This is a genomic window from Pseudomonas sp. P4_C8 (assembly GCF_056401975.1).
Genome location: NZ_JBFUIH010000005.1, coordinates 1 through 57268, shown reverse-complemented (window position 1 = coordinate 57268; position 57268 = coordinate 1). Strand labels below are relative to the sequence as shown.

At 59.0% G+C, this 57268-nt stretch carries 51 protein-coding genes and 1 pseudogene (1 of these 52 cut by a window edge); 33 read left to right on the top strand and 19 right to left on the bottom strand.

All coding sequences use genetic code 11. The features are described from left to right. The 12 genes from AC1DWM_RS04120 to AC1DWM_RS04065 form a co-directional block, all read left to right on the top strand. Positions 1-257 carry the end of a CheR family methyltransferase gene (locus tag AC1DWM_RS04120; protein WP_477794674.1) on the top strand. It extends 1006 nt beyond the left edge of the window, so only the last 257 of its 1263 coding nucleotides appear in the window; its start codon lies off the left edge, out of view; its stop codon occupies positions 255-257. Next, a complete protein-coding gene (locus AC1DWM_RS04115; protein WP_223511981.1) occupies positions 254-937 on the top strand; it encodes a chemotaxis protein CheW in 684 nt (227 codons plus the stop codon). Before AC1DWM_RS04120 ends, AC1DWM_RS04115 begins: the two co-directional genes overlap by 4 nt. Next, positions 934-3216, top strand: coding sequence for a response regulator (locus tag AC1DWM_RS04110; RefSeq protein WP_477794673.1), 2283 nt, complete (start codon positions 934-936; stop codon positions 3214-3216). Before AC1DWM_RS04115 ends, AC1DWM_RS04110 begins: the two co-directional genes overlap by 4 nt. Beyond that, positions 3213-4223 carry a chemotaxis response regulator protein-glutamate methylesterase gene (gene cheB, locus AC1DWM_RS04105; RefSeq protein ID WP_223511979.1) on the top strand — a complete coding sequence of 337 codons (1011 nt, stop codon included), beginning with the start codon at positions 3213-3215 and terminating at the stop codon, positions 4221-4223. The genes AC1DWM_RS04110 and cheB overlap by 4 nt, the downstream gene beginning before the upstream one ends. 49 nt (positions 4224-4272) lie before the next feature. Further along, the gene (locus AC1DWM_RS04100) at positions 4273-5274 is read left to right on the top strand and encodes a diguanylate cyclase domain-containing protein (RefSeq protein WP_223511978.1); all 1002 of its coding nucleotides are present in this window, start codon (positions 4273-4275) and stop codon (positions 5272-5274) included. Positions 5275-5547: 273 nt separating this feature from the next. Beyond that, a protein-coding gene (gene prfB, locus AC1DWM_RS04095; protein WP_192417889.1) for a peptide chain release factor 2 occupies positions 5548-6643 on the top strand; the annotation gives its coding sequence in 2 pieces (ribosomal slippage) (positions 5548-5619 and positions 5621-6643; 1095 coding nt in all). Positions 6644-6753: 110 nt separating this feature from the next. After that, positions 6754-8256 carry a lysine--tRNA ligase gene (gene lysS / locus AC1DWM_RS04090; protein ID WP_477794672.1) on the top strand — a complete coding sequence of 501 codons (1503 nt, stop codon included), beginning with the start codon at positions 6754-6756 and terminating at the stop codon, positions 8254-8256. Positions 8257-8355: 99 nt separating this feature from the next. After that, positions 8356-9072 (top strand): TetR/AcrR family transcriptional regulator, encoded by a 717-nt coding sequence (locus AC1DWM_RS04085; protein ID WP_223511976.1) that lies wholly within the window; start codon positions 8356-8358, stop codon positions 9070-9072. A 187-nt stretch (positions 9073-9259) separates the two neighbouring features. Then, positions 9260-9814 (top strand): hypothetical protein, encoded by a 555-nt coding sequence (locus AC1DWM_RS04080; RefSeq protein ID WP_223511975.1) that lies wholly within the window; start codon positions 9260-9262, stop codon positions 9812-9814. A gap of 36 nt (positions 9815-9850) precedes the next feature. Then, complete coding sequence (locus AC1DWM_RS04075) at positions 9851-11128, top strand: flavohemoglobin expression-modulating QEGLA motif protein (RefSeq protein ID WP_223511974.1); 1278 nt, start codon at positions 9851-9853, stop codon at positions 11126-11128. 146 nt (positions 11129-11274) lie between these two features. Next, positions 11275-12189 (top strand): alpha/beta hydrolase, encoded by a 915-nt coding sequence (locus AC1DWM_RS04070; protein WP_477794671.1) that lies wholly within the window; start codon positions 11275-11277, stop codon positions 12187-12189. Then, complete coding sequence (locus tag AC1DWM_RS04065; RefSeq protein ID WP_223511970.1) at positions 12186-12515, top strand: PA3694 family proteiin; 330 nt, start codon at positions 12186-12188, stop codon at positions 12513-12515. Before AC1DWM_RS04070 ends, AC1DWM_RS04065 begins: the two co-directional genes overlap by 4 nt. A gap of 134 nt (positions 12516-12649) precedes the next feature. Here the strand turns inward: AC1DWM_RS04065 and AC1DWM_RS04060 are convergent, their stop codons facing one another. Continuing rightward, positions 12650-12994, bottom strand: coding sequence for a pilin assembly protein (locus AC1DWM_RS04060; RefSeq protein ID WP_223511968.1), 345 nt, complete (start codon positions 12992-12994; stop codon positions 12650-12652). A 213-nt stretch (positions 12995-13207) separates the two neighbouring features. On the opposite strand from AC1DWM_RS04060, the gene ppc reads away from it, so the two are divergent. From ppc to AC1DWM_RS04030, 6 genes are all read left to right on the top strand, one after another. Next, positions 13208-15838 (top strand): phosphoenolpyruvate carboxylase, encoded by a 2631-nt coding sequence (gene ppc / locus AC1DWM_RS04055; protein WP_477794670.1) that lies wholly within the window; start codon positions 13208-13210, stop codon positions 15836-15838. A 286-nt stretch (positions 15839-16124) separates the two neighbouring features. Then, positions 16125-16772 (top strand): adenylate kinase, encoded by a 648-nt coding sequence (adk, locus tag AC1DWM_RS04050; RefSeq protein WP_223511964.1) that lies wholly within the window; start codon positions 16125-16127, stop codon positions 16770-16772. 87 nt (positions 16773-16859) lie between these two features. Beyond that, a complete protein-coding gene (tsaB, locus tag AC1DWM_RS04045; protein ID WP_223511962.1) occupies positions 16860-17534 on the top strand; it encodes a tRNA (adenosine(37)-N6)-threonylcarbamoyltransferase complex dimerization subunit type 1 TsaB in 675 nt (224 codons plus the stop codon). A 244-nt stretch (positions 17535-17778) separates the two neighbouring features. Continuing rightward, on the top strand, positions 17779-18084 hold the full coding sequence (locus AC1DWM_RS04040) for a hypothetical protein (RefSeq protein WP_223511960.1): 306 nt from the start codon (positions 17779-17781) through the stop codon (positions 18082-18084). Then, on the top strand, positions 18084-18944 hold the full coding sequence (locus AC1DWM_RS04035; protein WP_477794669.1) for a DUF72 domain-containing protein: 861 nt from the start codon (positions 18084-18086) through the stop codon (positions 18942-18944). The genes AC1DWM_RS04040 and AC1DWM_RS04035 overlap by 1 nt, the downstream gene beginning before the upstream one ends. 33 nt (positions 18945-18977) lie before the next feature. After that, positions 18978-19799: an isocitrate lyase/PEP mutase family protein gene (locus tag AC1DWM_RS04030; protein ID WP_477794668.1), complete on the top strand. Its 822-nt coding sequence runs from the start codon at positions 18978-18980 to the stop codon at positions 19797-19799. Positions 19800-19819: 20 nt separating this feature from the next. Here the strand turns inward: AC1DWM_RS04030 and AC1DWM_RS04025 are convergent, their stop codons facing one another. Next, entirely contained in the window at positions 19820-20440 is a 621-nt protein-coding gene (locus AC1DWM_RS04025; RefSeq protein WP_223511954.1) for an energy transducer TonB, read from the bottom strand. Between the two features lie 93 nt (positions 20441-20533). Between AC1DWM_RS04025 and AC1DWM_RS04020 the strand changes: the two genes are divergently transcribed. Continuing rightward, entirely contained in the window at positions 20534-21316 is a 783-nt protein-coding gene (locus tag AC1DWM_RS04020) for a class I SAM-dependent methyltransferase (RefSeq protein ID WP_477794667.1), read from the top strand. Positions 21317-21422: 106 nt separating this feature from the next. Here the strand turns inward: AC1DWM_RS04020 and AC1DWM_RS04015 are convergent, their stop codons facing one another. Next, positions 21423-22067, bottom strand: coding sequence for a TetR/AcrR family transcriptional regulator (locus tag AC1DWM_RS04015; RefSeq protein ID WP_477794666.1), 645 nt, complete (start codon positions 22065-22067; stop codon positions 21423-21425). A 93-nt stretch (positions 22068-22160) separates the two neighbouring features. Here AC1DWM_RS04015 and AC1DWM_RS04010 point away from each other — a divergent pair, with 93 nt between their 5' ends. The 3 genes from AC1DWM_RS04010 to AC1DWM_RS04000 all read left to right on the top strand — a co-directional run bounded on the left by AC1DWM_RS04010 (position 22161) and on the right by AC1DWM_RS04000 (position 27797). Beyond that, positions 22161-23261, top strand: a complete 1101-nt coding sequence (locus tag AC1DWM_RS04010) for an efflux RND transporter periplasmic adaptor subunit (protein WP_223511949.1) — start codon at positions 22161-22163, stop codon at positions 23259-23261. A gap of 6 nt (positions 23262-23267) precedes the next feature. Then, positions 23268-26333, top strand: a complete 3066-nt coding sequence (locus tag AC1DWM_RS04005) for an efflux RND transporter permease subunit (RefSeq protein WP_477794665.1) — start codon at positions 23268-23270, stop codon at positions 26331-26333. 96 nt (positions 26334-26429) lie between these two features. After that, complete coding sequence (locus AC1DWM_RS04000) at positions 26430-27797, top strand: Fic family protein (protein WP_477794664.1); 1368 nt, start codon at positions 26430-26432, stop codon at positions 27795-27797. Between the two features lie 64 nt (positions 27798-27861). On the opposite strand, the gene AC1DWM_RS03995 is transcribed toward AC1DWM_RS04000, so the two are convergent. From AC1DWM_RS03995 to plsB, 3 genes are all read right to left on the bottom strand, one after another. Next, positions 27862-28551 carry a DUF4197 domain-containing protein gene (locus tag AC1DWM_RS03995; RefSeq protein ID WP_223511945.1) on the bottom strand — a complete coding sequence of 230 codons (690 nt, stop codon included), beginning with the start codon at positions 28549-28551 and terminating at the stop codon, positions 27862-27864. Positions 28552-28651: 100 nt separating this feature from the next. Next, a complete protein-coding gene (locus AC1DWM_RS03990; RefSeq protein ID WP_477794663.1) occupies positions 28652-29254 on the bottom strand; it encodes a hypothetical protein in 603 nt (200 codons plus the stop codon). 111 nt (positions 29255-29365) lie between these two features. Then, positions 29366-31849: a glycerol-3-phosphate 1-O-acyltransferase PlsB gene (gene plsB / locus AC1DWM_RS03985; protein WP_477794662.1), complete on the bottom strand. Its 2484-nt coding sequence runs from the start codon at positions 31847-31849 to the stop codon at positions 29366-29368. 165 nt (positions 31850-32014) lie between these two features. On the opposite strand from plsB, the gene AC1DWM_RS03980 reads away from it, so the two are divergent. Then, positions 32015-32224, top strand: coding sequence for a cold-shock protein (locus tag AC1DWM_RS03980; protein WP_010462862.1), 210 nt, complete (start codon positions 32015-32017; stop codon positions 32222-32224). 121 nt (positions 32225-32345) lie between these two features. Here AC1DWM_RS03980 and AC1DWM_RS03975 read toward each other — a convergent pair whose 3' ends face one another. From AC1DWM_RS03975 to AC1DWM_RS03960, 4 genes are all read right to left on the bottom strand, one after another. Then, the gene (locus AC1DWM_RS03975) at positions 32346-32723 is read right to left on the bottom strand and encodes a hypothetical protein (protein ID WP_007947690.1); all 378 of its coding nucleotides are present in this window, start codon (positions 32721-32723) and stop codon (positions 32346-32348) included. A gap of 96 nt (positions 32724-32819) precedes the next feature. Then, positions 32820-33629 carry a putative RNA methyltransferase gene (locus AC1DWM_RS03970; RefSeq protein WP_223511940.1) on the bottom strand — a complete coding sequence of 270 codons (810 nt, stop codon included), beginning with the start codon at positions 33627-33629 and terminating at the stop codon, positions 32820-32822. Beyond that, positions 33629-34780 (bottom strand): succinyl-diaminopimelate desuccinylase, encoded by a 1152-nt coding sequence (gene dapE / locus AC1DWM_RS03965; RefSeq protein ID WP_223511938.1) that lies wholly within the window; start codon positions 34778-34780, stop codon positions 33629-33631. The genes AC1DWM_RS03970 and dapE overlap by 1 nt, the downstream gene beginning before the upstream one ends. Positions 34781-34977: 197 nt before the next feature. Then, positions 34978-37569: a glycosyltransferase gene (locus AC1DWM_RS03960; protein ID WP_223511936.1), complete on the bottom strand. Its 2592-nt coding sequence runs from the start codon at positions 37567-37569 to the stop codon at positions 34978-34980. Positions 37570-37801: 232 nt separating this feature from the next. Here AC1DWM_RS03960 and tcdA point away from each other — a divergent pair, with 232 nt between their 5' ends. Continuing rightward, the gene (gene tcdA, locus AC1DWM_RS03955; RefSeq protein ID WP_477794661.1) at positions 37802-38614 is read left to right on the top strand and encodes a tRNA cyclic N6-threonylcarbamoyladenosine(37) synthase TcdA; all 813 of its coding nucleotides are present in this window, start codon (positions 37802-37804) and stop codon (positions 38612-38614) included. An 86-nt stretch (positions 38615-38700) separates the two neighbouring features. Here the strand turns inward: tcdA and AC1DWM_RS03950 are convergent, their stop codons facing one another. From AC1DWM_RS03950 to map, 9 genes and pseudogenes are all read right to left on the bottom strand, one after another. Further along, positions 38701-39105 carry a SufE family protein gene (locus AC1DWM_RS03950; RefSeq protein WP_477794660.1) on the bottom strand — a complete coding sequence of 135 codons (405 nt, stop codon included), beginning with the start codon at positions 39103-39105 and terminating at the stop codon, positions 38701-38703. Beyond that, the gene (locus AC1DWM_RS03945) at positions 39102-40307 is read right to left on the bottom strand and encodes an aminotransferase class V-fold PLP-dependent enzyme (RefSeq protein WP_223511933.1); all 1206 of its coding nucleotides are present in this window, start codon (positions 40305-40307) and stop codon (positions 39102-39104) included. The genes AC1DWM_RS03950 and AC1DWM_RS03945 overlap by 4 nt, the downstream gene beginning before the upstream one ends. A gap of 139 nt (positions 40308-40446) precedes the next feature. After that, positions 40447-41481 (bottom strand): 2,3,4,5-tetrahydropyridine-2,6-dicarboxylate N-succinyltransferase, encoded by a 1035-nt coding sequence (gene dapD / locus AC1DWM_RS03940; RefSeq protein ID WP_223511932.1) that lies wholly within the window; start codon positions 41479-41481, stop codon positions 40447-40449. Positions 41482-41515: 34 nt separating this feature from the next. Beyond that, complete coding sequence (locus tag AC1DWM_RS03935) at positions 41516-41878, bottom strand: ArsC family reductase (protein ID WP_477794659.1); 363 nt, start codon at positions 41876-41878, stop codon at positions 41516-41518. Between the two features lie 446 nt (positions 41879-42324). Continuing rightward, a complete protein-coding gene (locus tag AC1DWM_RS03930; RefSeq protein ID WP_477794658.1) occupies positions 42325-43071 on the bottom strand; it encodes a zinc metalloprotease in 747 nt (248 codons plus the stop codon). Between the two features lie 2 nt (positions 43072-43073). Continuing rightward, entirely contained in the window at positions 43074-43859 is a 786-nt protein-coding gene (locus AC1DWM_RS03925) for a M12 family metallopeptidase (RefSeq protein ID WP_477794657.1), read from the bottom strand. Positions 43860-44021: 162 nt separating this feature from the next. Next, a complete protein-coding gene (gene dapC, locus AC1DWM_RS03920) occupies positions 44022-45221 on the bottom strand; it encodes a succinyldiaminopimelate transaminase (protein WP_223511925.1) in 1200 nt (399 codons plus the stop codon). Between the two features lie 158 nt (positions 45222-45379). Next, a pseudogene (locus AC1DWM_RS03915) lies at positions 45380-48076 on the bottom strand ([protein-PII] uridylyltransferase); the annotation flags it as partial. Positions 48077-48125: 49 nt separating this feature from the next. Next, positions 48126-48908 carry a type I methionyl aminopeptidase gene (gene map / locus AC1DWM_RS03910; protein WP_223511921.1) on the bottom strand — a complete coding sequence of 261 codons (783 nt, stop codon included), beginning with the start codon at positions 48906-48908 and terminating at the stop codon, positions 48126-48128. Between the two features lie 372 nt (positions 48909-49280). On the opposite strand from map, the gene rpsB reads away from it, so the two are divergent. The 9 genes from rpsB to AC1DWM_RS03865 form a co-directional block, all read left to right on the top strand. Beyond that, a complete protein-coding gene (gene rpsB / locus AC1DWM_RS03905; RefSeq protein ID WP_003219330.1) occupies positions 49281-50018 on the top strand; it encodes a 30S ribosomal protein S2 in 738 nt (245 codons plus the stop codon). Between the two features lie 191 nt (positions 50019-50209). Then, complete coding sequence (gene tsf / locus AC1DWM_RS03900) at positions 50210-51073, top strand: translation elongation factor Ts (RefSeq protein ID WP_007949329.1); 864 nt, start codon at positions 50210-50212, stop codon at positions 51071-51073. Positions 51074-51284: 211 nt separating this feature from the next. Next, entirely contained in the window at positions 51285-52028 is a 744-nt protein-coding gene (gene pyrH, locus AC1DWM_RS03895) for a UMP kinase (protein WP_003172271.1), read from the top strand. Then, positions 52025-52582 (top strand): ribosome recycling factor, encoded by a 558-nt coding sequence (gene frr / locus AC1DWM_RS03890; RefSeq protein ID WP_033056300.1) that lies wholly within the window; start codon positions 52025-52027, stop codon positions 52580-52582. The genes pyrH and frr overlap by 4 nt, the downstream gene beginning before the upstream one ends. A gap of 13 nt (positions 52583-52595) precedes the next feature. Beyond that, positions 52596-53351, top strand: coding sequence for a polyprenyl diphosphate synthase (gene uppS, locus AC1DWM_RS03885; protein WP_223511919.1), 756 nt, complete (start codon positions 52596-52598; stop codon positions 53349-53351). After that, positions 53351-54157, top strand: a complete 807-nt coding sequence (locus AC1DWM_RS03880) for a phosphatidate cytidylyltransferase (protein WP_452625127.1) — start codon at positions 53351-53353, stop codon at positions 54155-54157. The genes uppS and AC1DWM_RS03880 overlap by 1 nt, the downstream gene beginning before the upstream one ends. Then, positions 54154-55344, top strand: a complete 1191-nt coding sequence (gene ispC, locus AC1DWM_RS03875; RefSeq protein ID WP_223511916.1) for a 1-deoxy-D-xylulose-5-phosphate reductoisomerase — start codon at positions 54154-54156, stop codon at positions 55342-55344. The genes AC1DWM_RS03880 and ispC overlap by 4 nt, the downstream gene beginning before the upstream one ends. A 53-nt stretch (positions 55345-55397) precedes the next feature. Then, entirely contained in the window at positions 55398-56750 is a 1353-nt protein-coding gene (gene rseP / locus AC1DWM_RS03870) for a sigma E protease regulator RseP (protein ID WP_223511915.1), read from the top strand. A gap of 75 nt (positions 56751-56825) precedes the next feature. Then, the coding region (locus AC1DWM_RS03865) for a POTRA domain-containing protein (protein ID WP_477794656.1) at positions 56826-57268 on the top strand (443 nt) is incomplete at its 3' end.

The following is a 57268-nucleotide window of genomic DNA, read 5'->3' as shown; positions in this document are numbered from 1 at the left end:
CCTGCGAACAGTATTTGCGCAGCCACGAACCGGTCGCGCAGGTGTTTTACTGGCTGGGATTGCTCAGCGATGTCAGCGCAAACGCCTTTGAAGCCCAAGGTTTTTATCGCAAGGCGTTGTACCTTGAACCGCAACATCCCGACGCGTTGATGCACTTGGCAGCCTTGCTGCAATCCCAGGGTGATACGGCGGGTGCCAGACGATTGCAGGACCGCGCCGCCCGCAGCGAGCGCGCTGACAGTGAGCGTAAACGATGAACGCCTCCGACAGCTTTAGCGTCACCCACGAAGATGCCCAGGCCATCGACGATTGCTGGAACCGCATCGGTGTCCACGGCGACAAGTCCTGCCCGCTACTGGCCGAGCACATTCACTGCCGCAACTGCGCGGTGTACTCGGCTGCCGCCACGCGCTTGCTCGACCGTTATGCCTTGCAGCAGGAGGACCGCGTACAACACTCGGCAACGGTCGAAACGGAGGTAAAAACCCGTTCGCTGCTGATGTTTCGGCTCGGTGAAGAGTGGCTGGGGCTGGCCACTCGCAGCCTCGTGGAAGTGGCGCCGCTGCAAGCCATTCACTCCTTGCCGCATCAGCGCTCCCGAGCCTTGCTCGGCGTGGCGAATGTGCGCGGTGCGCTGGTCGCATGCCTGTCGCTGGTGGAGCTGCTTGGGCTCGACGCGACCAATAACGTGGCATCCAGCGCGCGGGTCATGCCGCGCATGCTGATCATCGCCGCCCACGGTGGGCCGGTGGTGGTGCCGGTGGACGAGGTCGACGGGATTCATGCCATCGACGAGCGGATTCTCGATGCCGCCTCACAATCCGGCACTCAGGCCAGCGGCAAATACACCCGAGGTGTGCTGCCCTTCAAAGGTCGCAGCTTGCGTTGGCTGGATGAAGAACAGCTGTTGTCCGCCGTGACCCGGAGCCTCACATGACCCCCGAGCAAATGCGCGACGCCTCGTTACTGGAGCTGTTCAGCCTCGAAGCCGAGGCCCAGACCCAAGTGTTAAGCGCAGGTCTGTTGGCACTGGAGCGCGACCCGACCCAGGCCGATCAACTCGAATCCTGCATGCGCGCGGCGCACTCGCTCAAGGGCGCGGCGCGGATCGTCGGTGTCGACGCCGGGGTCAGCGTTTCGCACGTGATGGAAGACTGCCTGGTCAGTGCACAGGAAGGGCGTTTGTACCTGCGACCCGAGCACATCGATGCGTTGTTGCAAGGCACCGACCTGTTGATGCGCATCGCCACGCCCAACAACAGCCTGACGCCGGCGGATATCGACAGCTATGTGGCGTTGATGGCGCAGTTGCTCGATCCGCTGGCGCCCGCCGCGCCGATCAGCATGCCCGTCATGCCCGAGCGTCAGCTAGAACAGCCTCGCGTCGAGCTGCCAGTCCCGGTCGTTGAGCTGCCTATCGCTGCGCCGGTCGAGCCTCCACGCCAGGCTAAACGCACCACCGAAAACGGTGAGCGCGTGCTGCGCGTGACGGCCGAGCGTTTGAACAGCCTGCTCGACCTGTCGAGCAAATCCCTGGTGGAAACCCAGCGTCTCAAACCGCACCTGGCGACCATGCAACGCCTCAAGCGCATGCAAAACAACGGTCTGCGGGCGCTGGAAAACCTCAACGTGCATCTCAAGGATCACGCCCTGAGTCTGGAAGCCCAGGAAACGCTTGAAGATGCGCGGCGGTTGCTGGCGGAATCCCAGCAACTGCTGATCGAGAAAAACGCCGAGCTGGATGAGTTCGCCTGGCAGGCCAGTCAACGGGCGCAGGTGTTGTACGACACCGCGCTGGCCTGTCGCATGCGGCCGTTTGCCGATGTATTGACCGGGCAGGTGCGCATGGTCCGCGATCTGGGCCGGGACCTGGGCAAACAGGTTCGGTTGGAAATCGAGGGCGAGAAAACCCAGGTCGACCGCGACGTCCTGGAAAAACTCGAAGCGCCGCTGACTCATTTACTGCGCAACGCCGTGGATCACGGCATCGAATCCCCTGAACAACGGCTGCTGGCCGGCAAACCGGCGCAAGGGCTGATTCGTCTGCGTGCCTCCCACCAGGCTGGTCTGCTGGTGTTGGAGTTGAGCGACGACGGCCAAGGCGTCGATCTGGAAAAGGTCCGCCGCAGCATCGTCGAGCGCCAGCTTTCCCCTGCGCACACCGCCGCTCAACTGAGCGAAGAAGAGCTGCTGACGTTTTTGTTTTTGCCAGGTTTCAGCCTGCGCGACAAGGTCACCGAAGTGTCCGGGCGCGGCGTGGGCCTGGATGCGGTTCAGCACATGGTCCGCGAATTGCGCGGTGCGGTGGTGCTGGAGCAGACGGCGGGCGAGGGCAGTCGTTTCCACCTCGAGGTGCCGCTGACGTTGTCGGTGGTCCGCAGCCTGGTGGTGGAAGTCGGTGACGAGGCTTATGCATTTCCGCTGGCCCACATCGAACGTATGTGCGACCTGGAGCCGGCAGACATTGTGCAAGTCGAAGGGCGTCAGCATTTCTGGCACGACGGTCGGCATGTCGGGCTGGTGGCGGCCAGTCAGCTGTTACAGCGCCCGGTCAGCCAGAGCAGTCAGCAAACCCTTAAAGTTGTGGTTATCCGTGAGCGCGATGCGATCTACGGCGTGGCGATCGAGCGTTTTATCGGCGAGCGCACGTTAGTCGTATTGCCGCTGGACGAACGACTGGGCAAGGTGCAGGACATCTCCGCCGGGGCCTTGCTCGACGACGGCTCGGTGGTGCTGATCGTCGACGTCGAGGACATGCTGCGTTCTGTGGATAAACTGCTCAACACTGGACGCCTGGAGCGCATTGCCCGCCACAGCAATAAGGTGGTTGAAGCGGCACGTAAACGAATTCTGGTGGTTGACGACTCACTGACGGTTCGCGAGTTGCAACGCAAGCTACTGCTTAATCGCGGCTACGATGTGGCGGTGGCAGTCGACGGTATGGATGGCTGGAACGCCTTGCGTTCCGAGGATTTCGATCTGCTGATCACCGACATTGATATGCCGCGCATGGATGGCATCGAACTGGTGTCGTTGTTGCGCCGTGACATTCGCCTGCAATCACTGCCGGTGATGGTGGTGTCGTACAAGGATCGTGAAGAGGATCGTCGTCGTGGACTGGACGCCGGGGCCGACTATTATCTGGCCAAAGCCAGTTTTCATGACGATGCCCTGCTTGATGCAGTGGTTGAGCTCATCGGAGGAGCAAGTGCATGAAAATCGCAATCGTCAACGATATGCCCATGGCGGTAGAGGCTTTGCGCCGGGCCCTGGCGTTTGAGCCAGCGCACCAGGTCATCTGGGTCGCCGGCGATGGCAAGGAAGCGGTGCAAAAGTGTGCCGAACAGACGCCGGACCTGATCCTGATGGATTTGATCATGCCGGTGATGGACGGGGTCGAGGCCACCCGGCGGATCATGGCCGAAACGCCGTGTGCCATTGTCATTGTCACCGTCGATCGCCAACAGAACGTGCACCGGGTGTTCGAGGCCATGGGCCATGGCGCCCTGGATGTGGTCGATACCCCGGCGCTCGGTGCCGGCAATGCCCAGGAAGCGGCAGCGCCGTTGTTGCGCAAGATCCTGAACATTGGCTGGCTGATCGGCGAGCGGGGTAATCAGGAACGATCGGTGCCGAGCCCGCTGCGTCACTCTGCCTCGCGCCAACGCCTGATCGCCATTGGTTCATCCGCTGGCGGGCCGGCAGCGCTGGAAATTCTGCTCAAGGGCTTGCCGCGAGATTTTTCGGCCGCCATCGTGCTGGTGCAGCATGTGGATCAGGTGTTCGCCGCCGGCATGGCCGAATGGCTCGGCAGCGCCAGTGGCTTGAACGTGCGTCTGGCCCAGGAAGGCGAACCGCCTCAGGCCGGTACGGTGTTGCTGGCCGGCACCAACCACCATATTCGATTGTTGAAAAATGGCACGCTGGCCTACACCGCCGAACCGGTCAACGAAATCTACCGGCCTTCGATCGATGTGTTTTTCGAGAGTGTGGCCAATTACTGGAACGGTGACGCCGTAGGGGTCTTGTTGACGGGCATGGGGCGCGATGGCGCGCAGGGGCTTAAACTCATGCGCGAACAAGGCTACCTGACTATCGCTCAGGACCAGAAAAGCAGTGCGGTATACGGAATGCCCAAAGCGGCCGCGGCCATCGACGCAGCCATGGAAATTCGTCCGCTGGACAAGATAGCGCCACGATTGCTGGAGATTTTTGCGAAGTGACCACCATTAGCAGCAACCCTGGCCCAAGTAGTACTTCAGGTGATCGCACATGAATGATTTACAGCTCGACGATTTCAAAACCAACGAAAACGCCGCCATGGTGTTGTTGGTGGACGATCAGGCGATGATCGGCGAAGCGGTGCGTCGCGGGTTGTCGAACGAAGACAATATCGACTTCCACTTCTGCTCCGACCCGCATCAGGCCATCGCCCAGGCGATCCGTATCAAGCCGACGGTGATCCTGCAGGATCTGGTGATGCCCGGCCTGGACGGCCTGAGCCTGGTGCGCGAGTACCGCAATCATCCGGCGACCAAGGACATTCCGATCATTGTCCTGTCGACCAAGGAAGACCCGCTGATCAAGAGCGCGGCGTTTGCAGCCGGCGCCAATGACTATCTGGTGAAGCTGCCGGACAACATCGAGCTGGTGGCGCGGATCCGCTATCACTCGCGCTCCTACACGATGCTGTTGCAGCGCGACGCGGCGTACCGTGCATTGCGGGTCAGCCAGCAGCAATTGCTCGACACCAATCTGGTGCTGCAACGGCTGATGAACTCCGATGGCCTGACCGGGCTGTCGAACCGCCGGCATTTCGATGAGTACCTGGAACTGGAATGGCGACGTTCGCAACGTGACCAGAGCCAACTGTCGTTGCTGATGATCGATGTCGATTACTTCAAGTCCTTCAATGACAGCTTCGGCCATCTGGAGGGCGATGAAGCCTTGCGCAAGGTGGCTGAAGCGATCCGCGACGCCGGCTCTCGCCCGTCCGACCTGCCGGCCCGTTACGGTGGCGAAGAGTTTGCGTTGGTGCTGCCCAATACCACGCTGGGCGGCGCACGTCTGGTGGCGGAGAAACTCCGCCAAACCGTGGCCGCGCTGAAGATTGCGCATATTGCACCGACCGAAGGCTCAAGCCTGACCATCAGCATTGGCCTGTCCACCGTGATCCCGCAACCGGGCAGCAATTGCCGGCAATTGATCTCGGCGGCGGACAAGGGGCTGTACCTGGCGAAGAACAATGGGCGTAATCAGGTGGGGATCGAGTGAGGTAATACGCGTTCTGTAGCAGCTGCCGAGCCCGCGAGGCTGCGTTCGAGGACGAAGTCCTCGCCAAACCTGCGCATGCGGTTTGCCTGAATGAGCGAGTTGTCTGATTTTACGACGGCTGCGCCGCCGGACGCAGCCTCGCAGGCTCGGCAGCTGCTACAAGCGTTCAGCTGAAAACCATTCGTGCCTAAAGCCGCCAGGCGGGCTGCCGTGAAGGCCTGATTACGTTATACTCGCCGGCTTTCAAAAGTTCGCCAACGAGTGCTGCCCGCCATGGAAATCAACCCGATCCTTAACAGTATCAAGGACCTGTCCGAGCGCTCCGAAACTATTCGGGGGTATCTTTGACTACGATCAAAAGCATGAGCGTCTGACCGAAGTCAATCGCGAGCTTGAAGATCCGTCTGTCTGGAACAACCCGTCGTACGCTCAGGAACTGGGCCGCGAGCGCTCCTTGCTGGCGCAGATCGTCGAAACCCTCGACGAAATGCACGCCGGCCTCGCCGACGCCAAAGACCTGCTGCTGATGTCCGCCGAAGAAGAAGACCAGGCTGCCGTCGATGACGTCGCTGCCGAAGTCGAGCGCCTGCGCGAGTCGCTGGAAAAACTCGAATTCCGTCGTATGTTCAGCGGTGAAATGGATGCCAACAACGCCTACCTGGACATCCAGGCCGGCTCCGGTGGCACCGAGGCTCAGGACTGGGCTAACATCCTGCTGCGCATGTACCTGCGCTGGGCTGACAAACGCGGTTTCGACGCGACCATCATGGAGCTGTCGGCCGGTGAAGTCGCCGGGATCAAGGGCGCTACCGTGCACATCAAGGGCGAATACGCCTTTGGCTGGTTGCGTACCGAAATCGGCGTTCACCGTCTGGTACGCAAGAGCCCGTTCGACTCCGGCAACCGTCGTCACACCTCGTTCTCGGCCGTGTTCGTGTCGCCGGAAATCGATGACAACATCGAAATCGACATCAACCCGTCGGACCTGCGCATCGACACCTACCGCTCCTCGGGCGCCGGTGGTCAGCACGTAAACACCACCGACTCGGCCGTACGTATCACCCACGTACCGTCCAACACCGTGGTCAGCTGCCAGAACGAACGCTCCCAGCACGCCAACAAAGACACCGCGATGAAAATGTTGCGGGCGCGCTTGTACGAGCAGGAAGTGCAGAAACGCAACGCCGCTTCCCAGGCCCTGGAAGACACCAAGTCCGACATCGGCTGGGGGCACCAGATCCGCTCGTATGTACTCGATGCGTCGCGAATCAAGGATTTGCGCACTAACATCGAACGCAGCGACTGCGACAAGGTGCTCGACGGCGACATCGACGAATACCTGGTGGCCAGCCTGAAACAAGGCCTGTAAGCCATGCAATACCGGATCGCCTGACACCCCACGATCCCTGTAGGAGCCGGCTTGCCGGCGATCCCCGGCCGCAGGCCGGGGGCAATGAACCTGATGGAATATTTAAAGACATGAGCGACCTAGAACTCGACCCGCAAGCCCTGCAACAGGAAGAAAACTCCCTGATCGCCCTGCGCAAGGAAAAGCTTGCTGCCGAGCGCGCCAAGGGCAATGCCTTCCCGAATGACTTCCGCCGCGACAACTACTGCGATGACTTGCAGAAACAGTACGCGGACAAGACCAAGGAAGAGCTGGCAGAGGCTGCAATCCCGGTCAAGGTTGCCGGTCGCATCATGCTCAACCGTGGCTCGTTCATGGTGATCCAGGACATGACCGGTCGCATCCAGGTTTACGTCAACCGTAAAACCCTGTCCGAAGACACCCTGGCCGCGGTGAAAACCTGGGACATGGGCGACATCATTGCCGCCGAAGGCACCCTGGCCCGTTCCGGCAAGGGCGATCTGTACGTCGAAATGACCAGCGTGCGCCTGCTGACCAAGTCGCTGCGCCCACTGCCGGACAAGCACCACGGCCTGACCGACACCGAGCAGCGCTACCGTCAGCGTTACGTTGACCTGATCGTCAACGAAGACGTGCGCCAGACTTTCCGCGTGCGTTCGCAAGTCATCGCGCACATCCGCAGCTTCCTGATGCAGCGTGACTTCCTTGAAGTCGAAACGCCGATGCTGCAAACCATCCCGGGTGGCGCAGCGGCCAAGCCGTTCGAGACTCACCACAACGCGCTCGACATGGGCATGTTCCTGCGAATCGCGCCTGAGTTGTACCTCAAGCGGCTTGTTGTTGGTGGGTTTGAAAAAGTCTTCGAAATCAACCGCAACTTCCGTAACGAGGGCGTTTCGACTCGTCACAACCCAGAATTCACCATGTTGGAGTTCTACCAGGCGTACGCCGACTACGAAGACAACATGGACCTGACCGAAGAACTGTTCCGTGAACTGGCGCAGCTGGTTCTGGGCAGCACTGACGTGCCTTACGGCGACAAAGTGTTCCACTTCGGTGAGCCCTTTGTACGTCTGTCGGTGTTCGACTCGATCCTCAAGTACAACCCTGAGTTGACCGCTGACGACCTGAACGACATCGACAAGGCTCGCGCCATCGCCAAGAAGGCCGGCGCCAAGGTGCTGGGCTTCGAAGGTCTGGGCAAGCTGCAAGTGATGATTTTCGAAGAACTGGTCGAGCACAAGCTGGAACAGCCGCACTTCATCACCCAGTACCCGTTCGAAGTGTCGCCGCTGGCCCGTCGCAACGATGACAACCCGAACGTCACCGACCGTTTTGAACTGTTCATCGGCGGCCGTGAAATCGCCAACGCCTACTCCGAGTTGAACGACGCGGAAGACCAGGCCGAGCGCTTCATGGCTCAGGTCGCCGACAAGGACGCGGGCGACGACGAAGCCATGCATTACGACGCCGACTTCGTTCGCGCGCTGGAGTACGGCATGCCGCCAACGGCGGGTGAAGGCATCGGCATCGACCGTCTGGTGATGCTGCTGACCAACTCTCCGTCGATCCGCGACGTGATCCTGTTCCCGCACATGCGGCCGCAAGCGTAAGTGTTTCAATTAAAAAGCCGCCTTTTCAGGCGGCTTTTTATTGCCTGTCTGGTACAAACGTATCAATTTGTTGCTTTCATCTGAAAGGAAAGACCTGTCGTGAATCATGCAATGGCTCAAGAAGGTGCAGCGGGTATCGCCACTGCGGTCGCTGAAAGTGTTCAGTACCAGGGCCGCAAGGCCAGCCGACAGGGCAGCGAGCAGCGTCGACAGGTCATTCTCGATGCGGCGATGCGCATTGTCGTGCGCGATGGCGTGCGGGCCGTGCGTCACCGCGCGGTGGCGGCCGAGGCCGGTGTGCCGCTGTCAGCGACCACCTACTATTTCAAGGACATCGATGACTTGCTCACCGATACCTTCGCTCAGTACGTGGAGCGCAGTGCGGCGTTCATGGCCAAGCTGTGGGTGAACAACGAAGGCCTGCTGCGCGAGATGGTGGTCAGTGGCGACGGCAGCCCACAGGCGCGTTCGAAACTGGCGGACGATATTGCACGGTTGATGACGGACTATGTTCACCGCCAACTGATCAGCCGTCGCGAGCACTTAATGGCGGAACAGGCGTTCCGCCAAGAGGCTTTGTTGAACCCGCGTCTGGCGGAGTTGGTGCGCGCGCATCAGCAAATTCTTCTCCAGGGTACGCGCCAGCTTTTCGAGGTATTGGGTTCGCGTGAGCCACAAGAGGATGCCAAAGTGTTGACGGCGATTATCGGACGGATGGAATATCAGGGCCTGCTCAACGACGCCGAGCCTGTGGGTGAAGTGGAAATGCTCGGTATCCTCAATCGTTACATGCACTTGGTACTCGCGTCGGTGTGAGTTGAGCGTAGTCCCTGTAGCAGCTGCCGAAGGCTGCGTCCGGCGACGAAGTCGTCGTAAAACCTGCAACCTGTTCCTTAAGGGTTTATTCGGGATTCAGATTTTACGACTGCTTCGCAGCCGAACGCAGCCGAACGCAGCCTTCGGCAGCTGCTACAGGACTGCGTGTGTTCATAGGGAGTGTTGAATGAAAGCCTGGCGCGTCGTGGTGATCGCCTTGTCGTTTGTGCTGCTCAGTGGCTGCCTGGTGACCTTCAAGGAGCCTCTGCCCGCAAGCGAGCCCGCGCCCAAAGGTTTGCTCGGCAAATGGACCAGCACCAACGCGTGGGGCGAGCCGATGAACCTGGAGCTGAGGCGCATCGGCGACAATCGCTATCAGGCCGTCAGCTACTTCAAGGCCAAACCCGGCGAACGTGAAGCATATCCTTTCACCGTCTCGCGTCATGGCAGCCGCTGGTATCTGTCGGCGAAGGTACCCGCCAGATTCGGCGGCCATTTCACCATTGCCGGTTTCGAGATCACGGATAAGCATGAACTGGTGGTCTACAACCTCGATATCGAGCAGATCAACCAGGCCCGCGGACAAAACGTCTTGAGCGGCGAAGGCTTCCAGACCGACGACGGCGACGGCGTATTGGTCAACAATGCGATGGATCAGGTCTTCAGCTACCTCGACGATCCGGCCAATTCCGATGTCTTCGTCGAAGCCGTGCGTTATCAGCGCTTGGCCAAAAGCAAATAAACCCAGCACATAACGGTTTTTCTACAGGAGTTACGGGTGGACGAATACCAGCAGACGATACGCATTTTGTCCGATCGCATTGTGCTGGCGCAGACGCCGATTCGCGTCCTTGATGCGGTCAAATGGGACGACAGCATCCGCCAAGGGTTCCTCAAGGCCAAGGGCAAGGAAATGCCGGCCATAGACCGCGATTACTACCTCAATCGGCCACTGTCGTTCGACTCCAGCAAAGTGAAACTGGAATTCCAGAACATCGAACGCGACATCACCCGTCAGCTCGGCCAGTTCAACCCGGTTGGCCAGATCATGCGCCGCATGTGCAAGGAATACCGGATGGTGGTGCGCATGCTTGAAGCGCGCGGCACCGAGGATTTCGGCCTGATTTCCCAGGAACTGTACGGCGCCGCCTCCGACGCGTTTCACGCCGGCGATCCGACCCTGGCCGATCTGGGGTTGATGCTTTCCGATTATCTGAACAATATCGACGGCCGCGGCGATCTCAAGGATGAGCCAAAAATCCTCACGGCCAAGGAAGCCGTGCATCTGTTGCAAACCCGATTGAACAAGGTGTTTGGCGAGGCCGAAGAGACCATTCGGGTGTTCGAGTCCGACGGGATCGTCGCCGATGCGGCAGCCGGCGCCGACTACATCAAGATCCGCGCCGATGCGATGTTCAACGATCGCGACGTGCGTGCCCTGGAAGTGCACGAAGGGCTGGTGCATGTCGGCACCACGCTCAACGGTTTGAACCAGCCGATCTGCACCTTCCTGTCCAAGGGGCCGCCGTCATCGACGGTGACGCAGGAAGGCCTGGCGATCCTGATGGAAATCATCACGTTCGCTTCCTACCCGAGTCGTTTGCGCAAACTGACCAACCGCACCCGCGCCATTCACATGGTGGAGGAGGGCGCGGACTTCCTGCAGATCTTCGAATTCTTCCGCGAGCAAGGCTTCGAGATGGCGGAAAGCTACGGCAACGCCAGTCGGGTGTTCCGCGGTTCAGTGCCAAATGGCCTGCCATTTACCAAAGACTTGTCCTACCTCAAGGGATTTATCATGGTTTACAACTACATTCAGTTGGCCGTGCGTAAAGGCAAGCTTGAGCAGATTCCGCTGCTGTTTTGCGGCAAGACCACACTGGAAGACATGCGCACGCTGCGTCAGTTGGTTGATGAGGGGTTGGTGGTGCCGCCAAAGTATCTGCCGGATCAGTTCCGCGACCTGAACGCGCTGTCGGCGTGGATGTGCTTCTCCAACTTCCTCAATCACCTGAGCCTGGACCGGATCGAAGCGGATTACTCCAACATCCTGTGAACAACAAGGGCCCTGTAGGAGCCGAGCTCGCTCGCGATGGCGCAATTACATTCAACATTTGTATCGCCTGACATACCGCTATCGCGAGCAAGCTCGGCTCCTACAGGTACGGTGTTCCAACCCCTGTTTTCGCGAGGTTTCAACGGATGAGATTCCTCGGCATTTTGTGCCTGCTTCTGACCCTCGGCGGTTGCAGCTCCCTGCTGTTCTACCCCGAGCCCGGCCAGCTGTTCACCCCGGAGCAAGCTCATCTCGAATACCGTGACGTCACCCTTGTCACCGCTGACGGCCTCAAACTCAATGCCTGGTGGTTGCCAGCCAAGAAAGGTGTCGAAGTCAAAGGTACGGTACTGCACTTGCACGGCAACGGGGGCAACTTGCCGATGCACCTGGGTGGGAGCTATTGGTTGCCCAAGCACGGCTATCAAGTGCTGCTGATCGACTATCGTGGCTACGGTTTGTCCGAAGGGAAGCCGAGCCTGCCAGCGATCTATCAGGACATTGACGCGGCGTTCAAATGGCTCGATCAGGCACCAGAGGTCAAAGGCAAGCCGCTGATCCTGCTCGGCCAAAGCCTCGGTGGCTCGATGGCCGTGCACTATCTGGCTCAACACCCCGAGCGCCAGAAACAACTCAAGGCGTTGGTCCTTGACAGCGCGCCCGCCAGCTATCGCAGTGTCGGCCAATATGTCTTGGGCACTTCATGGCTGACCTGGCCGTTCCAGGTGCCGTTATCCTGGCTGGTGCCGGACGGTGACAGCGCAATCAACTCGATGGAGCAGATCAAAGATGTGCCGAAACTGATCTACCACAGCATCGACGATCCGATCGTGCCCCTTTCCAACGGCATCCGACTGTATCAAGCTGCGCCGCCGCCACGCGTGCTGCAACTGACCCGAGGCGGTCATGTGCAGACGTTCGTCGACCCGGTCTGGCAGAAAGTCATGCTGCGTTATCTCGACGACCCGCAGCATTTCAACGGTCTGCGCCGCCTGGGTGAAATCCCCAATTACCCGGCACCCCCGAATTCAGAAGATGAACCACCAGAGAGCCCGCAATGAGTGAAGAACGTAACGCCATCCCAATGATCATCACCGGTATCTGCAGCATCCTCGGCACCGTTGGCGCCTTGTGGTACTACGGCTACCTGCATTTCGCCAAGCCTGAAGATGCGTTGCTGCTCAGCGACTTCACCATGCTCAAGACCGTGCCGGGCGAAGACTACAAAGTCTCCCTGGAACCGGCCGCGCAAGTGGCCCAGTGCATCGATGGCGTGCTGGTGCTGTTCGACACCGAGCAAAAAGGCCTGACCGGCGTGTTGGTCAACAACAAGAAAAAAGCCGTGCGCTGCATGGGGCAGGAAACGCCGCAGAAGCTGGAGCAGTAGGCCTTTCCAGAAGTCGCCAATAATCCATTGTGGGAGCGAGCCTGCTCGCGAATGCGATTGTTCAGTCCCATTGGTGTTGACTGACACTCCGCCATCGCGAGCAGGCTCGCTCCCACAGTTTTATATCGGTTGGATCAGTGTTTTTGCTTGTCGCTACCCGCCGATAAATCGTGCAAATGACGACGGGACAAGGCGAGAAAACGCGGCGTGGGACCGACATCTTCGTACAGCGGATCACCTTCTTCGTCAGTGGCCACAACGGTCGAGCCTTTCACGTAGGGAAAGCTTTTTTCGAGCTCTTCCAGGGCGGCGCCGATCAATTCGCCCAGAAGCTCTTCGGGTTGGCGTTTGGGGTACATTTCAGTAATGGCCGCCAGCCGTGCGGCGGCTTCCACGTCCAGATGAATCGTGTAGCCCGTCTCGGTCAGGCGACCCTTGGCGTTTTCTTCCCAATGTTGGGCAAGTTCGCGAATTTTCATAATGACCTCAGTGCGTTCCTGCTCGTGGCAGGCCATGTCAGTGACCGGCAGTGGCCGGCGAAAGCCGTTGTGCAGCTTTCTCTTCAGACTAGCCTCTACGCACGGAGTTTAAAGTCGCTTCGTCGTTTGCTTGTAAGAACGGCTTTACGGCGGCACTCTTGGGGTCAAAGCATGATGTTCATGGCCGCCCGGATTTTTGCTGGAGAACTGCTGATGACCGATATTGATGCACGCTTGCGCGAAGACGTTCACCTGTTGGGTGAGCTGTTGGGCAACACCATTCGTGAACAGTACGGGGACGGCTTTCTCGACAAGATCGAGCAGATCCGCAAGGGCGCCAAGGCCGATCGTCGCGGCTCGATGGACGCCGAACTGAGCGCCAGCCTCAACCAATTGAGCGAAGACGAGTTGCTGCCGGTGGCGCGGGCGTTCAACCAGTTTCTCAACCTGGCCAACATCGCCGAGCAATATCAGCTGATTCACCGCCGCGAAGCCTCGCAACCCGCACCGTTCGAGGCGCGCGTGTTGCCGGAACTGCTCGCTCGCTTGCGCGCTGAAGGCCACAGCGCCGACGCTCTGGCCCGGCAACTGGGGCGACTGGAGATCGAGTTGGTGCTGACCGCGCACCCGACCGAAGTCGCGCGCCGCACGCTGATCCAGAAGTACGACGCGATTGCCGCGCAATTGGCCGCACAAGACCACCGCGACCTGACCCCGGCTGAACGCGAGCAGATCCAGGCGAAATTGCAGCGCCTGATCGCCGAAGCCTGGCACACCGAAGAAATCCGCCGCACCCGTCCGACGCCGGTGGACGAAGCCAAGTGGGGATTCGCGGTGATCGAACATTCGCTGTGGCAGGCCATCCCCAATTACCTGCGCAAGGCCGATAAAGCCCTGCATGACGCCACTGGCCTGCGCTTGCCGCTGGAGGCCGCGCCGATTCGTTTCGCCTCGTGGATGGGCGGCGACCGCGACGGCAATCCCAACGTTACGGCTAGCGTCACCCGCGAAGTGTTGCTGCTGGCGCGCTGGATGGCCGCCGATTTGTATGTGCGAGATGTCGATCAACTGGCCGCAGAGTTGTCGATGCAACAAGCCAGCGAGGCATTAAAAGCCAAGGCCTTGGACAGCGCTGAACCGTATCGTGCCGTGCTTAAACAGCTGCGCGAACGCCTGCGGGCAACGCGTAACTGGGCGCACGCGTCCTTGACGACGACCACTGCGGCACCGGCCGATGTGCTGCAAAACAACCGCGACCTGCTGGATCCGCTGGAGCTGTGCTACCACTCGCTGCATGAATGCGGCATGGGCGTGATCGCCGACGGCCCGTTGCTCGATTGCCTGCGTCGGGCGGTGACCTTCGGCTTGTTTCTGGTGCGCCTGGATGTGCGTCAGGATTCGTCGCGGCACACTGCGGCCATGACCGAAATCACCGATTACCTGGGCCTCGGTCGCTACGAAGACTGGAGCGAGGACGAGCGCATCGCGTTCCTGATGCGCGAACAGAACAACCGTCGGCCGTTGCTGCCAGCGTATTTCAAACCGTCGGCCGATACCGCCGAAGTGCTCGCAACCTGTCGGGAAATTGCCGCCGCGCCCGGCGCATCGCTCGGTTCGTATGTGATCTCCATGGCCGGTGCCGCCTCCGACGTGCTCGCCGTGCAATTGTTGCTCAAAGAGGCTGGTGTGCTGCGGCCGATGCGCGTGGTGCCGCTGTTCGAAACCCTGGCGGACCTCGATAACGCTGGCCCGGTGATCGAAAAACTGTTGTTGCTGCCGGGCTATCGTTCGCGCTTGCAAGGCCCGCAGGAAGTGATGATTGGCTACTCCGACTCGGCCAAGGATGCCGGCACGACAGCGGCGGCCTGGGCGCAGTATCGGGCGCAGGAACGCTTGGTCGATATCTGCCGCGAGCAGCAAGTGGAACTGCTGTTGTTCCACGGTCGTGGCGGCACCGTGGGGCGTGGCGGCGGTCCGGCGCACGCAGCGATTCTGTCGCAGCCACCGGGTTCGGTCGCTGGGCGTTTCCGCACCACCGAGCAAGGGGAAATGATTCGTTTCAAATTCGGCCTGCCGGACATCGCCGAGCAAAACCTCAATCTGTACCTGGCCGCAGTACTGGAAGCGACCCTGCTGCCACCGCCTCCACCGGAACCGGCCTGGCGCCATTTGATGGACGAACTGGCCGCCGATGGCGTCAAGGCGTACCGCGCCGTGGTGCGTAAGAACCCGCAATTTGTCGAGTATTTCCGCCAGTCGACGCCGGAACAGGAACTGGGGCGTTTGCCGCTGGGCAGTCGCCCGGCCAAACGCCGCGCCGGCGGGATCGAAAGCCTGCGCGCGATTCCGTGGATCTTCGGCTGGACCCAGACACGCCTGATGTTGCCGGCCTGGTTGGGCTGGGAAGCCGCGTTGAGCAAGGCGCTGGAACGCGGTGAAGGCGAGCTGTTGGGGCAGATGCGCGAACAATGGCCGTTCTTCCGCACCCGCATCGACATGCTGGAAATGGTTCTGGCCAAAGCGGACGCCGACATCGCCCGATCCTACGATGAGCGCTTGGTCGAGCCGGATTTGCTTCCTTTAGGTGCGCATTTACGCGACCTATTGTCGCAGGCCTGTGCCGTGGTCCTGGGGTTGACCGGCCAGTCGCAGCTAATGGCACATAGCCCAGACACCCTTGAATTCATCCGCTTGCGCAACACCTATCTCGACCCGCTTCATCTATTGCAGGCGGAGTTGCTGGCCCGTTCGCGACAACAGGACGTGGCGCAAGGCAGCCCGGTAGAACAGGCGTTACTGGTGTCTGTGGCGGGGATTGCCGCCGGTTTGCGAAATACCGGCTAAGGTTTTTGCCGTGGGGCGAGTCACTCGGCGCGGGCGTCGGGTGCCTGTGGGCGAGGGGCTGAAAAGGTCGGGCAGGCGACAGTTAATGATGGGGTTGCGACTTGGGGCACTCCATCGAAAGGGCGAGTCAGGCGGCAGTTTCTCCGACTTTCGGCGGCTTGTGTGGGCAGGATCTGCTGTGTATCTTGATCAGCCTCTGGCCGTTTGGGCGGCCACGACCCTATTTTGAGATTGGCCCCACGAGGCGAATCTGACGTTATCCATATAAAAATTGAGGAGCACATCGATGCGCGTCATTCTGCTGGGAGCTCCCGGGGCTGGTAAAGGTACTCAGGCTCAGTTCATCACCGAGAAATTCGGCATTCCGCAAATTTCCACTGGCGACATGTTGCGTGCAGCCGTCAAGGCCGGCACCGAGCTGGGCCTGATCGCCAAGAGCGTCATGGACAGCGGTGGCCTGGTATCCGATGACCTGATCATCAACCTGGTCAAGGAACGCATCAGCCAGGCCGATTGCGCCAACGGTTTCCTGTTCGACGGTTTCCCGCGCACCATTCCTCAGGCTGAAGCCCTGGTGAAGGCTGGCGTCGAGTTGGATCACGTATTGGAAATCGACGTAAAAGACGAAGACATCGTCCAGCGTATCGCTGGTCGTCGTGTTCACGAGGCCAGCGGCCGCGTGTATCACATCGTCTACAACCCGCCGAAAATTGCCGGTAAAGACGACATCACCGGTGAAGAGCTGGTACAGCGCAAAGACGACACCGAAGAAACCGTGCGTCATCGCCTGTCGGTCTACCACGCCCAGACCGAGCCTCTGGTGAAGTTTTACCAGGAGCTGTCCGCCGCTCAAGGCAAACCGAAGTACAGCCACGTCGAAGGTGTTGGCTCGGTTGAAGCGATCACCGGCAAAGTGCTTGAAGCACTGAGCTAAAAAAACGCTTCATCTTCTACGGCCCGCTTGCGGGCCGTAGTTGTTTATACTGGCGCACTTTTTCTGACCTCTCTTACGGAAACATCGATGAGCACCTTGCTGGCCCTGGACACCGCGACTGAAGCTTGCTCCGTTGCCTTGCTGCATGACGGCAACGTCACGAGCCATTACGAGGTGATCCCGCGCCTGCATGCGCAGAAGCTGTTGCCGATGATTCAGCAATTGCTCGCCGATGCCGGGACTACCCTGCAAGCGGTTGATGCCATCGCGTTTGGCCGCGGGCCGGGCGCGTTTACCGGTGTGCGGATCGCCATTGGTGTGGTGCAAGGCTTGGCGTTTGCCCTGGATCGTCCGGTGTTGCCGGTGTCGAACCTGGCGGTACTGGCGCAACGCGCGTATCGCGAACACGGTGTGAGCCAGGTGGCGGCCGCCATCGATGCACGGATGGATGAAGTGTATTGGGGTTGCTACCGCGAAACGGCGGGGGAGATGCGCCTGGTTGGCAAAGAAGCCGTGTTGCCCCCGGAAGTGGCGGCATTGCCGGCGGATGCCAGCGGCGAGTGGTTCGGTGCGGGCACGGGGTGGGGGTATGCCGAGCGCATTGCCGTGAACCTGACCGGGCACGACGCGGGCATGTTGCCGCATGCCGAAGACCTGCTGGCGCTGGCACGTTTTGCTTGGGAGCGCGGTGAGGCGATTGTCGCGGATGAGGCTCAGCCGGTTTACCTGCGCGATAAAGTGGCGACGCCTAAGGCCCGTTGATTTCTCGCTACCGAGTTGGTCCCATCGCGAGCAGGCTCGCTCCCACAGGGGATTTGTGAACGCGGCAGATCCAGTGTGGGAGCGAGCCTGCTCGCGATGGCGGTATATCAGCCAGCGCCAATCTTCAGTTTATTGCTCCGGCTTTTAAACCTTTTCCTATTTCTGTGTTCTAGTTATCACCGAGCGGTTTGCGAAGTGGGTAGTGCGCCACTAGACTGCCATCATTGATACCGGACATGTACTCATGCGTATAGACGGCGTTTCCTCTCAGTCCTATCCCATCAAGCGCAAGCCTCGCAAAGGCCCTGTGGCGGAAGACGATTACATCGATATCGACGGTGAGCTGGAAACTCCCTCCGAAGAGCAAATGGCTGCCCGTGCTGCCAAAGCCTCTGCGCAACGCCTGAGCAATCTCCCGGCTCGTCAGCAAGACATGATCTACCAGCGCGCCATGAGCAAAAGCGTCGCCACGGCTCTGGCCAGCTACCTGAGCACGGCCAGTTTTGTCGATTGGGATACGGATGTGCTGGGCCTCGACCTGTACATCTGATGCGGCTGCCTTACTACCTCGGCTGTCCGTCCTGGAGTGAAAACGCCTGGCGTGATTATCTCTATCCGCCCGACGCGAAACCCGCCGAATTTCTAAATCTCTATACCCAAATATTCAACGCCGTAGAAGGCAATACGACCTTCTACGCGAGCCCGGCTGCCACCACGGTGCAGCGTTGGGCTGAAGCCATGCCCGAACACTTTCGTTTCACGGCCAAGTTCCCTGGTGACATCAGCCACGGCGGTGACCTGCGCGAGCAACTGACCGCCGCCGAAACCTTCGTGCAATTGCTCAGCCCCTTGGGTGAGCGGGTTTCGCCGTTGTGGCTGCAATTGTCGAAAAGCTTCACGCCGCAACGATTGCCCGAACTGGCCGCTTTCATTGATGCGCTGGAGCGGCCGTTGGCCGTCGAGGTGCGCCACGACGCGTTCTTTGCCAAGGGTGATGCCGAGCGAATGTTCAATCGCCTGCTGCTGGATCGCGGTGTCGAGCGCATCTGCCTCGATCCGCGCGCGCTGTTTAGCTGCACGTCTACCGATTCGTCAGTACTCCACGCCCAATCGAAAAAGCCCAAAGTACCGCCGCGTCCGGCGGCGTTCACTCAGTTCCCGCAAGTGCGTTTCATCGGCCATCCCCTGCTGGAAGCCAACGATCCGTTTCTGCTGCCGTGGGTCGAGAAAATCGCCGCGTGGATCGAAGAGGGCCGCACGCCCTACATCTTCCTGCACACCGCCGACAACCTGCTGGCTGCCAAACTGGCGCAACGCTTTCACGCACAACTGATGCTGCGTTTGCCTGGCCTGCCGCTGCTACCTGAGCTATACAGAGAACCCGCAGCGGAGCAACTTGGCTTGCTCTGAGGCGGATTCGTTCCCCTTTTCAGGAGCCTGCCAATGGATGCGCAAACCCTTCGAGCCCAGGCGTTCAAAGCACTGCACGAACGCGACGGCGCTTTTGTCATTCCCAACCCGTGGGACGCCGGCTCGGCGAAGATGGTCGCCAGCCTGGGGTTCGAGGCGCTGGCGACCACCAGCGCCGGTTACGCCTTTTCCAATGCACGCCCCGACGGCGCGATGACCCTGGACGATACGCTGGCGAATGTTCGGGCGATTGTCGCAGCGACGAATCTGCCGGTGGCGGTGGATCTGGAAAACGGTTTTGCCGACGACCCTGCCGAGTGCGCCCAGAGCATTTTGCGCGCGGCGGAAGCCGGCGCTGTCGGCGGTTCTATCGAAGATGCCACGGGCCGTGAAGCGGCGCCGATCTACTGCTTCGAACATGCCGTGGCGCGCATTGAAGCGGCAGTGGTGGCGGCGCGCAGCTTGCCGTTCCCCTTCATGCTGACTGCGCGAGCCGAGAATTATCTGCACGGCAATCCCGATCTCGCCGACACCATCCGCCGCTTGCAGGCGTTTGCCGAGGCAGGTGCCGACGTGCTCTATGCGCCGGGGCTGCGCAGTGCTGAAGAGGTGTTGGCGGTGGTCCGTGCTGTGGCGCCCAAACCGGTCAATGTGTTGATGTCAGGCGGGCTCAAGCTCACGGTCGAGCAGTTGAGCGAAATGGGCGTCAAACGCATCAGCGTCGGTTCGGCGCTGGCCCTGGCGGCGTATGGCGAGTTTTTCCGCGCGGCCGAAGAGATCAAGACCTCGGGCACCTTCGGGTTTACCTCGCGGGCCATGCCGTACGCGAAGGCCAATCAACTGTTCAAAGGCTGACGATGCGGTTTCGCTAAGGGTTACGCAGCGATGCGCAGGTTTTGCAGAACGATCGGGCGCGCCCAGCCGTTATCGAAGTCGAGTTGTTTCTGTTGTTCCACCAGCTCTTGGGGGGAGAACGGCGGGAAGGGTTTGTCCAGCAGGTCCAATTCGAATTCGGCGATCGGCAGGTGCAGCGGACGCGGTTGCGGCGCCGGGCCGGCTTGCGGCACAGGTTGGCCGGCGGTGAGCACGATTGGGCGGACCCAGCCGCTTTCGAAGTTTTGTTGTTTTTGCTGAGCGACGATTTCTTCCGCCGGGAACGGTGGGGCCGGTTTGTCGGCCAGGTCCATTTCGAACTCGGCAATTGGCAAAAACAGCGGCTCGGGCGGGCGAACCACGGTTTCTGTCACGTTGCATTCGCGCTGGGAGACGATGTGCGCCAGCAGCTCGCTGCCAACCATCGGTTCGACCGGGCTGTTGAGATCGACCGGTGGAAATTTGAGCGACTCTGGTACCCCATCACCCGGCTGATCGGCCAGCGCCCGGGCAAAAAAATCTTGCCACAGGTGACTGACACCGCCCAGCGCTTGGGTATTTCGCAGGTTGTAATCGCCATAGGGCGAGATAAAACCTGTGATTGTGGGGTGAAAGTCTGACATTTCTCTCGGTCGACGCTCAGCTCTGGCAAAATGCCCGTTAGTTTTGTTATCGGCCGTTTTTGCCGATCATTAATTTTTTGAGCGTGTTTTCCGATGACTGATCAACCGGCAGTTTGCCGCATCCATGTCGAGGCCCTGGGCACGACCTTTCAGCCACAAGCCGAGCAATGGGCCGAGCGCCTGGGCTTGCCGTTGCAGGTGGAAGACGGCGAATTTGCCTTGCAGGTCGGCGAGCAGGGTTTGCAGTTGCAACAGCTCGGGGCTGATGCGCCGGGGCCGGTGCGGGTGGATTTCGTCGAAGGCGGGGCGGCGCATCGCCGGTTGTTCGGTGGCGGAACGGGGCAGATGATCGCCAAGGCTGTTGGCATCGCGCAGGGCGTGCGTCCGCGTGTTCTGGATGCCACGGCGGGGCTGGGCAAGGATGCGTTCGTGCTGGCGAGCCTGGGCTGCGAGATGAGCCTGATCGAGCGTCAGCCGCTGATCGGCGCCTTGCTGGAGGATGGCCTGGCGCGCGGTGCGGAAGATTTCGATGTGGCGCCGATCGTGGCGCGGATGAAATTACTCAAGGGCAACTCAATCGAGGTGATGCGCAATTGGGAAGGGGAGCCGCCGCAGGTGATCTACCTCGACCCGATGTTTCCCCATCGTGAGAAAACCGCGTTGGTGAAAAAGGAAATGCGCCTGTTCCGGCCATTGGTGGGTGATGACCCGGATGCGCCAGCACTGCTGGAAGCCGCGTTGGCGTTGGCCAGTCACCGGGTAGTGGTCAAGCGCCCGCGCAAGGCACCGTGCATTGCCGGGCCCAAGCCGAGCCATGCGCTGGATGGCAAATCCAGCCGGTATGACATTTATCCGAAAAAAGCGCTGAAGCCTTGAAACCGAGTTGCCTTCATCGCGAGCAGGCTCACTCCCACAGGTCAGTCGCTGACCCTGTGGGAGCGAGCCTGCTCGCGATGGGGCCAGACCAGACAAGCCAAATCTATCAAGCTGTCTGTGGTCGATAAGCCCGCATAAACAACTCCACCACTTCCCGCACATGTTCCTCGGCCGCATCCCCGGTCACCGGCTCGCCGCAGCCATACAGCAACCGAAAATTCCCCGCGCCCTTGAGCAGGCAAAAGAAATGCTCGGCTGCATTGCGCGGTTTATCGATGCTCAACACACCGCTTTGATCAACCTTGGCCAGCAACCGCTCCATGCCATGCAGCATGCGTTGCGGCCCGGCCTCGAAGAAGATCAGCGAGAGTTTCGGGTCCTGACTGCCGAGGGTGATCATCAGACGGTGCAGGTTCACCGATTCGTCGCTGTTGATCAGCTGATGAAAGCCATGCGCGATGTTCAGCAACACCGTTTCCACCGCAATGCCGTCCGGCAATTCGAAAAACAGCGGTGGCAGTTGCTCTTCACACTTGGCGACAACGGCGGCGGAGAACAGCGTCTCCTTGTCGTTGAAGTGGCTGTAGACAGTCAGTTTCGACACGCCAGCCTCAGCCGCCACGGCATCCATGCTGGTGTTGGCGTAACCATTGCTCAAAAACAGAATTTTCGCCGCATCAAGGATGGCCTGGCGCTTGGCCAGATCCTTGGGACGGCCCGGACCATTGGGTGCTGAAAGTTTGTTCGACATTCTTCGCTTTAATACTGGACTGGTGAGTTTGCTATTAATACCATACTGGTCAGTATAATTACTCCAAGCACCATTAGCGAAAGGTCGTTCACCATGTTCCGCTATGCCTTGCACCTCGCGTTGCCAGTCAGCCTGGCGTTTTTATTGACTGCGTGTGGTCACGAAGAGGCGCCTCAAGTCACCATTCGCCCGGCCATGGTGGTGCAGCCAGAGCCTTCGGCGCAGGCGATGGAAAGCTATCCCGGGGAAGTGCGGGCTCGTTATGAGCCGGACCTGGCGTTTCGCATTGGCGGCAAAGTCAGCCGACGACTGGTCGAAGAAGGGCAGCGGGTCAAGGCTGACCAGCCTCTGGCAGAGCTCGATCCACAGGACGTGCGCCTGCAACTGGAAGCCACCCGCGCCCAGGTCGCCGCCGCCGAGGCCAACCTGAGCCTGGTGCGCGCCGAGCGGGATCGCTACAAGACCCTGATGGATCGTCAGATGGTCAGCCATTCGCAGTACGACAATGCCGAAAACCTTTACCGCTCCGGTGAAGCACGCCTCAAGCAAATCAAAGCCGAATTCAATGTCTCGACCAATCAGGCGAGTTACGCGGTGCTGCGCGCGCCTCAGGATGGCGTGGTGGCCAAGCGGGCCGTGGAAGTCGGGCAAGTGGTGGCTGCCGGGCAAACCGTGTTCACCATTGCGACCGATGGCGAACGTGAAGTATTGATCAGCCTGCCGGAACAGAGCTTCGGCCGCTTCAAGGTCGGTCTGCCAGTGCTGGTAGAACTCTGGAGCCAACCTGATCAGCGCTTTGCCGGACGCATCCGCGAACTGTCGCCTGCCGCCGATCCAAAATCGCGCACCTTCGCCGCTCGCATCGCGTTCACCGCCGGCAAAGTCCCGGCGGAACTCGGCCAAAGCGCCCGGGTGTTCATCCAGACCGCAGAAACTATCGCGTTGTCGGTGCCTTTATCGGCCATCACGGCAGAAAACGGTGCGACGTACGTTTGGGTGCTCGGCGCCAACAACACCTTGAAGAAAGCCCCGGTCCGCATCGGCGCCTTCGGCGAGAAAACCGTGCCGGTGCTCGAAGGCCTGAACGCCAGCGACTGGGTCGTGGCAGCCGGTGTTCATGTGCTGCATGACGGGCAGCAAGTGCGTCCGGTGGATCGCTCCAACCGCGCGGTCAATCTGGCGGACAAGGAGTAATTCCCGATGGGTTTCAATCTTTCCGAATGGGCGTTGCGTAATCGCCAGATCGTACTGTTCCTGATGCTCCTGCTGGCCGTTGTCGGCGCACTTTCCTACACCAAACTCGGCCAAAGTGAAGACCCACCGTTTACCTTCAAGGCGATGGTGATTCGTACCAACTGGCCGGGTGCCACGGCTCAGGAAGTGTCGCGCCAGGTCACCGAGCGCATCGAAAAGAAGCTGATGGAAACCGGCGACTACGAGCGCATCGTCTCGTTCTCCCGTCCGGGGGAGTCCCAGGTAACGTTTATCGCGCGCGATGCCATGCACTCGGTGGAGATTCCCGAGCTCTGGTATCAGGTCCGCAAGAAGGTCAGCGACATCCGTCACACCTTGCCACCGGGCATTCAGGGGCCGTTTTTCAACGATGAATTCGGCACCACCTTCGGCAACATCTATGCCCTGACCGGCGACGGTTTTGATTACGCAGTGTTGAAGGATTACGCCGACCGCATCCAGATCCAGCTGCAACGGGTCAAGGATGTGGGCAAGGTCGATTTGCTCGGGTTGCAGGACGAGAAGATCTGGATCGAGCTGTCCAACGTCAAACTCGCTACCCTTGGCTTGCCGTTGGCTGCCGTGCAGCAAGCGCTTGAAGAACAGAACGCAGTGTCGACAGCCGGGTTCTTCGAAACCACCAGTGAGCGATTGCAGCTACGGGTCTCGGGGAATTTTCAGACTGTCGATGAGATCAAGAACTTCCCGATACGCGTCGGTGATCGTACGTTCCGCATTTCCGATGTGGCTGACGTTCGCCGTGGCTTCAATGATCCGCCCGCGCCGCGCATGCGTTTCATGGCCGAAAACGCTATCGGTCTGGCCGTCGCGATGAAGGGCGGCGGCGACATTCTGGTGCTGGGCAAGGCGCTGGAGATCGAGTTCGACCGCATTCAAAAAAACCTCCCGGCCGGCATGCAGCTGCGCAAGGTATCGGATCAGCCTGCCGCGGTGAAAACCGGGGTCGGCGAGTTCGTTCAGGTGCTGGTCGAAGCCTTGGCAATTGTGTTGCTGGTGAGCTTCTTCTCACTCGGCGTGCGCACCGGCATGGTGGTGGCGCTGGCGATTCCGCTGGTGTTGGCGATGACCTTTGCCAGCATGTATTACCTGGGGATAGGCCTGCACAAGATTTCTCTCGGTGCGCTGGTGCTGGCGCTAGGGCTGCTGGTGGACGACGCGATCATCGCCGTGGAAATGATGGCGATCAAAATGGAGCAGGGCTTCGACCGCGTGAAGGCAGCGAGTTACGCCTGGACGAGTACGGCATTCCCGATGCTCACCGGTACGCTGATCACTGCCGCCGGCTTCTTGCCGATTGCCACGGCACAATCGAGCACCGGCGAATACACCCGCTCGATCTTCCAGGTGGTGACCATCGCCTTGTTGGCCTCGTGGGTGGCTGCGGTGGTTTTTGTGCCGTATCTGGGGGAAAAGCTCCTGCCGGATCTGGCGAAGATTCATGCCGCCAAACATGGTACGGGTCAGCCCGATCCTTACGGTACACCGTTCTATCAACGTGTAAGACGTCTGGTGGAGTGGTGCGTGCGGCGACGCAAAACCGTGATCGTGCTGACGATCATGATGTTTATTGCCTCGGTGGCGCTGTTCCGCTTCGTGCCGCAGCAATTCTTCCCGGCGTCGGGCCGGCTGGAGTTGATGATCGATTTGAAACTGGCCGAAGGCGCGTCCCTGAGCAACACCGCCGATGAAGTTAAACGCCTTGAAAGCCTGTTGAAGGATCGCGCCGGTATCGATAATTACGTGGCCTACGTTGGCACCGGTTCACCGCGTTTTTACCTGCCGCTCGATCAGCAACTGCCGGCGGCGAGCTTCGCGCAGGTTGTGGTCCTGGCCAAGACCATCGAGGATCGCGAAGCCCTGCGCACCTGGCTGATCGAAGCCCTCAACGAACAATTCCCGGCCCTGCGTGCGCGGGTCACGCGTCTTGAAAACGGCCCGCCAGTAGGCTACCCGGTGCAGTTCCGCGTGACCGGTGAACACATCGACGAAGTCCGCGCACTGGCCCGTAAAGTGGCGGCCAAGGTTCGCGAGAACCCGCATGTGGTCAATGTGCACCTGGACTGGGAAGAGCCGAGCAAAGTTGTGTACCTGAACGTCGATCAGGACCGCGCCCGGGCGCTTGGCGTGAGCACGGCGAACCTGTCGAAGTTCCTGCAAAGCTCGCTGACCGGTTCCAGCGTCAGCCAGTACCGCGAAGACAACGAGTTGATCGAGATCCTGTTGCGCGGCACCTTGCACGAGCGCACCGAACTGTCGTTGCTGCCGAGCCTGGCCGTGCCGACCGATAACGGCCGTAGCGTTGCACTGTCGCAGATTGCCACGCTGGAATACGGCTTCGAAGAAGGCATCATCTGGCACCGTAATCGCCTGCCCAACGTGACCATCCGCGCCGACATCTATGGCAAGGAACAACCGGCAACGCTGGTGCAACAGATCATGCCGACGCTCGATCCGATTCGCGCCGAATTGCCGGACGGTTACTTGCTGGACGTCGGCGGCACGGTCGAAGACTCCGCTCGCGGACAGAACTCAGTGAAGGCCGGTGTGCCGCTGTTCATCGTGGTGGTGCTGACGCTATTGATGCTGCAACTGCGCAGTTTCTCCCGCACGGTGATGGTGTTTCTGACCGCGCCGCTGGGGCTGATCGGCGTGACGTTGTTCCTGCTCGTGTTCCGTCAGCCGTTCGGTTTTGTCGCCATGCTCGGGACCATCGCGTTGTCCGGGATGATCATGCGTAACTCGGTGATCCTGGTGGACCAGATCGAGCAGGACATCGCGGCAGGCCTCAAGCCCTGGCAAGCGATTATCGAGGCGACCGTGCGCCGCTTCCGTCCGATTGTGTTGACCGCGCTCGCGGCGGTGCTGGCGATGATCCCCTTGTCACGCAGCGTGTTCTTCGGGCCGATGGCGGTGGCGATCATGGGCGGGTTGATTGTGGCGACGGCGCTGACGTTGCTGTTCTTGCCGGCGCTGTATGCGGCGTGGTTCAGGGTCAAGAAAGAGGCGGTCTGACTTCCTACATGTATTTCAGATCCCTCTGATATTGAGTCAGGGGGAGCTGAATGCTGTACTCAAGGCTCAGTTTCACGAGTTTTTGAGACAGTAGTGATGAAAAAGCCGCCTGCTTTAACGGGAAGGACCGATCCGGTCTTCGACCTGTTGATGAAATCGCCCTACAAGGAACGCCTCCCGGACTACCTGGCCCTGCTGAAACCTCTGGATGATCAGGGGCGTTACCTTCCATTTGATGAATTGCGTTACCGCTGGGCGCCGGGACTGGATTCCAGATTGTGCTGGGCCTTGGTCAAAAAGGCCCGGACAGCCCAGTACTCCTGCCTTCTCCCCTTGGGCGAGCCGGTCCAGTGGGGCAACTTCGTTCTGACGCCGCTGGCGCAGAAAGCCATTTCGGCGGTCGATCGCCAAGCCACTACCGCCGCGCTGGAGTACATGACCAGCCAGATCGGTGAGCGCGCACATTTCAGCTATCTGCTCAATGACCTGATCGAAGACGAGGCCATCAGCAGCAGCCAGCTCGAAGGCGCCGCAACCACCACACGAGTGGCCAAGGACATGCTCAAGCGTCATCGCCTGCCGCGTACGCCAGATGAGCGAATGGTCATTGGTAACTACCGAATGATGAACTTTGCCTGGGAACAGCGTTATCAACCACTGAGTGTGGAACTCATCACCGCGATGCATCGTGTAGGTGTCGAGGGCATCGATGATGCGCAGTATTCGCCGGGGGAATTGCGTGGCAACGATGATGTGGTGGTGCAGGACGGAGAGGGCAACACCGTGCATACACCGCCGCCCGCCGCAGGGCTGGTGTCACGATTGGAGCTGCTGTCGAAGTGGATCAATCAGTCCCACAACGATCTCAACCGTGGGGACTACCTTCATCCACTGGTCAAAGGTATCGCGCTGCATTTTGCTTTGGGTTACGAGCATCCTTTTCGCGATGGCAATGGTCGTGTCGCTCGGGCGCTGTTTTACTGGTTCATGTTCAAGAATGACTTCTCGGCCTTTCGGTACATTGCGATCAGCGTTTTGCTGCGCAACGCGCCGGTGAAATACGGACGGTCGTATTTGAATACCGAGGCCGATGAACTGGACCTGACTTATTTCATTGATTTCCAGTGTTCGGTGATCCTGAGAGCTGTCAGTGGTTTTACCGAGGTCTATCGCAAGAGTCTGGACTACGCCGAACGCTTTGATCGCTGGTTGATGGCATCGGGTTTTTTCGATCAGCTCACCGAGAAGCAGCGCGCCGTCTATCAAGTGGCCAAGAGCGGGATGGCCAAGGAGTTCACGGCCGTCAATGTGAAGGAAAACCTCGACTGCTCTTACAACACCGCTTCGGCGACCTTGAACGGGTTGGTTGATCTGAAGGTGTTTGAGAAGCGGAAGATGGGTCGGGAGTGGGTATTCTTTTTACGGGCCGCACCCGTGGACTCATCCATAATGGAAGCCATTTAAATGAAAAAGCCCGCTGAACCTGTAAAGGTCAGCGGGCTTTCTGTCGCGTGATGGTCGCTAAAAACTACAACGTCCCAAACACCTTCTTCGCCAAACTGGTCGCCGCCGCCGCAGGGTTCTGGCGGATGGTTTCTTCCTGTTTGCCAATCATCTCGAACAAACCGTTCAGGGCCTGCTCGGTGACGTAGTTTTCGACGTTGGCGTTCTTGGCATCCAGCACTCCCATGGTCGCCGCCTGACCCGCGAAGGTGTTGTACTGCTTGGCCAGGCCAACCTGGTCGGTGGCTTGCTTGACGATGGGCAGGAACTTCGTGCGGATCTGTTCGCGGCTGGTTTTGTTCAGGTATTGAGTGGCCGAGTCGTTGCCGCCGCTGAGAATGCCTTTGGCATCTTCCACGCTCATCTTCTTTACTGCGTCCACGAGGATCGGCTGGGCTTGGGTCACGGCGATTTCAGCCGCTTTGTTCATGCTGGTTTCCAGCTCGTCGACCTGATCGCCCATGCCGAACTGCTTCATTTTGCTGGCGACCTTGCCGAGTTTGCCCGGCAAACCGATTTTCACGTCCGGGTTGTTGCTGAAGCCACCCGGTGTGCCGAGTTGTTTGACCGCTAACTGCGCACCTTGGGTCAGGGCATCCTTGAGGCCACCGGTGGCGTCTGTTTGCGACAGGTCGCTGAGCGACAGCGCCAGCGCGCTGGCGGAAATCATCAGGCCTGCGCAAAGGCCCGCGAAGCGAAGGGTAGGGCGAAGCATGGCAGCTTCCTTGTTCGAAAGAGGAGTTTAGTGAAACGCTGGCGACAATCTAACGGATTTTTACAACAGTTTCGCCCGCGTATTGTTGATAAGCGCTTTTTCAGACTTTGCTGAAGGGTTTCAATACAACGGAGCCGGGATACACCTCGATTGAGTTGCGGTATTCATTTTCAGTGGCCGTCAGGGTATAGCGCTTGCCCGGCACGACAGTGTCTGGGTCGTATTCCAGATAAAACGCCTCTGCCATTTGTTCACTGATATGCACTTGAGTCAGTTGGACCGCCGCATTGTCGTGCTCATGCGCGACGACGGTCACCGCGTGCTCCGGTTCTACCGGTTGAGGTTCTTGCGCCTGAATGTAAAGACGACCGATAGGGCTCAGGTGCAGGGTTTGTCGGTGTGGTGCGCGGTGGACAATGACGAAGTGGTCCAGGTCAATCAGCAGTGGAACGCCGTTGTGGGTCATGCTGACCGTCACGCGGTATTTGACGCTTACATCGGTATAGTTGTGTGCAAATGAAAAATTCCAGCGCCCGCTACGCAACACCGGTTCTCGGGAGTGTGCGACTTTTACAGGCGTAGAAGAGTTTGCAGTTTGAACACTTATATACGTTTCACCTTCGCCACCGATGGGCGGTAGAAAGTCTTCAGGCAAACTAAAAGTGAGGGTGATGTAAGCGTTGTTGTTTTCTGATGAGTTCATCGCGATATCCATATCGGGATTGGTTGTGGGGGATCTATTAATCCATAACCGAGCGAAGATAAGAACATCCTTGTTCTTATAGTCATTGTCAGGAAGTTACAGGCGGCGAAACTAAGCCTGATCCGCCGCATCTTCACTGCGATGCAATGCCACCTGACGGATCGACAAACGAATCTCTGCTGGCAGCACCCGTTTGGCCGCACCTTCGGCCAGTTCGCCGAGCAATTCGTGATAGCTCAACTTACCGGCTTCGTCGCGCTTGAGCACGTCGAGATCAAGCATGGTCTGGATGAAGTGCCGGAACAGACTCTTGTCGAAGAACTCCGGGGCGTTCAGGCCATGCAGGATCGACAGGCGCTGGGCCATGACCGTGCACAGGTCTTCCAACTCTTCGGCGCTGATGCTGTTCTGGCCGCTGTTGAGCAGTAAAGAAACGGTCATGTAGAAGCGCTGCAACGTCTGGGCGATGCTCTTCGACAGCAAGGTCAGCAACACGAAATGCCGCGAACTTGGTACCGGGCGCAGGTAGACATTGTTTTCGAAGCGCAGCAGACCCTGTTCGACGAACGCTTCCAGCCATTGATCGATCACGGCGTCCAGCTCATCCATGGACCAGCGAATGAACAGTTCCGATTGCAGGTACGGATACAGCGCACGGGTGTAGCGCAGGATCTGTTCGCGGCTCATGCGAGAGGCGCTCTGGAAGAAACTCGCCAGCAGCGCCGGTAACGCAAAGATGTGCAGCACGTTGTTGCGGTAGTAGGTCATCAGGACGGCGTTTTGCTCGTCCAGATACAAAATTTTGCCCAGGGCATCGCTCTGCTCGGACAGCAGATCCATGTCCTTCACATGTTCGATCAGTGCGCGACCGTCACCTTCTGGCAGCGTGGTGTGCGCTGAATACGGAACCTTGCGCAACAGCGCCAGATACAAATCGAGCACTCGTGCCATGGCGCGATCGTCCAGCGCCAGACGGCTGGTGGAGAGCAACGCCAGGGCCACCAGGTTCACCGGGTTGATCGCTGCCGCTTCGTTCAGATGCTGCGCGACTTTCTCGCCCAGGCGGTTAGTCGTTTCGTTGAGCCAGGCCGGTTTGAACTGCGGACCGAGTTCCTGTTGGCGCCAGTCCGGTTGTTCGCTGTCGAGGAATTCCGCCAGTTTGATCGGCTCGCCGAAGTTCACCGCCACTTGGCCAAAGCGTTGCTTGAGCGCGCCGATGACTTTGAAAATATCGAAGATCGACTCTTTCTTCTTGGTCGCACCTCGCAGTTCGCCGAGGTAGGTCCGGCCTTCCAGTACGCGCTCGTAACCGATGTACACCGGCACAAACACGATGGGCATGCGCGATGAACGCAGGAAGCTGCGCAGGGTAATCGCGAGCATCCCGGTTTTCGGTTGCAGCATGCGCCCGGTGCGCGAACGGCCGCCCTCGACGAAGTACTCGACCGGGAAACCTTTGGTGAACAGCGTGTGCAGGTATTCGTTGAACACCGAGGTGTACAGCGGGTTGCCCTTGAACGTGCGGCGCATGAAAAACGCACCGCCCCTGCGTAGCAGGCTGCCGATCACCGGCATGTTGAGGTTGATCCCGGCGGCAACGTGCGGCGGGGTCAGGCCATTGCGGAACAGCAGATACGAGAGCAGCAAATAATCGATGTGGCTGCGATGGCACGGCACGTAGATCACTTCGTGACCCTGAGCGACCTTCTGCACGCCTTCGATGTGGTTGACCTTGATCCCGTCGTAGATCTTGTTCCAGAACCAGCTCAGCACCACTTCCAGAAAACGGATGGCGGTGTAGGTGTAGTCCGAGGCGATCTCGTTGCCGTAACGCAGGGCCTGGGCCTTGGCTTTTTCCGGGGAGATGTTCTCGCGCTCGGCTTCGTCGAGGATCGCTTGTTTGACCAGCGGCTGGTTGAGCAAGCCTTTGACCAGATTGCGCCGGTGGGAAATGTCCGGACCGATGACGGCGGCTTTGAGATTGCGGAAGTGCACCCGCAGGATCCGCTGGGCCATGCGCACGGTGCGCTCGTGGCCCTTGTTGTGATCGATCAGCTCGCACAGGTGAATCGGCGCAGAGAACTGCACACGCGTCTTGCGCCCCAGCACGATGATGCTCAACAAGCGGCGAAGACGGCCGGTGACGGCCCAGCTGTCGGCGAACAGCAATTTCCACGGGCTCGATTCGCTGTCCGGCGACTGACCCCAGAACACGCTGACCGGAATGATTTGCGCGTCTTCGGCGGCGTTCTGGCTCAGGGCACTGACCAACCGGGTGAGAGTCGGCGGCGCACCGCGTTTGTCCTGACGGCCGAGCCAGTCAGGCTCTGGCGTCAGGTAAAAGAACGCGGCGGGTTCCACAAGATTACCCACTGAAACCGGCAGCACCGGGCGGGGCAGGCCAGCTTTGCTGCATTCGGTGTCGACCACGGCGAGGTCGGTCAGCGAAGGGTTTTGCAGGACGTAGAACACCGGGCGACTGCGGTCGAGGTCAAGGGTGAACGACGACTGGTTGATCGTCTCCGAGCGAACCCAGAGATACAACAGTCGGCGCAAGGTGCCAAACACAAGACGGCGGAACGGGGAGCGGGTCATACGGCTTCTGCGTGAGTGGATAAAACCGAGCACTTGCTCGGGAGGGCGACAGTGTGCCGGATTCGTCGAAAATCGGCAAAAAAGCGGCTAAGTAAAGTGAGTTGAGAGTTTTGACGGCTGTCATATACTCGGCCGTTCAAAATAAAAATAAGGGGGTACTGATTCATGGCTACGCGCGAAACCGGCAACGTGAAGTGGTTTAACGACGCCAAGGGCTACGGCTTTATTCAACGCGAGGACGGGGTGGATGTGTTCGTGCACTACCGCGCGATTCGCGGCGAAGGGCACCGATCGCTGGCTGAAGGGCAGCAGGTTGAATATGCCGTGGTGACGGGCGAGAAGGGCTTGCAGGCTGAAGACGTTGTAGGTCTGTAACCGCGACGCAACCTGTAGGAGCAAGGCTTGCCCGCGATGAATGGCAACGCGGATTACCTGATACACCGCGTCGCCTCAATCGCAGGCAAGCCTTGCTCCTACAGGTTTGTGGTGTCGCTGACTACGCGGTTTTCCAGGTGATCTCTTCTTCACCATCCGCGCTGATACGCATCCAGCGATCTGCAGTTTCTTCCCCTTCTTCCTCGACCCACGTACCCGGCGCGCAACGCACTTCGACGTTCAGCGCGGCAAAGGCTGCGCGTGCGCAGGCGATGTCGTCTTCCCATGGGGTCTGGTCGCTGTCCAGGAACAGGCTGTTCCATTTGCCCACGGCTTTGGGTAGCCAGGTGACGGGCACATTGCCGGCCTTGCACTTGTACGTCTGGCCCTTCTGAACCCAGTCGGTGCACGGGCCCAAAGCAGTGCCGAGCCAGGCCGCAATGGCCTTGTAGTCGACGTCGGCGTCTTTCAGGTAAATCTCGATATCGGGTTGGCGCATGGATGTCCTCACTGCGGGTCTGAAAAATCCATTCGCGGATTTAGCCGGCCTCAAGCCGTTGCTCAAGACCAAAAAATTAAGATTTCTCTCTAACTACTACTGCAGTACGAAATAATCGTAGCGCATCGACACAGTGACTTCGAACGGCTCAGCCTGTTCGATGACCGCCGCGCGGCGTTCGGCACTGGCGCGCCAGCCGTGGGGTGTCATGGCCAACAAGTTCGCGCGGTCCTGTCCCTTTGAAAGTGTCAGTTTGAATTCAAGGGTTTCACTGTGCGCCAGCGCCATACCTTCCGGCACCAGCGCCAGATGCTTGTCGTCGGTGTACTCACGGACTTCGTCGTACAGCCGTTCGCGCAACTCCATCAGGTGACCGCTGGTCGGCCCGACTTTCATCAAACCGCCACCGGGGCTGAGCAGGCGTTTGGCTTCTTCCCAATCCAATGGGCTGAAGACGCTGGCGAGAAACTGGCAACTGCCCGAGGCCAACGGCACCCGCGCCATGCTGGCGATCAACCAGGTCAACTGCGGATTGCGTTTACAGGCGCGTTTCACCGCTTCCCGGGAGATGTCCAGCGCGTAACCGTCGGCGTTTGGCAAGGCCTCGGCGATTTGCGCGGTGTAGTAACCCTCGCCACAGCCGATGTCGAGCCAGCGTTGCGGCGCGAATTGCGCTGCCAGTTCGGCCAGACGCTTGGCCACCGGCGCGTAGTGGCCGGCGTTCAGGAAGTCGCGACGGGCTTCGACCATGGCCAGGTTATCCCCAGGGTCGCGGCTGTTTTTGTGCTGCACGGGCAACAGGTTCAGATAACCCTGGCGCGCGCGGTCAAACCGATGCCCGGCGGGGCAAGCCACGCCGTTGTCCACCGCGTTCAGCGGTTCACTGCAGATCGGGCAGGCGAGCATCAGGCGAGCAACTTGATCAGGGTCTGGTAGTAGATTTCGGTCAGCACGTCGAGGTCAGCGGCCAGTACGCGCTCGTTGACCTGGTGGATCGTTGCATTGACCGGGCCCAGTTCAACCACTTGCGTGCCCATGGTCGCGATGAAACGACCGTCGGAGGTGCCACCGCTGGTGGAAGCCTTGGTTTCGCGACCGGTGATGTCCTTGATGCTCGACGCCACGGCATCCAGCAACGCACCCGGCTCTGTGAGGAACGGCAGACCGGACAGCGCCCAGTCGATGTGCCAGTCCAGGCCGTGCTTGTCGAGAATGTCGGCGACGCGCTTTTGCAGGCCTTCAACGGTGGACTCGGTGGAGAAACGGAAGTTGAACACCGCCACCAGGTCGCCCGGAATCACGTTGGTCGCGCCGGTGCCGGAGTTGACGTTGGAAATCTGGAAACTGGTTGGCGGGAAGAAATCGTTGCCGTGGTCCCAATGCTCGGCGGCCAGTTCGGCCAGGGCCGGGGCGGCGAGGTGGATCGGGTTCTTGGCGAGGTGCGGATAGGCCACGTGGCCCTGCACGCCGCGAACGGTCAGTTTGGCGCCGAGGGAACCGCGACGGCCATTCTTGACCACATCGCCCACCAGCGTGGTGCTCGACGGCTCGCCGACGATGCACCAGTCCAGACGCTCCTTACGGGCGGCGAGGCGTTCGATCACAGCCTTGGTGCCGTGATGCGCCGGGCCTTCTTCGTCACTGGTGATCAGGAAAGCGACCTTGCCCTTGTGATCCGGGTAGTCGGCGACAAAGCGCTCGGCGGCCACGGTCATCGACGCCAGGCTGCCTTTCATGTCCGCCGCGCCACGGCCGCAGAGCATGCCGTGTTCGTCGATCAGCGCGTTGAACGGGTCGATCTGCCAGGCAGTCACCGGGCCAGTCGGTACCACGTCGGTGTGGCCTGCGAAGCACAGCACCGGACCGTCGTGTTTACCGTGGGTCGCCCAGAAGTTATCCACATCTTCGATGCGCATCGGTTCCAGCAGGAAACCGGCGTCGCCCAGGCGCTGCATCATCTGCTTCTGGCAATCGGCGTCGACCGGCGTCACGGACGGACGGCGGATCAGGTCGATGGCGAGTTGAAGGGTCGGCGAAAGGTCGGCGTGGGCCGTCATGGAAAACTCCGGAAGCTAATTGTGTAGGAGCAAAGCTTGCTCGCGATGAACGATGATGAGGTCTTTCTGTTACACCGAGTCGCATCAATCGCGAGCAAGCTTTACTCCTACAGGAATTGGTGCTGGGCGCGCAAAATGGCGGTTATCTTAAAGCAAAACGGCGACCATTGGCCGCCGTTTAGTGCATCCGTACAGATTTAGACCGCCGGTGCCGGCTCCGGCTCGGCTGCCGGTTTCGGCAGCGAAGACAGGAACGCCATGATCAGGGCCGCCAGGTACGGCAGCGACTGCACCAGCAACATGGTCACCCAGAAGCGCATATCGTTGCTCGGCAAGCCGTTGACCAGGAAGATCCCCAGCGCCGCGCCCCACAACAGCAGCATGATGAACATCTCTTCCCGCGCCTCCGAAATGGCCACCCAGAAGCCGTGGTTGTCGGCGTTTTTCGGCGTGCGGAAGAACGGAATGCTGCTGGTGAAGAAGCCGTACAGCACCGCTTTGGCGATGGTGTGCGACAACGCCAAGCCGGCCAGTGCCGCGCAGAAGGCATCTTTCAGGTTCACGCCGACGGCACGGCGATAAAGGAAGATGATCTTGCCAACCTTGAACACGAACAGCGCCAACGGCGGGATCGCGAAAATCAGCAATGGCGGATCGACCCGCTGCGGCACGATGATCATCGCCGCCGACCACAACAACGCGCCGACGGTGAAGAAGATGTTCATGCCATCCGCGACCCACGGCAACCAGCCCGCAAGGAAGTGGTAACGCTGACCACGGGTCAACTCGGTGTCCTTGCCGCGCAGCAAGCTGGCGGTGTGACGCTTGATGATCTGAATCGCGCCGTAGGCCCAGCGGAAACGCTGTTTCTTGAAGTCGATAAAGGTATCGGGCATCAAGCCTTTGCCGTAGCTGGTGTGGTAATACGCCGCTGACAGGCCTTTTTCGAACACGCGCAGACCCAACTCGGCGTCTTCACAGATACACCAGTCGGCCCAGCCCAGTTCCTCAAGCACCGAGCGCCGGGTCATGGTCATGGTGCCGTGCTGGATGATCGCGTCACGGTCGTTACGGGTGACCATGCCGATATGGAAGAAGCCTTTGTATTCCGCGTAGCAAAGCTTTTTGAAGGTGCTTTCGTTCTGATCGCGGTAATCCTGCGGCGACTGCACCACCGCGATTTTCGGATCGGCGAAGTGCGGCACCATGTGCTTGAGCCAGTTCGGGTCGACGCAGTAGTCCGAGTCGATCACCGCGATGACTTCGGCATCCTTGGCTGTATGCGGGATCAGGTAATTCAGCGCGCCACCCTTGAAACCGGCCAGCGGGGCAACGTGGAAGAACTTGAAGCGCGGGCCGAGGGTTTCACAATAATCGCGCACCGGTTCCCAGACCGCCGGGTCCTTGGTGTTGTTGTCGATGATCAGGACTTCGAAGTCCGGATAGTCGAGGTTGGCCAAGGCGTTGAGGGTCTGTTTGACCATCTCCGGCGGCTCGTTGTAGCACGGCACATGGATCGAGACTTTCGGTCTGTAATCCGAATCGCCCACCACCGGCAGGAATTCACGCCGGCGCTTGTGGGTCCAGACTGCTTCGGCCAGTTCATGGGCCTCGGTCAACAAAACAATAAAGACCCCGAGTGCACCGAGGGCCAGGAGGAATCCGACGGTCAGGCTGAACCAGGTGCTGTATTGCTGGCTGTAGTCGTAACCGATCCACACCAACACCGAACCGCAGAGGAATGCGATGAAGGTCAGGAAGGTACGGCCACGCTGGCGCAGGGCCGAGCCATCAATCATCAACAGGGTCAGGGACAGCAACGCCAACACGGCCGAGCCGATCGCCAGCACCCGCCATTGCGGGATCGCGACCACCGGGCCTTCGAAGTTGAATTTCTGCTGGCGCGCGGCGTTGAACACGCCCCAATACGCGCCCACAGAGCCTTCGTCGCTGGCCTTCCACGGCTGGTCAAACGCTTCGATCACGAAGTAGTTGAAACCCTGGCGGTTGAGCTTGTTGACCAACGTGCGCAGGTAGATCGCCTGATCCGCCGGGCTGGCATCGGTGCCGCCACGCATACGGCCATTGCTCGGCCAGCCAACCTCCGAAAGCAGCAGCGGTTTTTTCGGGAACATCTTTTTCAGGTCACGGGCGCGGTCGAGGACGAACTGACCGGCCTTGTCCACCGGGATAAATTCCCAGTAAGGCAATACGTGCGCGGCGATCAGGTCGACGTGTTTGGCCAGTTCCGGGTGTTCTTCCCAGACGTGCCACTGCTCGGAGGTGGTAACCGGCACTTTCACGGCCGCGCGGACGCGATCCAGCAGTACGCTCAGTTCAGCGGCGGTAATTTCCTTACGGAAGATCGCCTCGTTGCCTACAACCACGCGAACCACACTGCGGGACGTGTTGGCGATTTCGATGGCACGAGTGATTTCGCGCTCATTGCGCTCCTGGTCCGGGCTGATCCAGATTCCCAGTGTCACGCGCAGGCCGAATTCTTCTGCCAGCTTGGGAATATCTCCCAGCGTACCGTCGACCGAGTAAGTACGGATGTTGTCCGTCAGCTTGCTCATGATCTCCAGGTCGCGACGCATTTGATCGTCGGTGGGGTATTGCTCTTTTTGTGGGTACTGGCCTTGTTGGTACGGCGAGTACGAGAAGCCGGCGATCTGTTCAGGCCAGTTGGGGGCGGTGACCGGGCGATTGATCAGCGCCCAGAAGCCGGTAAACAAGGCTGCGATGGCGAGCACCACGACCAGGTTGAGTCCAAATTTACGCGATGACATAGCTATTTCGGGTTCCGGAGGCAGTGGAACGAAGGAACGGTCGGCAGGACGGCTGCCAAAGGACTTGGAGGGCGCGCATCCTACACCGTGCTTTCACTTACCGTACATCAGGCAGGGAAAAGTCTGACGTTGGGCAATTCCGTTTCACATAAGTTCTTACACTTGTAGCCAGAAGGTTAAAAGTTCTCGCGCTGTGGCCCTATAATGCGCGCCGGTTTTTGGGGTATTGGTCATGAGCACAGAAGATCCGCGGTTTGCAGGCATCGCCCGTTTGTATGGCATCGAGGGGCTGGAGCGCCTGCGCGCGGCGCATGTGGCGATCGTTGGCGTTGGTGGCGTCGGTTCGTGGGCGGCGGAAGCCGTTGCCCGTTGTGGCGTGGGCGAGATTTCGCTGTTTGACCTCGACGATGTCTGTGTCAGCAACGCCAACCGCCAGTTACATGCACTGGACAGCACCGTCGGCAAACCGAAGGTCGAAGTGATGGCCGAGCGCCTGCGCGGGATCAACCCGGACTGCACGGTGCACGCGGTGGCGGATTTCGTCACCCGCGAGACCATGGCCGAATACATCACGCCGAACATTGACTGCGTGATCGATTGCATCGACAGCGTTAACGCGAAGGCTGCGCTGATTGCCTGGTGCAAGCGTCGCAAGATCCAGATCATCACCACCGGCGGGGCGGGTGGGCAGATTGATCCGACGCTGATTCAGGTGTGCGATTTGAACCGTACGTTCAACGATCCGTTGGCGTCGAAAGTGCGCTCGACCTTGCGTCGCGATTACGGCTTCTCCCGCACCGTGACCCGCCATTACAGCGTGCCGTGCGTTTTTTCCACCGAACAACTGCGCTACCCGAAACCCGATGGCAGCATTTGCTTGCAGAAGAGTTTTGTCGGGGATGGCGTGAAGCTGGACTGTGCCGGCGGGTTTGGCGCGGTGATGATGGTGACGGCGACGTTCGGCATGGTCGCGGCGACCAAGGCTGTGGATAAGATTGTTGCTGGGGTTCGGCGCCCCTCGGATCGGGTTAAACCTGAGGTTTGAACACAATCCACTGTAGGAGCTGGCTTGCCAGCGATGGCGGCATCCCTGACACACCGCGGTGCCTGGATCGCCAGCAAGCCGGCTTCCTACAGAGCTAATTCGCGCATGCGTTGCAATACGGCGTTGAGGCCATTACTGCGCGACGGCGATAGCTGCCGCGAAAGCCCAAGCTGATTGAACCACTCCGGCAAATCCACCTGCCGCAGCTCAGCCGCCGACAACCCGTTGACCCGCGCCAGCAGCAACGCCACCAACCCGCGAATCAACCGCGCATCGCTGCTCGCCGCAAACTGCCAATGTCCATCCTGCAGTGTGCCCACCAACCAGACCTGACTTTCACAGCCATGCACCCGGTTGGTGTCGACTTTATCCACATCGCTCAAAACAGGCAGGCGGTCACCCCACTGCATCAACAGCCGCGCCCGCTGTTCCCAGCCAGCCGCGTTTTGAAACGTATCCAGCGCCGTCACCGCGTCGACAGGCAAGCTCATCGCAACAGCTCCAACGCCTGATCCAGCGCTTCAAAAAACCGCTCCAGGTCTTCGGAATCGTTGTACAGCGCCARCGACACCCGAATCGCCCCGGCCAGCTCGAAGCTCTTGAGCAACGGCATGGCGCAGTGATGTCCCGCCCGAACCGCAATCCCCTGTTCGGTCAGCAGATGCGCCAGATCAGAGTTATGCACACCCTCGACGACAAAACTGGCCAGCGCCAGTTGCGGCTTGCCCAGCAGCCGAATGCCATTACGTGCTTCAAGACCTTTCAACAAATAATCATGCAACGCCGCTTCATGCGCAGACACTGCTTCCTGATCGAGGGCCGCCAGATAATCCAGCGTCGCCCCCAAACCAATCACACTGGCAATCGGCGGCGTTCCTGCCTCGAAACCCAGCGGGGCAGGGCGAAAGCGAGCACTTTGGTAGTCCGCATCCAGCACCATTTCGCCGCCAAATTGCCAGTGGCGCAGTTGTTTCAGCGCTTCATTGCGCCCGTACAACACACCGAGTCCATCGGGACCGTAGAGCTTATGACTGGAAAATACATAAAAGTCGCAACCCAGCGCCTGCACGTCATGTCGACCATGCACTACGCCTTGAGCGCCATCGACCACAGTCAATGCGTCGTTCGCCTTGGCCATCGCCAATAAAGCGGGCAACGGCTGCCAGGCGCCAAGCACGTTGGACAGCTGACTAACCGCCAACAGGCGGGTTTGCGGACCGATCAACTGCGCGGCGGCACTCAGATCGATCAAACCGTCGGCATCCAGCGGCAGGATCACCAGTTTCAGCTCGCGTCGCTGGGCCAGTTGCTGCCATGGCAGCAAGTTGGCGTGATGCTCCAGGGCGCTGATGACAATCTCATCGCCCGGATTGAAAAGCGGTTCCAGGCCATACGCCAGGAGGTTCAGCGCAGAAGTCGCGCCGTGAGTAAAAATGATCTGCCCGCCATCGCCGGCATTCAGCCATTGGGCGACCTTGCTGCGGCTGGCCTCGAACGCCTGGGTGGCATGGGCGCCGGGCAAGTGTTGCGCTCGATGCACATTGGCTGCGCCATTGGCGTAGTAATGCGTCAGGGCATCCAGCAGGGCTTGTGGCTTTTGCGTGGTGGCGGCGTTGTCCAGATAGGTCTGGCCTTGCCGTTGCAGAGCGGCGATGGCCGGAAAATCGGCGCGCCAGGGAGAGGAAATCATCATGCTGTCGGGCCCTGGTGAACATGGGCGGATGTACGCCTGACCCGTAGGAGCAAAGCTTGCTCGCGAAGCTTTTGGCGGCCTCAGGGGCCCCATCGCGAGCAAGCTCTGCTCCTACACAGGTAATCGTTCGACGCTCTGCTTAGTTGTGAGCGTGCAGCGCTTCGTTCAGTTCGATGGCCGATTTGTGGGTTTTACACTCCACGGCTCCGGTCTCCGAATTGCGGCGGAACAACAGGTCAGGTTGACCGGCCAGTTCACGCGCCTTGACGACTTTGACCAGCTTGTTGTGCTCGTCCAGCAGCGCCACTTTGGTGCCAGCGGTCACGTACAGGCCCGACTCAACGGTGTTGCGGTCGCCCAACGGGATACCGATACCGGCGTTCGCGCCGATCAGGCAGCCTTCGCCGACCTTGATCACGATGTTGCCACCACCCGACAGCGTGCCCATGGTCGAGCAACCGCCGCCCAGGTCCGAACCCTTGCCGACGAAAACACCTGCCGATACACGACCTTCGATCATGCCCGGGCCTTCGGTGCCAGCGTTGAAGTTGACGAAACCTTCGTGCATCACGGTGGTGCCTTCGCCCACATAAGCGCCCAGGCGGATACGCGCCGCGTCAGCGATACGCACGCCAGCCGGAACCACGTAGTCGGTCATTTTCGGGAACTTGTCCACCGAGAACACTTCCAGCAACTCGCCACGCAGACGGGCTTCCAGTTGATGCTCAGCCAGTTCGGACAGGTCGATGGCGCCCTGGCTGGTCCAGGCCACGTTCGGCAGCAACGGGAACACGCCGGCCAGGTTCAGGCCGTGCGGCTTGACCAGACGGTGGGACAGCAGGTGCAGCTTGAGGTAAGCCTCAGGCGTGGAAGTCAGCTGAGCGTCTTCGGCCAGAATGGTCGCGACCAGCGGCTTGTGGCTCTCGGCCAGACGGGTCAGCAGCGCGGCCTGGGCAGCGTCGACGCCTTTCAGTGCTTCAGCCAGTTGCGACGCCTGGGCGGTGCTGAACGCGATGGCCTGATTGCCTTCGGTGTAGCCCAGAACCGGCGCAATGGCCGCGACCAGTTCGGCCGACGGGTTGAGCAGTGGCTGTGCGTAAAACACTTCCAGCCATGCGCCTTGACGGTTTTGAGTACCAACACCAAAGGCCAGGCTAAACAGGGTAGTGGACATGTAAATAACCTCTAACAAAATTGAACGGGCTGGCTTAATTGAGCGCTGCCGCGTAGATATCTGGCTTGAAGCCAATCAGGGTTCGGTCACCGAGATCAAGCACCGGGCGCTTGATCATCGAGGGTTGTGCGAGCATCAGTTCGATGGCTTTCGGCTGGTCGAGATCGGCTTTGCGTTCGTCGTCGAGCTTGCGAAAGGTCGTGCCTGCACGGTTCAACACCACTTGCCAGCCGTGCTCGTCGCACCATTGGGTCAGGTGTTCACGGTCAATTCCGACCGCTTTGTAATCATGAAAGTCATAGCTGACAGCGTGTTCATCGAGCCAGGTGCGCGCCTTTTTCATGGTGTCGCAGGCTTTGATGCCGAAAAGGTGCAACGTTTTGCTTGAAACGGTCAAGGAATTGCCCCCTTTGCAGGTGCTGGAAAAAAATGGTGACGGATTATGCCATGGAAGCGCAAAAGCTGTGGGAGCCGAGCTTGCTCGCGATAGCGTTTTAGCATTCAACATTTTTGCTGGCTGACAGTCCGCTATCGCGAGCAAGCTCGGCTCTCACAGGTGTTGCGGTGCTTCAGAGCGGTCCGCAGCGGCGTGCGACATTGACGTAAGGGCCTTCGCGCAGTCTAAGCGACAAATATGGCACTTCGAAGCTGCCGATTACCTTCGCCGTTGCGGCAGTACTGTCGCCGGCGCAAGCCCAAGCGCTGGCATTTCAGATGGATCTTCTGGTGCGACGTTTGTGGCTCAAGGCGCCGCGGGCACGACGCCTTGAGTTGTATAGCCTCAGCCGTCGTCACCCGATTGGCGATGACGTGTCGCGAGAGGTGTTAGGGGGGACGCTGGATTCACTCGCTTTCGGGATACGGATAAGCCTTGGACATAAAGGCTTTATCCTTTTCGCTGAGGCTAAAATTGTGCCAAATCTGGAAGTCACCTTCGGTCCATTGCTGAAGGATGGGATAGTGCATGATCGAAAGCGGATCGTAGGGTGAGTAGTTGACCTCGCTCGCGTCGAGGAGATTGAAGTAGCGTTGGTCAACCTCACGCCGTTGGAAATTGTCTTCGCTAGCGTCTTCGGGTACGCCATGTGCTGCATAGACAGCTTTCTTGTTCCACGGAATAGTCATCTCGGGGTGCAGGTGTTCATGTTCGGCACCCAGTGCATGGCCGAACTCGTGCATGACATAGTGGTTGAAAAGTGGGATATGGAGCATCCAGTCTCCGATCACCATGGTGGGTCCATCTTCCGTCAATAGCGCGTCTGTCCCGATATTGGACCAATAGGTTGAAGGATCGGTGCGGATACGGATATCACCTTCTTCACCTTCGACGAAGTCGAACTTGAGGTTGATGTGAGGTAACCAGTTACTTGCGGCAGCCTTGACCCCATCCTTGAACGCTTGACCACCGTTCAAAAAAGCAATGCGCAATGTACGGCCTGGCGCCCAGAATTTGGTGTGTCGGGCTACTGCTCTTTTTTTGCGACTGGAAGAAGTGCTTTGGCGGTTCGCTGGGTTTTCAGTAATTGCCACCTCGTAGGAGGTAGTCGGGTCTACCGAGTGTTCGGAGAAGCAATAGGGTAAATCATTCATAATTAAACATCCGTGTTTGGTTTGTTTGAAGGTGAATCAGGTGGGCTGAAGTCAGTTAATATTTTTTTTGGATAGAATTCGCCGATGGATTTTATATCTTGTTCACTCAGTTCCGAGTAGGTACCTACTTCCCAGATGCCATCTGTAAACTCCTTGTCTACGGGGTAGTGCATAATCGAAGTTTTGTCGTAAGGAGCGACTCGCGAACTGTCTGTTCCTTTTGTTGTAAATAACTGATCGTCTACCAGTTCTTTATCCCAGCCGAATTGCGTAGCATAAGCTTTATAGACTTTTGGTTTGTTCCACGGGATGTTCGCTTGAGGGTGCTGGTGTTCGTGCTCCAGGCCCAGCGCATGACCGAACTCATGCAAAACAGTCACCTTGAAGTCAGGATCTGAAGGTTTTAGACCTATGTACATTGTGGGTTGGCCTGCCTCGACGGTCAGGGCGTCGGTGCCAATACTGGAGCCGTTCAGTGTCGTGTTTGTCGAAATCCGGATGTCCGCATTGGCTTCCTTGGATAATCCGAAAATCAGGCTGACGTGTGGGTCCCATTGCCAAATCAGTTGTTCGATGGCGTCTTGTAGTGCCTCGGGTGGGTTATCGATGAAAGCTATTGTTAACCAGCGATGTTTTGGCCAAAGTTTTGTGTGGTTGGCGATTGTACTAATAGCGATTTCTCCGGGTGCATGTTTAGGTGCGTTGTCCGGGTTTGCTTTAATGGCTGCTTCGTATGATGCTTGTTCGCTGACAGGATTGAATGCTATGCAGGATGATAGTTTGCACATGTCGAACTTCCTTGTTCTGGGTTGTTTTAGTGTGATGTTTTTAACGTGTGATGATACTAAGTCTGGCGAGTTAGTTTATCAAAGCGGTATTTTGCGTGGGTTGTTTCAGAGTGTTCGCTAGTTGAGCTTGCCCCCTCATTGCAAGGGGGCAAGTTTGTGATATTACTTTTGGCGTTTTATAAAGGCGCGAATACGCTCGGCCGCTTCGACACATTCGGCCAACGGCGCTACCAACGCCATCCGCACACGACCTGCGCCAGGATTAAAACCGTCAACTTCACGGGACAGATAAGAACCCGGCACCACCGTCACATGTTCTTCAACGAACAGATCACGGCAGAACGCTTCATCATCGCCGTCAACATCGGGCCACAAGTAAAAACCGCCATCCGGACGCTGTACGTCCATCACCGGGCCGAGAATTTCCAGCACGGCATCGTACTTCTCGCGATACAGCACGCGGTTGGCGCGTACATGCACTTCGTCATTCCACGCGGCAACGCTGGCCAGTTGGGTCTGAACCGGCATCGCGCAACCGTGGTAGGTGCGGTACAGCAGGAAGCCTTTGAGGATATCGGCGTCGCCAGCCACGAAACCCGAGCGCAGGCCCGGCAGGTTGGAGCGCTTGGACAGGCTGTGGAACACCACGCAACGCTTGAAATCCTTGCGGCCCAGTTCCACGCAGGCGCTGAGCAGGCCGGCCGGCGGGGTTTGCTCGTCGAAATACAGTTCGCTGTAGCACTCGTCAGCGGCGATCACAAAGTTGTATTCGTCGGCCAGGGCGATCAACTTCTTCAGGGTCTCGACCGGGATCAGTGCGCCGGTCGGATTGCCTGGCGAGCACAGGAACAGGATCTGGCAACGCTTCCAGATGTCCGGCGAAACCGCGTCGAAGTCCGGGTTGAAGCCGTTTTCATCCAGGCATGGCAGGTAGTGCGGCTTGGCTCCGGCGAGAAAGGCCGCGCCTTCGTAGATCTGATAAAACGGGTTCGGGCTGACCACCAAGGCGTCTTCGCCACGGTTGACCACGGTCTGGGTAAATGCAAACAACGCTTCGCGAGTGCCGTTGACCGGCAGCACGTTGCGCGCCGGGTCGAGCCAGCCGCTCGGGACGCTGAAGCGGCGTTCGCACCAGGCGGCGATGGCTTCACGCAGCGCCGGGATGCCGAGGGTGGTCGGGTACACGGCCATCTGATCCAGATTGCTGGCCAGGGCTTCGGCGACGAAGGTCGGCGAGCGGTGCTTTGGCTCGCCGATGGACAGCGCGATAGGGCGTTTGTCCGGGTTTGGCGTGACGCTGCCGAGCAGGGCGCGGAGCTTCTCGAACGGGTAAGGCTGGAGCTGGTTCAGAGCGTTGTTCATGGGGGCCTCGTTCAATGTGGGAGCTGGCTTTTGTAGGGGCCGGGCTTGCCCGCGATGCAGGCGCCTCGGTTTGTCAGGTGCACCGAGGTGATGCTATCGCGGGCAAGCCCGGCTCCTGCATAAGCGCTTTCCCACAGGGAAAGTTGGTTAATTMAGATACTGAGTCGTGACAGTTTGATATCGGGCTCGTGGCTGACGCTCAGCTGCTCAACGATTGCATCCTGCAAGCGGCTGCACAGCAGCGGGTCGGATAGCTGCTGGTTGTTGGCGTCGGTAATGAAGAACACGTCCTCCACCCGCTCGCCCAGCGTGGCGATCTTGGCGTTTTGCAGCGACAGGTCGAACTCCAGGAAAATCGTGCCAATGCGCGCCAACAGGCCCGGACGGTCGGGAGCCGTGAGTTCCAGCACGGTCACCGGACGCTGGGCGTCGTTGTGGATCGTCACCTGTGGCGCAAAGGCGAAATGCTTGAGCTGGCGTGGCACACGGCGCTGGATGATGGTCGGGTAGTCAGCCGGGTTGCGCAGGGCTTCGGTCAGTCCGTCGCGAATCTGTTTGACCCGCGCCGGGTTGTCGCCAATCGAGTCGCCGTCAGTGTCGAGCACGATGTAGGTGTCGAGGGTGAACTGGCTGCTGGAGGTGATCACCCGGGCGTCGTGAATGTTCAGGTTGAGCTGGTCCATCGCGGCCACGGTCACGGCGAAGAAATCGTGCTGGTCCGGCGCATAAATAAAGATCTGCGTGCCGCCTTCGAATTCGCGCTGAGTGGTTTCCTTGATCAGCACCAGTGGCCCGCCGTCGGCAGGTTGTTGCAGGATCGCGTCGGTGTGCCAGGCCACGTCGCCGGCGGTGTGACGCAGGAAATAGTCATCGCCCAGTTGCGACCACAGCTGTTCGACGTCGTCCGGATCGTTACCGCCGCGCACCAGGATGTCCAGGGCGGCGCTCTGGGTCTGGCGAATTTGCATTTCACGATCGACCGGATTTTCCAGGCCACGGCGCAGGGCGCGCTTGGTCTCGGTGTAGAGCTGGCGCAACAGGCTGGCGCGCCACGAGTTCCATAGAGTCGGGTTGGTCGCGTTGATGTCGGCCACAGTCAGTACGTACAGATAATCGAGGCGGGTTTCGTCACCGACAGCCTGTGCAAAATCGTGGATCACCTGCGGGTCGGATAAGTCCTTGCGCTGAGCGGTGGTCGACATCACCAGATGGTTTTGCACCAGCCAGACGATCAGGCGGCTGTCCCATACCGGCAATTGATGACGCTGGCAGAAAGCTTCGGCATCCACCGCGCCGATTTCCGAGTGGTCACCATGCCGGCCCTTGCCGATGTCGTGGTACAGGCCGGCCAGGTAAATCAGCTCGGGCTTGGGCAGTTTGCCCATGAGCTTGCTGGCCAGCGGGAATTTTTCCGACACTTGGGTGTACTGCAACTTACGCAGGTGTTTGATCAGGTTCAGGGTGTGCGCGTCGACCGTATAGATGTGGAACAGGTCGTGTTGCATTTGGCCGACAATGAAACCGAACTCCGGCAAGTAGCGCCCGAGAATGCCGTAACGGTTCATCCGGCGCAGGTTGCGGTGGATGCCGATCTTGCACTTGAACAGCTCGATAAACAGGCTGGTATTACGAATGTCGTTACGGAATTCGTCGTCGATCAGGTGACGGTTTTCGCGCAGCAGACGGATGGTATCGGCGCGCACGCCTTTGATTTCCGGCTGCTGGGCCATCAGCACGAAGATTTCGAGCATGGCGAACGGCGTGCGACGGAATACGTTGTCGTTGCGTGCCTCGATGTAGCCGTCGTGCAACTGGAACCGCGAGTTGATGGGCTGTGGCGGCGCTTCATCATCCGGGGCGAGGATGACTTCTTCGAAGTGCTGGATGATCAGGTCGCTGAGCTGCGCAATGCTCATGACCACCCGGTAGTACTGCTGCATGAAGTTTTCGATGGCTTGCTTGGCGTCATCGCCAACGAAACCCAGCAGCCCGGCAATCGAACGCTGGTGATCGAACAGCAAGCGATCCTCGGAACGACCGGCGAGCATGTGCAGCGCGTAACGGACCTTCCACAGAAACTCCTGGGATGAGGCCAGCAGCGCGTTTTCGCTCTCGACCAGAAAACCTTCGCCAGCCAATGCGCGCAGGTTCAGGGTGCCGTATTCGCGACGGGCCACCCACAGAATCGTCTGGATATCCCGCAGGCCACCGGGCGAGCCTTTGACGTTGGGTTCCAGGTTGTATTCCGTGTCGTTGTATTTGTGGTGACGGGCCTTCTGCTCGGCGCGCTTGGCCAGGAAGAAGTCCTTGCTCGGCCACATGTGCGCGGTGCTGGTAACGTCCAGCATGCGCTGGCGCAGGCGTTCAGGGCCGCAGATGGTGCGGCTTTCCATCAGGTTGGTAACAACCGTCAGGTCGGCGCGGGCCTCAACGGCGCATTCGTCCACCGAGCGAACGCTCTGACCCACCTCCAGGCCGATGTCCCACAGCAACGTCAGAAAACGCTCGATGGAATCGCGGAAAACTTCGTGGTCGGCGCTGTCCAGGAGAATCAGCAAATCGATGTCGGAATACGGGTGCAACTCACCGCGACCGTAGCCGCCGACCGCGACCAGCGCGATGCCGGCGTCTGCACTCCAATTGAACTGCTCCCAGGCCTTTTGCAGGATGTTATCGACGAACCAGGCGCGATCCTCGATCAACCGGCGAATTTCGCGGCCGCTGCGAAAGCGCCCGTCGAGCACCTCGCGGGCTTGGCGGATCGCCTTCTTGAAGGCCGCGATCGGGCTTGCCTTCAGGGCCAGTTCAGCCTGGAACTGGCCGCGATCGAAGAGTTCGGGATCCACCTGCGGCATCGATTGGCTTTCCTGTCTATCTATAAGGCTGAGAGCTGCACGGGTCGGATCAAGCCGAAACGCGGGCGATGGTGTCATCGCTACGCAAGGTGAAGATCTCGTAACCGGTTTCGGTGACCAGCAGGGTGTGCTCCCACTGGGCCGACAGCTTGCGGTCCTTGGTGATCGCGGTCCAGCCATCGCCCAGCACCTTGGTGTCGGCCTTGCCCTGGTTGATCATCGGCTCGATGGTGAAGGTCATGCCCGCTTTCAGTTCCATGCCAGTGCCGGCGCGGCCGTAATGCAGGATCTGCGGCTCTTCGTGGAACACCTTGCCGATGCCGTGACCGCAGAACTCGCGAACCACCGAGAAGCCGTTCTTTTCCGCGTGCTTCTGGATGATTTCGCCGATGTCGCCGAGGCGGCAGCCGGGTTTGACGATTTCAATCGCTTTGTACATGCATTCCTGGGTCACTTGCGACAGGCGCTCGGCCCAGACCGGCACGGTGCCGACGTGGAACATGCGGCTGGTGTCACCGTGGTAGCCGTCCTTGATGACGGTGACGTCGATGTTCAGCGTGTCGCCATCCTTCAACGGCTTCTCGTTCGGAATACCGTGGCAGACCACGTGGTTGATCGAGGTGCAGATCGACTTCGGGTAACCCTTGTAGTTGAGCGGGGCAGGAATGGCTTTCTGCTCGTTGACGATGTAGTCGTGGCAGATCTGATTCAGTTCATCGGTGGTGACGCCCGGTTTGACATGTTCGGCAATCATTTCCAGCACATCGGCGGCCAGTTTGCCGGCGATGCGCATTTTTGCGATGTCCTCTGGGGTTTTGAGGGTGACGGTCATACAGGCTCTCTTTGCGCTCGACGGCGCTTGTGAAAACGAAATGGGCGGTGTGCGATTGATCTTCGCGGCCCTGAAAAACCTGATTCTATCAGACGATCAGCGCAAATCTGAGCCTCTGTGCGTCGCATCTCTCTATAGATTGGCGCATTCTTGAGCGATTCCAAGGGGCGATTAAAGACGCGTGTCAGGTTTTGAGAATCCGGGTTCCGTTTTTTGCAGCCTTGTGGTATAAAATGCGCCGCTTTCCGGGGATACCCCGAAAGGCTTAAATCCACACACGTGTCGACACGATGACCTGGGTGCCTTCAGCTGATGCTGCTGGTTGGTCATTGGGATACGTGGAGGCCAAACCCGACTTATTAAGGAACTATCATGTCCCAAGTCAACATGCGCGATATGCTGAAGGCCGGTGTGCACTTCGGTCACCAAACCCGTTACTGGAACCCGAAAATGGGTAAATACATTTTCGGCGCGCGTAACAAGATCCACATCATCAACCTTGAAAAAACCCTGCCAATGTTCAACGAAGCTCTGACTTTCGTAGAGCGTCTGGCCCAGGGCAAAAACAAGATTCTGTTCGTCGGCACCAAGCGTTCCGCTGGCAAGATCGTTGCTGAAGAAGCAGCACGTTGCGGTTCGCCGTACGTCGATCACCGCTGGTTGGGCGGCATGCTGACCAACTTCAAAACCATCCGTGCTTCCATCAAGCGTCTGCGTGACCTTGAAGTGCAAGCCGAAGACGGTACGTTCGCCAAGCTGACCAAGAAAGAGGCGCTGATGCGCACTCGCGACCTGGAAAAGCTGGACCGTTCCCTGGGTGGTATCAAGGACATGGGCGGTCTGCCAGACGCTCTGTTCGTTATCGATGTTGATCACGAGCGCATCGCGATCACCGAAGCCAACAAGCTGGGCATCCCGGTTATCGGCGTAGTCGATACCAACAGCAGCCCGGAAGGCGTTGACTACATCATCCCAGGCAACGATGACGCAATCCGCGCTATCCAGCTGTACATGGGTTCGATGGCTGACGCTGTAATCCGCGGTCGCAACCACGTTGCTGGCGGCACCGAGCAGTTCGTTGAAGAAGCTCCGGTAGCAGCAGCTGAGTAACTGACGCCTTGGCGTTGACTCAGTAAGCAAAAAGGGGGCTTGGCCCCCTTTTTGCCACCTCGAAAACCGTTTGTCGGCCCCGCACTTGCAGAGCTGTAACGTGCAGCGGCTTACAACGGTGGTTCGGGAAGAATTGATCGCCCGTTCGATCGGGTGGAATGGTTGAAAACCTATCCAAGAGGATTTTGAAAATGGCAGCAATTACTGCAGCGTTGGTTAAAGAACTGCGTGAGCGTACCGGCGAAGGCATGATGGATTGCAAGAAAGCCCTGGAAAAGGCTGACGGCGACATCGAAAAAGCCATTGATGATATGCGTGCTTCCGGCGCAATCAAGGCTGCCAAGAAAGCAGGCAACGTGGCTGCTGAAGGCGCTATCGCTCTGAAAGAAGACGGCAAATCTGCTGTTCTGCTGGAAGTAAACTCGCAGACTGACTTCCTGGCCCTGCAGGACGACTTCAAGGCATTTGTTGCTGCTAGCGTTGAAAAAGCGTTCGCCGACAAACTGACTGACGTCGCTCCGCTGATCGCCGCTCAAGAGGCTGATCGCCTGGTACTGGTTGGCAAGGTTGGCGAGAACGTCAACATCCGTCGCTTGGTACGCGTTGAAGGTGATGTTGTTGGTGGTTACCTGCACGGCAACAAGATCGGTGTTGCAGTTGTCCTGAAAGGCGGCAACGTTGAACTGGCCAAAGACATCGCTATGCACGTAGCGGCCAGCAACCCAGAGTTCCTGCTGCCTTCGGAAGTTTCTGCCGAAGCGATCGAGCGTGAAAAAGCTGTGTTCCTGCAGCTGAACGAAGAAAAAATCAAAGGCAAGCCAGAAAACATTGTTGAAAATATGGTCAAAGGCCGTATCAGCAAGTTCCTGGCCGAAGCGAGCCTGGTTGAGCAGGCGTTCGTCAAGAACCCTGAAATCAAGGTTGGCGAACTGGCCAAGAAAGCCGGTGCTGAAATCGTTTCTTTCACCTACTTCAAAGTAGGCGAAGGCATCGAGAAGCCAGTAGACAACTTCGCTGAAGAAGTTGCTGCCCAGCTGGCTGCTGCCAAGTCGTAAGACGGTTTTTTAAACTGTCGCCCTGAAGAGGCTGCCCGCTTACGCGCGCAGCCTCTTTTCAGATGGGCTGCCAATTTTTTAATTGGTTTCCCTTTGGAACTGGCTTACAAAGCCATGTTCCGATGGCGTTGAAGCAGCGCCAAGCTAGAGTGAGCGCAGCTGTAAACAGCTCGCAAAGAATTTTTAAAATACGCCGCAGGAGAGATTCGCAATGGCTCAGCAGGGCAGTGGTTATCAGGCTCGCTATAAACGCATTCTACTCAAGCTTAGCGGCGAGGCCCTGATGGGCTCGGAAGAGTTCGGGATCGATCCGAAAGTTCTGGATCGCATGGCGCTGGAAGTCGGCCAACTGGTCGGTATCGGTGTTCAGGTCGGTCTGGTGATCGGTGGTGGCAACCTGTTCCGCGGTGCTGCGCTGAGCGCGGCCGGCATGGATCGGGTGACTGGCGACCACATGGGCATGCTGGCCACTGTGATGAACGCGCTGGCCATGCGTGATGCGCTGGAACGTGCCAATATCTCGGCCATCGTGATGTCGGCGATCTCCATGGTGGGCGTGACCGATCACTATGATCGTCGCAAAGCCATGCGCCACCTGAACGCCAAGGAAGTCGTGATTTTCGCAGCCGGTACAGGTAATCCGTTCTTCACCACGGATTCGGCGGCCTGCTTGCGTGCAATCGAAATCGATGCCGATGTCGTGCTCAAGGCGACCAAGGTCGATGGCGTCTACACCGCTGACCCGTTCAAAGACCCGCATGCCGAGAAGTTCGATCATCTGACTTACGATGAAGTGCTGGATCGCAAGCTGGGCGTGATGGATCTGACGGCCATTTGCCTGTGCCGCGACCACAAGATGCCGCTGCGCGTCTTTAACATGAACAAACCCGGCGCCCTGCTGAATATCGTGCATGGCGGCGCTGAAGGGACCCTGATCGAGGAAGGCCAACAATGATCAATGAAATCAAGAAAGACGCTAAAGAGCGTATGCAGAAATCCGTCGAATCGCTGATGCACAACTTCGGCCGTATTCGTACCGGACAGGCGCACCCAAGCATTCTTGAAGGCGTGATGGTGCCGTATTACGGTTCCGACACTCCGATCAAGCAGGTGGCGAACATCACCGTCAAAGACGCCCGTACCCTGCAAGTCGTCGCCTTTGAACGCAACATGCTGGGTGCCGTCGACAAAGCCATCGGCAGTGCTGGTCTGAACCTCAACCCGACCAACCTGGGTGAGTTGTTGCTGATCTCCATGCCGGCCCTGACCGAGGAAACCCGCAAGGGCTTCACCAAGCAGGCTCGCGATGTCGCTGAAGACGCCCGTGTTGCGGTGCGCAACATCCGTCGTGATGCGAATAGCCAGCTCAAGGATCTGGTCAAGGAAAAGGAAATCAGTGAAGACGAAGAACGTCGCGCCACTGGCGAGATCGATGATTTGACCAAAAAGTTCGTGGCAGAAATTGACGCGAATCTGGCTCAGAAAGAAAAAGACCTGATGGCCGTATAAGGGTCGCGTTTTCATGGAAAAGACCAAGCAGACTGTGCCGTCCGCGGTGCCGCGCCATGTCGCGATCATCATGGATGGTAATAATCGCTGGGCGAAGAAGCGCTTTATGCCGGGTGTCGCCGGGCATAAAGCGGGCGTGGATGCAGTTCGTGCGGTGATCGAGGTGTGCGCTGAGGCCAAGGTCGAAGTGTTGACCCTGTTTGCCTTCTCCAGTGAGAACTGGCAGCGTCCCGCAGATGAAGTCAGTGCCTTGATGGATTTGTTCTTCAAGGCATTGCGTCGCGAGGCCAAGCGCCTCAATGACAACAACATCAGTCTGCGGATCATCGGTGATCGCTCGCGCTTTCATCCCGAGCTTCAGGCTGCCATGCGTGAAGCTGAGGCGATGACCGCCGGTGCCAACCGCTTTGTATTGCAGATCGCCGCCAATTACGGTGGTCAGTGGGACATCGCGCAGGCCGCTCAGCGTCTGGCACGGGAAGTTCAGGCCGGGCATCTGCGTCCGGAAGACATCACCCCTGAATTGTTGCAAACCTGTCTGGCCACCGGCGATCTGCCGTTGCCGGACTTGTGCATCCGTACAGGTGGTGAGCACCGCATCAGCAACTTCCTGCTGTGGCAGCTGGCTTACGCCGAGTTGTACTTCTCCGACCTGTTCTGGCCGGACTTCAAACACGACGCCATGCGAAACGCGCTGGCCGATTTCGCTTCTCGCCAGCGCCGCTTCGGTAAAACGAGCGAGCAGGTCGAGAATGGAGCCCGGGTTTAATGCTTAAACAACGAATCATCACCGCACTGATCCTGCTGCCGATCGCTTTGTGCGGGTTTTTCCTGCTTGAAGGTTCCAGCTTTGCGCTGTTCATCGGGTTTGTAGTGACGCTCGGCGCTTGGGAATGGGCGCGGCTGGCCGGCTTCACTGCTCAGCCGATTCGCGTTGCCTATGCCGTTGTCGTCGCGTTGATGCTGTTTGTCATGTACATCCTGCCGGGGTTGGCGCCTTGGGTGCTGGGCGCTTCAGTGCTCTGGTGGGGTGTGGCAACTTATCTGGTGCTGACGTACCCGCGCTCCAGCGAGCACTGGGCCAGCGCCGCCAGCAAACTGGTGATCGGTTTACTGATCCTGTTGCCGGCCTGGCAAGGCTTGGTCCAGATCAAGCAGGCGCCCTTGGGGAACTGGTTGATCATGGCGGTGATGGTGTTGGTCTGGGGTGCCGATATCGGTGCGTACTTTTCCGGCCGGGCCTTCGGCAAGCGCAAGCTGGCGCCGCAGGTCAGTCCTGGCAAGAGCTGGGAAGGCGTATACGGCGGTTTGTTGCTGAGTCTGCTGATCACGGCGATTGTCGGTTTAGTGCGCGACTGGAGTTTCGCCCAGATGCTGATGGGGTTGATCGGTGCGGCAGTGATCGTCTTCATCTCGGTGGTGGGCGACCTCACCGAGAGCATGTTCAAGCGTCAATCGGGCATCAAGGACAGCAGCAACCTGCTGCCGGGGCATGGTGGTGTCCTGGATCGAATCGACAGCCTGACGGCTGCGATTCCAGTATTCGCTGTGCTGTTGTGGATGGCCGCACCGTGAGCCGCCCACAACAGATTACTGTCTTGGGGGCGACCGGTTCGATTGGTCTGAGCACCCTCGACGTGATTGCTCGTCATCCGACGCGTTACCAGGTTTTCGCCTTGAGCGGGTTCACTCGCCTGAGCGAGTTGTTGGCCTTGTGCGTGCGTCATACGCCGCGGTTTGCTGTTGTGCCGCAAGCGAGCGCCGCCCGAACCCTACAGGACGATTTGCGCGCGGCTGGCCTGTCGACTCGTGTGCTCGTAGGGGAGGATGGACTGTGTCAGGTTGCTTCTGATCCTGAGGTCGATGCAGTCATGGCGGCGATCGTTGGCGCGGCGGGTTTGCGTCCGACCCTGGCGGCAGTCGAGGCCGGCAAGAAAATACTGCTGGCTAACAAGGAAGCGCTGGTGATGTCCGGGGCGCTGTTCATGCAGGCCGTGCGCAAAAGCGGTTCGGTACTGCTACCGATCGACAGTGAGCACAACGCGATTTTCCAGTGCATGCCACAGGATTTCGCCCGTGGGCTTGGCGCGGTCGGCGTGCGTCGGATTCTTCTTACCGCCTCTGGTGGTCCGTTCCGACAGACACCAATGGCCGAACTGGCGCATGTTACGCCTGACCAGGCGTGTGCCCACCCGAACTGGTCAATGGGGCGCAAAATTTCGGTCGATTCCGCCAGCATGATGAACAAGGGGCTCGAGTTGATCGAGGCCTGCTGGCTGTTCGACGCCAGGCCGTCCCAAGTCGAAGTCGTGATTCACCCTCAGAGCGTGATTCATTCTCTGGTCGACTACATCGATGGTTCGGTGCTGGCCCAGTTGGGCAATCCGGATATGCGCACGCCGATCGCAAACGCCCTGGCCTGGCCGGAGCGTATCGACTCGGGCGTGGCGCCGCTGGACCTGTTTGCCATTGCGCGTCTGGATTTCCAGGCCCCCGATGAAGAGCGTTTCCCTTGTCTGCGCCTTGCGCGTCAGGCTGCGGAGGCTGGCAACAGCGCACCGGCGATGCTTAATGCTGCGAATGAAGTGGCTGTCGCGGCGTTTCTCGACGGGCGGGTTCGCTACCCGGAAATCGCGAGTATTATCGAGGAAGTGTTGAACCTCGAGCCTGTCGTTGTGGTGGAAGATCTCGAGGCGGTGTTCACGGCCGACGCGAAGGCGCGAGTTCTGGCCGGGCAATGGTTGAGTCGTCACGGGCGATAAGTGCTGCAATACGTTGGCCCATGCGGCACTGAATAGGATTGCGGAGAAAGTAGATGAGCGCGCTCTATATGATTGTCGGCACCCTGGTGGCTTTGGGTGTGCTGGTTACCTTCCACGAATTCGGCCATTTCTGGGTCGCACGTCGCTGTGGGGTCAAAGTGCTGCGTTTCTCCGTAGGCTTCGGCATGCCGCTGCTACGCTGGCACGACAAGAAAGGTACTGAGTTCGTCGTGGCTGCCATTCCATTGGGCGGCTACGTGAAGATGCTCGATGAGCGGGAAGGCGAAGTGCCGGCCGATCAGCTCGAGCATTCCTTCAATCGCAAATCTGTCCGTCAGCGTATCGCCATCGTGGCCGCAGGTCCGATCGCCAATTTCCTCTTGGCAATGGTGTTTTTCTGGGTGTTGGCGATGCTCGGCAGCGAGCAGGTGCGGCCAGTCATCGGCGCAGTCGAGTCCGGCAGTATTGCCGCCAGGGCCGGTTTGAGCGCTGGTCAGGAAATCATTGCCATTGATGGCGAGCCAACTTCCGGCTGGGCGGCGGTGAATCTGCAGCTGATTCGTCGTCTTGGTGAGAGTGGTTCACTTCAATTATTGGTGCGTGAGCAGGGCTCCACGACGGACTCTCCTCGCGAGCTGGCGCTGGATAAATGGCTCAAGAGTGCTGACGAGCCGGATCCGATTCGTTCGTTGGGTATTCGTCCCTGGCGTCCGGCGCTGCCTCCCGTGTTGGCCGAGATTGATCCGAAAGGGCCAGCGCACGCCGCGGGTCTGAAGACCGGTGACCGGTTGCTTGCTCTTGATGGCAAGGCGCTGGATGACTGGCAGCAAGTGGTCGACACCGTTCGTATGCATCCGGATACCAAAATCATGCTGCGCGTTGAGCGTGATGGTGCTCAAATCGACGTCCCTGTTACGTTGGCCGCTCGCGGCGAGAGCAAGGCGCCTACCGGTTATATGGGGGCCGGAGTGAAAGCGGTCGATTGGCCGCCAGAGATGATTCGCGAAGTCAGTTACGGCCCGGTGGCGGCAATTGGAGAGGGTGCACGCCGCACCTGGACCATGAGCGTACTGACCCTCGATTCACTCAAGAAAATGTTGTTCGGCGAGCTCTCGGTAAAAAACTTGAGTGGACCGATAACCATTGCTAAAGTGGCGGGCGCTTCTGCCCAGTCGGGCGTTGCTGACTTCCTGAATTTCCTTGCATATCTGAGTATTAGCCTGGGGGTTCTGAATTTGTTGCCCATTCCTGTACTGGATGGGGGGCATCTGTTGTTTTATCTGATTGAGTGGGCGCGTGGTCGTCCCTTGTCAGATCGGGTGCAGGGTTGGGGGATACAGATCGGTATCAGTTTGGTGGTCGGGGTGATGTTGCTCGCTCTGGTCAATGATTTGGGCCGTCTGTAACAACTTCGCTGAATTGCGAATCTGCCGCATTTTGCGGCAGTTTGTTTATTGCCAGTTGGAATAAGAAAGGACTTCATGAAACGTCTGCTGCTAACTGCGGTTCTCACCGTATTGATGATCGCCGAAGTTCACGCCGAGTCCTTCACTATCTCTGATATTCGCGTCAATGGCCTCCAGCGGGTCTCCGCGGGTAGCGTCTTTGGTGCTTTGCCGTTGAACGTCGGTGAACAGGCGGATGATCGTCGCCTGGTGGAATCCACTCGTGCGTTGTTCAAAACCGGGTTCTTTCAAGATATCCAGCTGGGCCGCGATGGCAACGTCCTGGTCATCACGGTAGTCGAGCGCCCGTCGGTCGCCAGTATCGAGATCGAGGGTAACAAGGCGATCTCTACTGAAGACCTGATGAAAGGCCTCAAACAATCCGGTCTGGCTGAAGGCGAGATCTTTCAGCGTGCCACGCTCGAAGGTGTGCGCAACGAACTGCAGCGCCAATACGTCGCCCAGGGTCGCTACTCCGC

What these genes read in the sequence shown, in the direction of transcription:
- AC1DWM_RS04115 (WP_223511981.1), top strand. Translation starts at nt 254, where the DNA reads ATGAACGCCTCCGACAGCTTTAGCGTCACCCACGAAGATGCCCAGGCC.
- AC1DWM_RS04110 (WP_477794673.1), top strand. Translation starts at nt 934, where the DNA reads ATGACCCCCGAGCAAATGCGCGACGCCTCGTTACTGGAGCTGTTCAGC.
- cheB (WP_223511979.1), top strand. Translation starts at nt 3,213, where the DNA reads ATGAAAATCGCAATCGTCAACGATATGCCCATGGCGGTAGAGGCTTTG.
- AC1DWM_RS04100 (WP_223511978.1), top strand. Translation starts at nt 4,273, where the DNA reads ATGAATGATTTACAGCTCGACGATTTCAAAACCAACGAAAACGCCGCC.
- lysS (WP_477794672.1), top strand. Translation starts at nt 6,754, where the DNA reads ATGAGCGACCTAGAACTCGACCCGCAAGCCCTGCAACAGGAAGAAAAC.
- AC1DWM_RS04080 (WP_223511975.1), top strand. Translation starts at nt 9,260, where the DNA reads ATGAAAGCCTGGCGCGTCGTGGTGATCGCCTTGTCGTTTGTGCTGCTC.
- AC1DWM_RS04070 (WP_477794671.1), top strand. Translation starts at nt 11,275, where the DNA reads ATGAGATTCCTCGGCATTTTGTGCCTGCTTCTGACCCTCGGCGGTTGC.
- AC1DWM_RS04065 (WP_223511970.1), top strand. Translation starts at nt 12,186, where the DNA reads ATGAGTGAAGAACGTAACGCCATCCCAATGATCATCACCGGTATCTGC.
- AC1DWM_RS04060 (WP_223511968.1), bottom strand. Translation starts at nt 12,994, where the DNA reads ATGAAAATTCGCGAACTTGCCCAACATTGGGAAGAAAACGCCAAGGGT.
- ppc (WP_477794670.1), top strand. Translation starts at nt 13,208, where the DNA reads ATGACCGATATTGATGCACGCTTGCGCGAAGACGTTCACCTGTTGGGT.
- adk (WP_223511964.1), top strand. Translation starts at nt 16,125, where the DNA reads ATGCGCGTCATTCTGCTGGGAGCTCCCGGGGCTGGTAAAGGTACTCAG.
- tsaB (WP_223511962.1), top strand. Translation starts at nt 16,860, where the DNA reads ATGAGCACCTTGCTGGCCCTGGACACCGCGACTGAAGCTTGCTCCGTT.
- AC1DWM_RS04040 (WP_223511960.1), top strand. Translation starts at nt 17,779, where the DNA reads ATGCGTATAGACGGCGTTTCCTCTCAGTCCTATCCCATCAAGCGCAAG.
- AC1DWM_RS04035 (WP_477794669.1), top strand. Translation starts at nt 18,084, where the DNA reads ATGCGGCTGCCTTACTACCTCGGCTGTCCGTCCTGGAGTGAAAACGCC.
- AC1DWM_RS04030 (WP_477794668.1), top strand. Translation starts at nt 18,978, where the DNA reads ATGGATGCGCAAACCCTTCGAGCCCAGGCGTTCAAAGCACTGCACGAA.
- AC1DWM_RS04025 (WP_223511954.1), bottom strand. Translation starts at nt 20,440, where the DNA reads ATGTCAGACTTTCACCCCACAATCACAGGTTTTATCTCGCCCTATGGC.
- AC1DWM_RS04020 (WP_477794667.1), top strand. Translation starts at nt 20,534, where the DNA reads ATGACTGATCAACCGGCAGTTTGCCGCATCCATGTCGAGGCCCTGGGC.
- AC1DWM_RS04015 (WP_477794666.1), bottom strand. Translation starts at nt 22,067, where the DNA reads ATGTCGAACAAACTTTCAGCACCCAATGGTCCGGGCCGTCCCAAGGAT.
- AC1DWM_RS04010 (WP_223511949.1), top strand. Translation starts at nt 22,161, where the DNA reads ATGTTCCGCTATGCCTTGCACCTCGCGTTGCCAGTCAGCCTGGCGTTT.
- AC1DWM_RS04005 (WP_477794665.1), top strand. Translation starts at nt 23,268, where the DNA reads ATGGGTTTCAATCTTTCCGAATGGGCGTTGCGTAATCGCCAGATCGTA.
- AC1DWM_RS04000 (WP_477794664.1), top strand. Translation starts at nt 26,430, where the DNA reads ATGAAAAAGCCGCCTGCTTTAACGGGAAGGACCGATCCGGTCTTCGAC.
- AC1DWM_RS03995 (WP_223511945.1), bottom strand. Translation starts at nt 28,551, where the DNA reads ATGCTTCGCCCTACCCTTCGCTTCGCGGGCCTTTGCGCAGGCCTGATG.
- AC1DWM_RS03990 (WP_477794663.1), bottom strand. Translation starts at nt 29,254, where the DNA reads ATGAACTCATCAGAAAACAACAACGCTTACATCACCCTCACTTTTAGT.
- plsB (WP_477794662.1), bottom strand. Translation starts at nt 31,849, where the DNA reads ATGACCCGCTCCCCGTTCCGCCGTCTTGTGTTTGGCACCTTGCGCCGA.
- AC1DWM_RS03980 (WP_010462862.1), top strand. Translation starts at nt 32,015, where the DNA reads ATGGCTACGCGCGAAACCGGCAACGTGAAGTGGTTTAACGACGCCAAG.
- AC1DWM_RS03975 (WP_007947690.1), bottom strand. Translation starts at nt 32,723, where the DNA reads ATGCGCCAACCCGATATCGAGATTTACCTGAAAGACGCCGACGTCGAC.
- AC1DWM_RS03970 (WP_223511940.1), bottom strand. Translation starts at nt 33,629, where the DNA reads ATGCTCGCCTGCCCGATCTGCAGTGAACCGCTGAACGCGGTGGACAAC.
- dapE (WP_223511938.1), bottom strand. Translation starts at nt 34,780, where the DNA reads ATGACGGCCCACGCCGACCTTTCGCCGACCCTTCAACTCGCCATCGAC.
- AC1DWM_RS03960 (WP_223511936.1), bottom strand. Translation starts at nt 37,569, where the DNA reads ATGTCATCGCGTAAATTTGGACTCAACCTGGTCGTGGTGCTCGCCATC.
- tcdA (WP_477794661.1), top strand. Translation starts at nt 37,802, where the DNA reads ATGAGCACAGAAGATCCGCGGTTTGCAGGCATCGCCCGTTTGTATGGC.
- AC1DWM_RS03950 (WP_477794660.1), bottom strand. Translation starts at nt 39,105, where the DNA reads ATGAGCTTGCCTGTCGACGCGGTGACGGCGCTGGATACGTTTCAAAAC.
- dapD (WP_223511932.1), bottom strand. Translation starts at nt 41,481, where the DNA reads ATGTCCACTACCCTGTTTAGCCTGGCCTTTGGTGTTGGTACTCAAAAC.
- AC1DWM_RS03930 (WP_477794658.1), bottom strand. Translation starts at nt 43,071, where the DNA reads ATGAATGATTTACCCTATTGCTTCTCCGAACACTCGGTAGACCCGACT.
- AC1DWM_RS03925 (WP_477794657.1), bottom strand. Translation starts at nt 43,859, where the DNA reads ATGTGCAAACTATCATCCTGCATAGCATTCAATCCTGTCAGCGAACAA.
- dapC (WP_223511925.1), bottom strand. Translation starts at nt 45,221, where the DNA reads ATGAACAACGCTCTGAACCAGCTCCAGCCTTACCCGTTCGAGAAGCTC.
- map (WP_223511921.1), bottom strand. Translation starts at nt 48,908, where the DNA reads ATGACCGTCACCCTCAAAACCCCAGAGGACATCGCAAAAATGCGCATC.
- rpsB (WP_003219330.1), top strand. Translation starts at nt 49,281, where the DNA reads ATGTCCCAAGTCAACATGCGCGATATGCTGAAGGCCGGTGTGCACTTC.
- tsf (WP_007949329.1), top strand. Translation starts at nt 50,210, where the DNA reads ATGGCAGCAATTACTGCAGCGTTGGTTAAAGAACTGCGTGAGCGTACC.
- pyrH (WP_003172271.1), top strand. Translation starts at nt 51,285, where the DNA reads ATGGCTCAGCAGGGCAGTGGTTATCAGGCTCGCTATAAACGCATTCTA.
- frr (WP_033056300.1), top strand. Translation starts at nt 52,025, where the DNA reads ATGATCAATGAAATCAAGAAAGACGCTAAAGAGCGTATGCAGAAATCC.
- uppS (WP_223511919.1), top strand. Translation starts at nt 52,596, where the DNA reads ATGGAAAAGACCAAGCAGACTGTGCCGTCCGCGGTGCCGCGCCATGTC.
- AC1DWM_RS03880 (WP_452625127.1), top strand. Translation starts at nt 53,351, where the DNA reads ATGCTTAAACAACGAATCATCACCGCACTGATCCTGCTGCCGATCGCT.
- rseP (WP_223511915.1), top strand. Translation starts at nt 55,398, where the DNA reads ATGAGCGCGCTCTATATGATTGTCGGCACCCTGGTGGCTTTGGGTGTG.